General features: G+C 50.4%; 41 protein-coding genes and 5 pseudogenes. 16 read left to right on the forward strand and 30 right to left on the reverse strand.

Features of this window, described 5'->3' with window-relative positions; all coding sequences use genetic code 11:
• Positions 1-209: 209 nt before the first annotated feature.
• A complete protein-coding gene (locus tag O71_RS13080) occupies positions 210-2,633 on the reverse strand; it encodes an ABC transporter permease (RefSeq protein ID WP_007657530.1) in 2,424 nt (807 codons plus the stop codon).
• A 243-nt stretch (positions 2,634-2,876) separates the two neighbouring features.
• Between O71_RS13080 and O71_RS13085 the strand changes: the two genes are divergently transcribed.
• Together O71_RS13085 and O71_RS13090 are read left to right on the forward strand one after the other, a co-directional pair.
• Positions 2,877-4,265, forward strand: a complete 1,389-nt coding sequence (locus O71_RS13085; protein ID WP_007657532.1) for a sigma-54 dependent transcriptional regulator — start codon at positions 2,877-2,879, stop codon at positions 4,263-4,265.
• Entirely contained in the window at positions 4,255-5,616 is a 1,362-nt protein-coding gene (locus O71_RS13090; RefSeq protein ID WP_007657534.1) for a PAS domain-containing sensor histidine kinase, read from the forward strand. Before O71_RS13085 ends, O71_RS13090 begins: the two co-directional genes overlap by 11 nt.
• Before the next feature lie 5 nt (positions 5,617-5,621).
• Here O71_RS13090 and O71_RS13095 read toward each other — a convergent pair whose 3' ends face one another.
• The gene (locus O71_RS13095; protein ID WP_007657536.1) at positions 5,622-6,485 is read right to left on the reverse strand and encodes an SDR family oxidoreductase; all 864 of its coding nucleotides are present in this window, start codon (positions 6,483-6,485) and stop codon (positions 5,622-5,624) included.
• 184 nt (positions 6,486-6,669) lie between these two features.
• On the opposite strand from O71_RS13095, the gene O71_RS13100 reads away from it, so the two are divergent.
• Complete coding sequence (locus O71_RS13100) at positions 6,670-7,992, forward strand: DUF5103 domain-containing protein (RefSeq protein ID WP_007657538.1); 1,323 nt, start codon at positions 6,670-6,672, stop codon at positions 7,990-7,992.
• Positions 7,993-8,142: 150 nt separating this feature from the next.
• On the opposite strand, the gene ychF is transcribed toward O71_RS13100, so the two are convergent.
• Positions 8,143-9,240: a redox-regulated ATPase YchF gene (gene ychF / locus O71_RS13105; protein WP_007657540.1), complete on the reverse strand. Its 1,098-nt coding sequence runs from the start codon at positions 9,238-9,240 to the stop codon at positions 8,143-8,145.
• Positions 9,241-9,372: 132 nt separating this feature from the next.
• Positions 9,373-9,729, reverse strand: a complete 357-nt coding sequence (locus tag O71_RS13110; protein ID WP_007657542.1) for a DUF3276 family protein — start codon at positions 9,727-9,729, stop codon at positions 9,373-9,375.
• Between the two features lie 246 nt (positions 9,730-9,975).
• On the opposite strand from O71_RS13110, the gene O71_RS13115 reads away from it, so the two are divergent.
• On the forward strand, positions 9,976-10,287 hold the full coding sequence (locus tag O71_RS13115; protein WP_007657543.1) for a septal ring lytic transglycosylase RlpA family protein: 312 nt from the start codon (positions 9,976-9,978) through the stop codon (positions 10,285-10,287).
• 12 nt (positions 10,288-10,299) lie between these two features.
• Positions 10,300-11,210: pseudogene (locus tag O71_RS13120) on the forward strand (DUF58 domain-containing protein).
• 1 nt (position 11,211) lies between these two features.
• On the opposite strand, the gene O71_RS27320 reads toward O71_RS13120, so the two are convergent.
• The 5 genes and pseudogenes from O71_RS27320 to pyrE all read right to left on the reverse strand — a co-directional run bounded on the left by O71_RS27320 (position 11,212) and on the right by pyrE (position 14,453).
• Complete coding sequence (locus O71_RS27320; protein ID WP_369750925.1) at positions 11,212-11,418, reverse strand: hypothetical protein; 207 nt, start codon at positions 11,416-11,418, stop codon at positions 11,212-11,214.
• 47 nt (positions 11,419-11,465) lie between these two features.
• Positions 11,466-11,843, reverse strand: coding sequence for a hypothetical protein (locus O71_RS27325; protein WP_369750926.1), 378 nt, complete (start codon positions 11,841-11,843; stop codon positions 11,466-11,468).
• Positions 11,844-11,891: 48 nt separating this feature from the next.
• Positions 11,892-12,931, reverse strand: a pseudogene (locus tag O71_RS13130) (low specificity L-threonine aldolase).
• 369 nt (positions 12,932-13,300) lie between these two features.
• The gene (locus O71_RS13140; RefSeq protein ID WP_007657546.1) at positions 13,301-13,798 is read right to left on the reverse strand and encodes a metallophosphoesterase; all 498 of its coding nucleotides are present in this window, start codon (positions 13,796-13,798) and stop codon (positions 13,301-13,303) included.
• A 16-nt stretch (positions 13,799-13,814) separates the two neighbouring features.
• A complete protein-coding gene (pyrE, locus tag O71_RS13145; RefSeq protein ID WP_007657548.1) occupies positions 13,815-14,453 on the reverse strand; it encodes an orotate phosphoribosyltransferase in 639 nt (212 codons plus the stop codon).
• Positions 14,454-14,562: 109 nt separating this feature from the next.
• Between pyrE and O71_RS13150 the strand changes: the two genes are divergently transcribed.
• A complete protein-coding gene (locus O71_RS13150) occupies positions 14,563-15,243 on the forward strand; it encodes an NUDIX hydrolase (RefSeq protein WP_007657550.1) in 681 nt (226 codons plus the stop codon).
• Here the strand turns inward: O71_RS13150 and coaD are convergent.
• The 3 genes from coaD to O71_RS13165 form a co-directional block, all read right to left on the reverse strand.
• Positions 15,197-15,676: a pantetheine-phosphate adenylyltransferase gene (gene coaD, locus O71_RS13155; RefSeq protein ID WP_007657551.1), complete on the reverse strand. Its 480-nt coding sequence runs from the start codon at positions 15,674-15,676 to the stop codon at positions 15,197-15,199. The genes O71_RS13150 and coaD overlap by 47 nt on opposite strands.
• A gap of 187 nt (positions 15,677-15,863) precedes the next feature.
• Complete coding sequence (locus tag O71_RS13160; protein ID WP_007657553.1) at positions 15,864-16,751, reverse strand: DUF3822 family protein; 888 nt, start codon at positions 16,749-16,751, stop codon at positions 15,864-15,866.
• A gap of 65 nt (positions 16,752-16,816) precedes the next feature.
• Positions 16,817-17,305, reverse strand: coding sequence for an NUDIX hydrolase (locus tag O71_RS13165; protein ID WP_007657554.1), 489 nt, complete (start codon positions 17,303-17,305; stop codon positions 16,817-16,819).
• A 37-nt stretch (positions 17,306-17,342) separates the two neighbouring features.
• Here O71_RS13165 and O71_RS13170 point away from each other — a divergent pair, with 37 nt between their 5' ends.
• The 3 genes and pseudogenes from O71_RS13170 to O71_RS13180 all read left to right on the forward strand — a co-directional run bounded on the left by O71_RS13170 (position 17,343) and on the right by O71_RS13180 (position 19,727).
• The gene (locus O71_RS13170; protein ID WP_007657555.1) at positions 17,343-17,792 is read left to right on the forward strand and encodes a PaaI family thioesterase; all 450 of its coding nucleotides are present in this window, start codon (positions 17,343-17,345) and stop codon (positions 17,790-17,792) included.
• A gap of 3 nt (positions 17,793-17,795) precedes the next feature.
• A pseudogene (locus tag O71_RS13175) lies at positions 17,796-19,201 on the forward strand (ATP-dependent RecD-like DNA helicase).
• Between the two features lie 79 nt (positions 19,202-19,280).
• Positions 19,281-19,727, forward strand: a complete 447-nt coding sequence (locus O71_RS13180) for a DUF1573 domain-containing protein (protein ID WP_007657556.1) — start codon at positions 19,281-19,283, stop codon at positions 19,725-19,727.
• Between the two features lie 77 nt (positions 19,728-19,804).
• Here O71_RS13180 and O71_RS13185 read toward each other — a convergent pair whose 3' ends face one another.
• The 10 genes and pseudogenes from O71_RS13185 to O71_RS13220 form a co-directional block, all read right to left on the reverse strand.
• The gene (locus tag O71_RS13185; RefSeq protein ID WP_007657557.1) at positions 19,805-20,128 is read right to left on the reverse strand and encodes a DUF423 domain-containing protein; all 324 of its coding nucleotides are present in this window, start codon (positions 20,126-20,128) and stop codon (positions 19,805-19,807) included.
• 109 nt (positions 20,129-20,237) lie between these two features.
• The gene (locus tag O71_RS13190) at positions 20,238-21,155 is read right to left on the reverse strand and encodes a glycerophosphodiester phosphodiesterase (protein WP_007657558.1); all 918 of its coding nucleotides are present in this window, start codon (positions 21,153-21,155) and stop codon (positions 20,238-20,240) included.
• Between the two features lie 109 nt (positions 21,156-21,264).
• Positions 21,265-21,720 (reverse strand): DUF2750 domain-containing protein, encoded by a 456-nt coding sequence (locus tag O71_RS13195; RefSeq protein WP_007657560.1) that lies wholly within the window; start codon positions 21,718-21,720, stop codon positions 21,265-21,267.
• Between the two features lie 42 nt (positions 21,721-21,762).
• Positions 21,763-22,014 carry a hypothetical protein gene (locus O71_RS27330; RefSeq protein ID WP_369750927.1) on the reverse strand — a complete coding sequence of 84 codons (252 nt, stop codon included), beginning with the start codon at positions 22,012-22,014 and terminating at the stop codon, positions 21,763-21,765.
• Positions 21,987-22,448 (reverse strand): YggS family pyridoxal phosphate-dependent enzyme, encoded by a 462-nt coding sequence (locus O71_RS13200; RefSeq protein WP_007657567.1) that lies wholly within the window; start codon positions 22,446-22,448, stop codon positions 21,987-21,989. Before O71_RS13200 ends, O71_RS27330 begins: the two co-directional genes overlap by 28 nt.
• Positions 22,449-22,613: 165 nt before the next feature.
• A complete protein-coding gene (locus O71_RS13205; protein WP_369750928.1) occupies positions 22,614-23,588 on the reverse strand; it encodes a VWA domain-containing protein in 975 nt (324 codons plus the stop codon).
• Complete coding sequence (locus O71_RS27335) at positions 23,534-23,665, reverse strand: hypothetical protein (protein ID WP_007657571.1); 132 nt, start codon at positions 23,663-23,665, stop codon at positions 23,534-23,536. The genes O71_RS13205 and O71_RS27335 overlap by 55 nt, the downstream gene beginning before the upstream one ends.
• Positions 23,652-24,173, reverse strand: a complete 522-nt coding sequence (locus O71_RS23925) for a hypothetical protein (protein ID WP_155800884.1) — start codon at positions 24,171-24,173, stop codon at positions 23,652-23,654. The genes O71_RS27335 and O71_RS23925 overlap by 14 nt, the downstream gene beginning before the upstream one ends.
• Complete coding sequence (locus O71_RS13215; protein ID WP_192811682.1) at positions 24,116-24,496, reverse strand: hypothetical protein; 381 nt, start codon at positions 24,494-24,496, stop codon at positions 24,116-24,118. The genes O71_RS23925 and O71_RS13215 overlap by 58 nt, the downstream gene beginning before the upstream one ends.
• A 52-nt stretch (positions 24,497-24,548) precedes the next feature.
• Positions 24,549-25,427 (reverse strand): annotated as a pseudogene (locus O71_RS13220) (DUF58 domain-containing protein).
• Positions 25,428-25,487: 60 nt separating this feature from the next.
• Here O71_RS13220 and O71_RS13225 point away from each other — a divergent pair.
• Positions 25,488-25,892 (forward strand): DUF4296 domain-containing protein, encoded by a 405-nt coding sequence (locus tag O71_RS13225; RefSeq protein WP_234986342.1) that lies wholly within the window; start codon positions 25,488-25,490, stop codon positions 25,890-25,892.
• A 1-nt stretch (position 25,893) separates the two neighbouring features.
• On the opposite strand, the gene O71_RS13230 is transcribed toward O71_RS13225, so the two are convergent.
• Positions 25,894-26,250: a tRNA-binding protein gene (locus O71_RS13230; RefSeq protein WP_007657575.1), complete on the reverse strand. Its 357-nt coding sequence runs from the start codon at positions 26,248-26,250 to the stop codon at positions 25,894-25,896.
• A gap of 232 nt (positions 26,251-26,482) precedes the next feature.
• Between O71_RS13230 and O71_RS13235 the strand changes: the two genes are divergently transcribed.
• Complete coding sequence (locus O71_RS13235) at positions 26,483-27,973, forward strand: FAD-dependent oxidoreductase (RefSeq protein ID WP_051017765.1); 1,491 nt, start codon at positions 26,483-26,485, stop codon at positions 27,971-27,973.
• Between the two features lie 69 nt (positions 27,974-28,042).
• Here the strand turns inward: O71_RS13235 and O71_RS13240 are convergent, their stop codons facing one another.
• The 4 genes from O71_RS13240 to egtB form a co-directional block, all read right to left on the reverse strand.
• Positions 28,043-28,630: a DUF922 domain-containing protein gene (locus O71_RS13240; RefSeq protein ID WP_007657579.1), complete on the reverse strand. Its 588-nt coding sequence runs from the start codon at positions 28,628-28,630 to the stop codon at positions 28,043-28,045.
• Between the two features lie 72 nt (positions 28,631-28,702).
• Positions 28,703-30,043: an MATE family efflux transporter gene (locus O71_RS13245; protein WP_007657581.1), complete on the reverse strand. Its 1,341-nt coding sequence runs from the start codon at positions 30,041-30,043 to the stop codon at positions 28,703-28,705.
• 217 nt (positions 30,044-30,260) lie between these two features.
• Entirely contained in the window at positions 30,261-31,268 is a 1,008-nt protein-coding gene (gene egtD / locus O71_RS13250; RefSeq protein WP_007657583.1) for an L-histidine N(alpha)-methyltransferase, read from the reverse strand.
• Between the two features lie 4 nt (positions 31,269-31,272).
• A complete protein-coding gene (egtB, locus tag O71_RS13255) occupies positions 31,273-32,538 on the reverse strand; it encodes an ergothioneine biosynthesis protein EgtB (RefSeq protein ID WP_007657585.1) in 1,266 nt (421 codons plus the stop codon).
• A 146-nt stretch (positions 32,539-32,684) separates the two neighbouring features.
• Here egtB and O71_RS13260 point away from each other — a divergent pair, with 146 nt between their 5' ends.
• The gene (locus tag O71_RS13260) at positions 32,685-33,758 is read left to right on the forward strand and encodes an o-succinylbenzoate synthase (protein ID WP_007657587.1); all 1,074 of its coding nucleotides are present in this window, start codon (positions 32,685-32,687) and stop codon (positions 33,756-33,758) included.
• A gap of 81 nt (positions 33,759-33,839) precedes the next feature.
• On the opposite strand, the gene O71_RS13265 is transcribed toward O71_RS13260, so the two are convergent.
• From O71_RS13265 to topA, 3 genes and pseudogenes are all read right to left on the reverse strand, one after another.
• Positions 33,840-36,626: a TonB-dependent receptor gene (locus O71_RS13265; RefSeq protein WP_155800886.1), complete on the reverse strand. Its 2,787-nt coding sequence runs from the start codon at positions 36,624-36,626 to the stop codon at positions 33,840-33,842.
• 512 nt (positions 36,627-37,138) lie between these two features.
• A pseudogene (locus tag O71_RS13270) lies at positions 37,139-37,614 on the reverse strand (Sir2 family NAD-dependent protein deacetylase); the annotation flags it as partial.
• A gap of 146 nt (positions 37,615-37,760) precedes the next feature.
• Positions 37,761-40,193, reverse strand: a complete 2,433-nt coding sequence (topA, locus tag O71_RS13275; protein WP_007657593.1) for a type I DNA topoisomerase — start codon at positions 40,191-40,193, stop codon at positions 37,761-37,763.
• A 166-nt stretch (positions 40,194-40,359) separates the two neighbouring features.
• Between topA and O71_RS13280 the strand changes: the two genes are divergently transcribed.
• The 4 genes from O71_RS13280 to O71_RS13290 all read left to right on the forward strand — a co-directional run.
• Positions 40,360-40,878: a histidine phosphatase family protein gene (locus tag O71_RS13280; protein ID WP_007657595.1), complete on the forward strand. Its 519-nt coding sequence runs from the start codon at positions 40,360-40,362 to the stop codon at positions 40,876-40,878.
• Positions 40,879-40,932: 54 nt separating this feature from the next.
• Positions 40,933-41,424, forward strand: coding sequence for a ParA family protein (locus O71_RS13285; protein WP_007657597.1), 492 nt, complete (start codon positions 40,933-40,935; stop codon positions 41,422-41,424).
• Positions 41,403-41,678, forward strand: a complete 276-nt coding sequence (locus O71_RS26530) for a ParA family protein (protein ID WP_007657599.1) — start codon at positions 41,403-41,405, stop codon at positions 41,676-41,678. Before O71_RS13285 ends, O71_RS26530 begins: the two co-directional genes overlap by 22 nt.
• A 133-nt stretch (positions 41,679-41,811) precedes the next feature.
• The coding region (locus O71_RS13290) for a HAMP domain-containing protein (RefSeq protein ID WP_007657602.1) at positions 41,812-44,208 on the forward strand (2,397 nt) is incomplete at its 3' end.

The raw sequence follows: 44,208 nt of genomic DNA on the forward strand, positions 1-44,208 counted from the left end.
CGTAGGGGAATCGAACCCCTGTTGCCAGAATGAAAATCTGGAGTCCTAACCCCTAGACGAACGGACCATTCTGTCGTATTGTGATGCAAATATAGCGGGCCGCTTTTATTTTGCAAAGCCTCAGCCCGGCTTTTTTGTCAAAAAAATAAGCCATGACACGTAATTGCCTCACTTTTAGAGAGAAAATTTTTGACTTACAATCAAGAGGATCATTCTGCCTTTAAGGAAAGCACCGGATTGGCTATAGCTGCCCTTACTGCCTGTGTGCTCATGGTGATCAGTGCAATGACAAGGGTGGCGGCTCCAGCCATCAGGAACGGAATATAGCCGATGCTGATGCGGTAGGTAAAGTCCTGCAGCCATTGACTCATCAGGTACCAGGCAATAGGGGCTGCCAGTACAAAGGCGATCAGTACAAGTTTCACAAATTCCTTGGAGAAGAGCACAGTGATCTGGAACACCGAAGCACCCATGACCTTGCGTATACCTATCTCTTTGGTGCGCTGGGTTGCCATAAAGGCGATGAGTCCGTAAAGGCCCAGACAGCCAATGAAAATGGCGATGAAGGAGAAAATTTTGAAAAGGGTGCTTTGTCGTAACTCGTCTCTGTAAAAGCGGTTTAGCGTCTCGTCCATAAATTCATAATGAAACACGGTTTCCGGGTAGGCCTTCTGCCATACCTGCTCCAGGTGCGCCAGGGCCGCTTCTGACTGGCGCAGGTCTACCTTGGCCATCATAAAGAAGTAATCGCTGTCACCGGAGTAAAAGATGGCCGGGTCGATCGGGTCGCGCAGTGAGTTCTGATGAAAGTCTTCGACTACGCCCACAATAATAGCCTTCTGCTCTCCGCCGTTAAGGTATAGATTTTTGCCTATGGCTTCCTCAGGTTGCTTCAAATCTAGTTTGCGGCGCATGGTTTCGTTGATGAGCACCTGCAGGATAGAGTCTTCTGCAAATCCATCTGCCCGGAACATACGTCCCGCGACGAGCTTGATGTCGAATAGCTCCAGGTAGTGCTCGTCCGTGGATTTCATGTTGGCCTGAAAAGGAATGATATTCTCTACATGGCCATATCGGAACCTGCTGAGGCGTGTTATTTCAGAGGAGGGTGGGGCAGAACCGAAGGTAACACCGAGAAGCGCCGGGTCTCTGAGAATCTCATCCCGAAGAGCCTCCATTTTAGCACTTTTATCCCGGGGCAGCGGAACTGTTACCACAGCATCCTTGTCAAAGCCCAGATCTTTGTTACGGAGGTATTGCATCTGCTCGTTTACAATTAGTGTGCAGATGATGAGAACCTGGCAAATGGTAAACTGCAGCACAACCAGGCTGCGTCGCAGGGACAGCCCCCCAACTTCCTGAACCGACATACGGCTGCGCAAGGCGGCAATTGGCTGGAAGCGTGCTAACAAAAAGGCAGGGTATAAGCCTGCAAATAATGTAACCAGCAGCAACTGCAGTACCACAAAGAGCAGTAGCTGAGGATTTTCCAAAAAGCTGAAGGTTATCTTTAGGCCCAGCAGTTGATTAAGATACGGTAAGGCCAGTTCAACAAGAATGACAGATATAAGTGTGGCTACCAGGGTGATCAGCAGTGTTTCACCCAGGAACTGGAGCATCAGTTGCAACTGATTACTGCCCATTACTTTGCGTATACCTATCTCCCGGGCTCGTCGCACGGCCAGTGCTGTAGCCAGGTTAATAAAGTTGATGCAGGCTGTCACCAGCAGCAGCAGACCGATCAGGGCCATCGACCAGATCACTTCTTTGGATATGGTGCGCTGCGAATAATTGCCGTATGCCGCATTGAAATGAATGTCATGCAGCGGCTGCAGCTTGATGCGTTCAGTAGCGGATCTCTGGTCTGGCATCAGTCGCTTTATAATAGTGTTTGCCTGCTGCTCTAGTGCATCTATATCTGCGTTTGGGGGCAACACGGCAAAAGCGGTGTGGTTACTCATGAGGGTGGTCCAACTGCTGAGATCAAAAGGCAGAAAGCCCTGTAGGGTAGGGTATGAAGCGAGCATGACAAATGGAAAATCGGTCGTAACCGGAAAGTCAGGTATGACAGCTACTATTTTCAGCGTTAGTTTATTATTGTAACTGATGATCTTGCCTATTACTTCATCTTCATCCGGAAAGAAAAGCTTTGCCATGCTATTGGTGAGCACCACATTGTTAGGTTCCAGCATATAGCTGCGCAGGTCCTGTCCACCTGTGTCGAAGTCAAATACATCAAAGAAGGCCGGCTCCACAAAGGCAATATTACCCTGATTGATAAAATGGCGTGGTGCCATATTGCCATCGCCCGGAACAGTTACCTGTCCGTCATTTTCTGAATACATCTGGGTGATGTTCTCAAACCCCGGATTGTTGTTTCGCAATGCATTGGTAGCCGGAAAGTGAATGGAGGTGGTTTGAAAGACACCGTCAGCATAATGCGCATCAACGCTAAGCCGGTAGATACGATCTCCTTTGCTGTGGAAGGTGTCATAGCTGAGCTCGTACTGAATGACCAGGAAGAGCAGGATGCTGCAGGTTATGCCCAGTGCCAGACCCAGCACGTTGAGCAGACTGTAGCCTCTGCTGCGTAGCAGTGAGCGGAAGGCCGTTAGAAAGTAGAGCTTTAACATGTCGTGTACAGCTTTAGGAGTAGAACGATTAGCCTGGCTAAATCCATTGTTGTGCCAGTCCTGCAAAAAGGGCTTTGCTGCCTTTATGAGGTATAGGCGAACTGTTCAACTGACCAGTTGTGGACACTTATTGTCCGTGGCTGGACAGGTATAAGCTATATTTTTCCTAAATTTATCTTAAATTAAGCATTAAACCCGACTGGCATAATTTTCTATCCTCTTATTCTAAAACCTATACCTGTCATGGAACAAAACCTGGGAAGAATACTGGTGATCGACGACAACGAAGATGTGTTGTTTTCGGCCAAAATGCTGCTGCGCAAATATGCCAAAGAAGTGGTAATGGAAAAGAATCCGAAGAAGATTCCCTTCCTGGTTTCCAATGAAGAGTTCGATATTATTCTCCTGGACATGAACTTCAGTCAGGACATTACGAGCGGGCAGGAGGGTTTTCACTGGCTAAAGGAGATTCTGAAATATGACCCATCGGCCGTGGTTGTCATGATCACTGCTTTCGGGGATGTGGAGATGGCCGTGCGCGCGCTGAAAGAGGGTGCTACTGACTTCGTGCTAAAGCCTTGGCAGAACGAGAAGTTGCTGGCAACACTGACTGCGGCTTCCAAGCTGCGCCATTCTTACAAAGAGGTAAACCAGCTCCGGCAGGTAAACCGCACCCTCACCGCTGAGCTGCAGCATCAGCAGCCGGTCATCACGGGGGAGAGCCAGGCCATGCGCAGTCTGTTCTCCATCATCGATAAAGTAGCCCGGACTGATGCCGATATCTTGCTGCTTGGCGAGAACGGTACCGGAAAAGAAGTCATCGCCCGCACCATTCACCAACGCTCCTCGAGGGCTGATAAGGTATTCGTGACGGTAGATATGGGAGCCATCACAGAAACCCTGTTTGAGAGTGAACTCTTCGGACATAAGAAAGGCGCCTTTACGGATGCGAAAGAGGACAGGGTGGGGCGGTTTGAAGCTGCCAACGGCGGTACGCTTTTTCTGGATGAGATCGGGAATTTGTCGCCTGCCCTCCAAAGCAAGCTGCTGACAGTGCTGCAGCGCAGAGAGATCATCCGGGTAGGGACCAACAAACCTATACCTATTGATGTGCGCCTGATCTGCGCTACCAATATGCCACTGAAAGAAATGGTACAACGGCACGAATTCAGACAGGACCTGCTTTACCGCATCAACACGGTGGAGCTGAATCTGCCACCGCTCCGTGAGCGCCTGGAGGACATTCCCTTATTTGCGGATCATTATCTGCAAACATACGCCACCAAGTATAAGCAGCCGCTCAAGCGACTCTCTGACGCCGCGCTGGCCAAGCTGCGTCGCTATACCTGGCCAGGCAATGTGCGGGAGCTCCAGCATGTGCTCGAGCGTGCCTCCATCATGAGCGATAACCGCGAATTGCAGCCGGACGATTTTTTCTTTATACCTGATGAACCGGCCGTTTCTGCAACCGCTCCGGCGGTATTTTCTAACTCTCAGAATCTGGAGGACCTGGAGCGAGAGGCGGTGCAACGGGCCATGCAGTTACACGAAGGCAATGTATCAAAAGCAGCCAAAGAACTGGGTCTGTCCCGCGGTGCTTTGTACCGAAGACTAGAGAAATATGCGCTTTAACAACTACCGGTTACAGTTGGTGCTGCGGCTCATCATTCTGGCACTTACTGTTTTTGCGCTGGCAAAGGTAGGGCTGGATCCGGCCTACCGGGGCACATTCATCGGACTTTTGCTCTTCCTGCTGCTACAGGTTTTTCTGCTGGTGCGCTTCCATGAGCGCACAAACCGGCAGTTTCTGAGCTTCCTGAACTCCATCCGGCACGACGATTTTACAGAGCTTATACCTGCATCGACAGGTGGCAGATTGCACTGGGAACTGGCAGCGGGTTTGAATGAAGTGATGAAAAAATTCAGGGCAGTGCGGGCCGAAAAAGAGGCGCACCTGCACTATTTTGAAGCTATCGTGCAGCACGTCGGAACAGGCATCATCACTTATAAAAACGATGGCAGCATCCTGCTGCTCAACCACGCTGCCCGCAAGCTACTGCAGGTCGGGGCGCTGCATCAGATACAGGAGCTGGCTGCTCTATACCCTGACTTAGCTGTTCGCCTTTCTGGACTGGACCATGGCGAGAAAGCAGTTGTTCCACTGCGACAGGGAGGCTCAGTAACGAACCTATCGGTGCAGGTGATCGAGCTGGTGATGCTGGGAGATAAGGTAAAGCTGGCATCGGTACAGAACATACAGCGGGAACTGGAGGACAAGGAGATGGAAGCATGGCAGAACCTGATCAAGGTGCTGACCCATGAAATCATGAACTCTGTGACGCCCATTGCCTCACTCTCAGCCAGTGCTGGCGAAGAAATAAGCGGGTATGTTGATGATACGAATGCCGAGGAGATCACAGTGCTGCGGGACGAACTGCTGGACATCCGCCAGTGCCTGCACACGATCAGCCGCAGAAGCGATGGCCTGATTCATTTTGTGAATGATTTCCGCAACCTGACCCGCATCACGGTACCGGAGTTGACGCTGATCGATGTAGGGGAGCTGCTCTCAGAAATAAAGACCTTGTTGCGAGAGCAGCTGATACAGCAGGACATTCACTTTAAGATTGAGTTGCGGTCAGGCAGCAGTCTGTTGCTATCGGCCGACAGAGGTATGGTGGAGCAGGTGATCATCAACCTGGTTAAAAATGCGATGGAAGCAGTTCAGGAAAGAGCCCACAAACAGATAACTGTACGTGCCTACCTGGACGAACGAAGCCGCGTGTGCCTGGAGGTGGAGGATAACGGACAGGGTATGACTGCAGAGGCCACGACCAAGATTTTTATTCCTTTCTTCACTACAAAGAAGAGCGGATCAGGTATAGGGCTCAGCCTGTCCCGTCAGATCATGCGTCTTCATAAAGGCTCTATTTCTGTGCAGTCGGAGCTGGATAAAGGAACTACTCTTATACTGAGGTTTTGATCGGCTCAGGAACTTAGTTGAGGTTCCAGCTCAAAATAATCTTCTAAAGTATACTGCCCTACTGCAGGTGCTACACAGTCTACTTTGCTCACAGCCGTCATAAAAGCCAGTTTGTCGTAGAGGCTACGGCTGAGCAGCCGCACAAAAGGCAGAAGCGTATCCACATAATCGAAGGGGATTTCGGCTACACGTCCGTTATAACCCGCTGCATCACACACCAGCTGCGCCAGTTCCTGCCGGGTATAGGTAGTGGGGCCGCCAAGCTCCAGGGACTGGCTGGGTTTTCCGATGCAGTCGATTGCTATGCGGGCCACATCCCCATCATAAATAGGGTTCGTGAGTTTGTCTCCCTGGCCAAGCTGCCCAATGTGCCCTTTTCTTGCCATGGCTGCCATCTCTTCAAATACTGAAAACAAGGCAACCGGTTTTAGAATGATATAAGAGAGTGAACTGTATCGTAAGGCCTTCTCGAAAGCGGCATGTGCCTTAAAGTATGCCAGCTGCGGATAACGTCCTGCCCCGAATGCCGACACATAGATAAACTGCCGAACACCAGCCTGCTCCGCTTCTTTTAATAAATTGAGGTTTGCCTTGTAATTGATATCGTGAAATGAGCCACCGCCCTGGTGACGGAGACTTAGATTTTTGCCCAGAGCTGAGATCACCACATCCACTCCTGTACAGCAGCCTTCTAACGAGAAAGGCTTTGATGCGTCGGCAAGCACGAGCTCTTCCGGATCCGGGAAAAGGGACTGTGCTTTTTTCAGATTACGCGCCAATACACGCACTTCATATCCATGCTGCTTTAGCTCCCGGAAAATATGCCTCCCCAGGTGCCCGGTAGCGCCGGCCAGTAGAACTTTTTTCATAGTGAAGGGCTGTTTGTTTCGCGTTAATTCCTATACGTGATAAACGATTGATATGCAGTGTATTAAAGGAAAAATACAATGCTCCACTACGCAGTTACTTCAGCTTTGTTCAAAAATTCCTATCTTCGGATATAATTGTGTGGGTAGTGGTTTTTGTAAGCCCACTAGTAGCTGATAGAATTATATGATGTTCTGGAATAAGTTTAGCAACGCCTTTGCGGTAGCTTCTATTTGTCTGGGCCTGGCAGCCTGCGTACCGCTTGAACAGCAGGGATATGCCACTTCGGGCAGTACGACGCAGCAGTCCGTACGCTATGAAGACTATGTGTACGATAACAGTATACGCTCTGTGCAGTGTTACCGCGGCACTGGCGGCCCGGAAGCAGTACTGGAACCTGCCGTTATTTCCATAGGCCAGGAGCAGCCCATCCTGCTGGAGTTCGATCGCCTCAATGCCGGTCCGCAGCGGCTCGTGGCCAAACTGGTGCACTGCAACGCCGACTGGACCCCTTCCGGACTGAATGACGCGCAGTACCTCAACGACTTCAACGAGTTCTTCATCACAGATGTGCAGAACTCCATCAACACCCGCGTGCCCTATGTACATTACCGCTTTCGGGTGCCACGTGTGAAGCTGAGCGGAAATTATGTGCTGCAGGTAAGTGAGGAGGGAGGTAATCTGCTGTTGACCAGGCGCATACTGGTATACCAGAACCTGGTCGCCGTAACTGCCAAACTTGGCATGCCAACCGGCCCAGAGGGGAGAGCAGCCCGCCAACCCTTAGAGTTCAACGTGTTTTATAAAGACTACGCCCTGGTGAATCCGGCACAGGAGGTAAAAGCTGTCATGCGTCAGAATCACCGCTGGGACAATGCCAAGGTATACCCAAGGCCGGCTTTTGTTCGCGATGATCAGCGACGACTGGAGTATGTGTTTTTCGAGGCGAAGGATCACTTCCTGGGTTTGAGCGAGTTCCGTTCCTTCGATTCGCGCAGTATCCGCTTCAAAGGTTTAGGTATAGAGCAGATCAATTTGGAAGCTTCGCCTGTGCATATATTGCTACAACCTGATCGCAGCCGGGCTGGTGCAGCGTATAGCCAGGACCCCGACGCTGACGGTAAAATGTTGTTTGGCAACAGAGAGTATGGTAACTCGATTGTGAATGCTGACTATACCTGGGTAGATTTTGAGTTGAAGACAGGAGAGGAGCAAGGCGAAGTGTATATACAGGGCGGCTTGACCGACTGGCTGTTAAATGACGAAAGCCGTATGCGCTACGACCAGGAACAGCAGGCTTATAAAGGGAGGCTATTGCTGAAGCAGGGTTATTATAACTACTACTATGCACTAAAGCGCGCCAATGGACAGGCAGCGGATGCCAGCTACTTTGAGGGGAGCCACTTTGCCACAGGAAACACTTATGACATCCTGATCTATTATCGCCCGCCAGGTTCCCGTGCCGACCTGTTGATCGGATATGAGGAGATTTTGTTCAATAACAGGTAACTGGGCTGCATAAATACCCAGTTGCTCTAAACCTGTCTTCCCTATTACCAACACCGGTGACTATCAGCTTTAAGTTTAGCAGTAAAGTCCATTGTTTACAAAAAAAGGCGGGAGAAATCCCGCCTTTTTTATTATTTGAAATTGTGTGGTTTATACATTGAAACGGAAGTGCATGATATCACCGTCCTGCACCACATAGTCTTTGCCTTCCACAGCCATCTTACCTGCTTCCTTGATCTTGGCCTCAGTCTTGTACTCCTGGTAGTCCTTCAGTTTGATCACCTCTGCACGGATGAAGCCTTTCTCGAAGTCAGAGTGTATAACACCTGCAGCCTGAGGAGCTTTCCAGCCTTTCTCAATTGTCCAGGCGCGTACCTCTTTCACACCGGCGGTAAAGTAGGTGATCAGGTTGAGCAATTCGTAAGAAGCCCGGATGAGCTTGTTTAAGCCAGACTCTTTCAGGCCATACTCAGCCAGGAACATTTCTTTTTCTTCCGGATCAGTCAGCTCTGCGATTTGCGCTTCGATGGAGGCGGATATGAGAACAACCTGCGCATTTTCGTTTTTCACGTGCTCTTCCAGGGCCTTAGAGTACTCGTTACCGTCGTTCATGGAATTTTCGTCCACGTTGGCAGCGTAAATCACAGGCTTGTCTGTCAGCAGGTTCAGCTCGCTGATCGTTTCTTTATCATCTTCGGTAGCGTCGAGGCTGCGGGCGTTCAGGCCCTGTTCCAAATGATTCTTGTACTTCTCGAGCGAAGCCAGTTCTTTTTTTGCTTTTGCATCACCTGCCTTGGCAGAACGCTGTACCTTGATCATCATTTTCTCGATGGACTCCAGGTCTTTCAGCTGCAGCTCTGTGTCAATGATCTCTTTATCAGAAATAGGGTCTACTTTGCCAGCTACGTGTACGATGTTCGGATCCTCGAAGCAACGCACCACATGGATGATGGCATCTACCTCACGGATGTTGGCCAGAAACTTGTTACCCAGACCTTCACCTTTGCTGGCACCTTTCACCAGGCCGGCAATGTCCACAAACTCGATCACGGTAGGCAGTACACGTTGCGGTGTAACCAGTTCTTCCAGGATCTGGAGGCGCTCATCAGGCACGGTGATCACGCCCACGTTCGGTTCGATGGTACAGAAAGGGTAATTGGCAGATTCTGCCTTAGCATTCGAAATAGCGTTGAACAAAGTGGACTTGCCCACATTTGGCAGTCCCACGATTCCGCATCTTAGTCCCATTTATCTTTATCTTGTTTTATACCAGGGCGCAAAGATACGAAATTTCAGTCAGTATAGGGCAGGGGCTGGGGGTATAAAAAAAGCCCGTGCTGGAAACACGGGCTCTCGGTCGCTAAACTAAAAACGGGGAGTCTATTCCCACTTCAGTTCTTCATCAAAAGACACCTCGGCATTGGCCACCGGTACCGGAGTTGCCTCGGTTTCGGCTGGTCTTTCGAGGGCGGCGAGGGCCTCTTCTGTCAAAAGTTCGGATTTAACGTGATCGATTGTGCCCTGCAAGGCTTCCATGAACTTCACGAAGTCCTCTTTGTAAAGGAAGATCTTGTGTTTCTCGTACGAGAACTCGTCATCCTTGAACTTGCGCTTGCTCTCTGTGATGGTCACATAGAAGTCGTTTGAGCGAGTTGATTTCACATCAAAGAAATACGTTCTCTTCCCTGCTCTTACTCTTTGGGAATAAATTTCTGCTTTGTCGTTGTTCTCTTCCACCGTGTTATAGACGTTAAATTCAACTTTCTGAACCTAAAGCTAACATATTGTTCTGATATATAAAAATTTTTGAATTTAAAATTTAGCCATTTTGCAGCGCTGCAGAGATTTAATTCTATATTTGTCACCGGACCAAATATAGTATAGTATGAATTTGCTTTCACTTATACTAGTATTTCTCTTTTCTTTCAATTCCGGTACGGCCCTTTATTCTGCTGACGGCAAGCTTCTTACTACGCCGACCGCATGCACGGACACCGGACCGCCAACGGCGAGCGCTATGACAAAACACAGCTCACGGCCGCTCACGCCACGTTACCGTTCAACACCTATGTGCAGGTAACCAATGTGCGCAATGGCAAATCGGTGATCGTGCGCATCAACGACCGCATGGCACACAGCCGGCATCGCATCATTGACCTGTCCAAGGCGGCTGCTCAGCAGATCGAGTTGATCCGGGAGGGGATCGCCTCTGTACAATTGCACGAAGTTCCCGACGATGGGCAACCCGAAATGACAACCGTCGTTTCTGAGATAAAGCCGACCGGAAAGAAATAAGCCTATACCTGTATGAAAAAGCCGCTCACCCTAGCCGATATTCAGAAATTTGAGAACATGGAATTTCTGGCCAAGCAGCTGGTAGAGGGCTTTATTACGGGGCTGCACCAGTCTCCCTATCATGGCTTTTCGGTAGAGTTCTCGGAGCACCGGCTCTACAACAGCGGCGAAAGTACCCGCCACATCGACTGGAAAGTCTTTGCCCGAACTGATAAACTGTTTGTAAAACGGTTCGAGGAAGAGACGAACTTGCGCTGCCACATCCTGTTGGATGTTTCCCCCTCTATGTATTATCCGGTAGAAAGCCGTGGTAAATTGACTTTCAGTGTACTGTGTGCCGCTGCCCTGGCCACACTGCTTCGCAAGCAGCGAGATGCCGTAGCTTGGTGACTTTTGCCGATACCGTAAGGCAGCAAACACCTGTTCGTTCCACCGCCTCGCACCTGCATACCTTGTTATTGCTCCTGCAAAAGCAGTTGGAAGAAGCACCATCCCGCACCAAAACGGATGTCGCTTCTGTGATCCACCAGATTGCCCAGCAAATACCGAAGCGATCGCTTGTCGTTATCTTTAGTGATATGCTGGGGCAGCACGAAAACAGCGATGCCATTTTTGCCGCCCTGCAACACCTGAAGCACCAGAAGCATGAAGTGCTGATCTTCCATGTGATGGACCGTCGCACAGAGGAGGAATTTGACTTTGCTGAGCGGCCTTATGTGTTTGTGGATGTGGAGACAGGGCAGGAACTTAAGCTACAGCCCTCCCAGGTGAAAGCCCATTACCAACATGCTGTAAGCAATTACAAGCGTGAACTGGAGTTAAAATGCGGACAGTACAAGATCGATTTTGTGCCGGTTGATATCAGCGAACCATTTGACAAGGTGCTGTACAGCTACCTGGTGAAGCGGGCGAAGGTGAGATGATTTAACCTGGTGCGTTATCTAATGACTGCCACAAGTACTTACAAGCTACCGATCGATAAGGCCTCCAGTTCTCTGCTATCTCCAGCATACGAGCTTTTAGTATTTTCCCGGATTCTTCCAACCCATAGTGTCTTTTCATCGCATTCTGTATACCCAGATCATCTACAGGCATCACGTCCGGTCGCTCCAGTGCAAACATCAGCAGCATCTCTACCGTCCAGCGGCCTATACCTTTTATCTGGGTCAGGTGCTGTATCAGGCTTCGTCCTCCATGGCGTCTATAAGTGCATGCTCTAAGTTTCCACCTTGCGCAAAAGCTGCTACATTGCGCACATAGCCAATTTTTTGAAAAGAAAGTCCGGCTCCTCGGAGGGTTTCATCCGGCGTTTCAAGCACCAGGTGAGCGTGCGGGTAGTTGTCAGGAAAAAGTTCTTTGAAGCGCCCAAAGATAGTAGCGGCTGCTTTGGTACTGAGCTGCTGCGATACAATAGCACTGAGCAGCCTGAAGTATATATCCTCTGATTTGGCTGATTCAATCGACAGGCCTTGCTCCACGATCTGAGCCATGACCGGATCTTTTCTGAGTACCGTCAGTACATCAGAAGCTATGTGGTGCGTGTTTTCTGAGGCCATGGCTGCAGTGATGTAATAAGTTAGAACGGAGGTATAACAGGTGACGGACTAAACCGCCACCTGCTTTTTATTGAGGCTGTGCAGTACCTGCAGCACATGCTGCAGCATTTCTTCGCTCACATCCAAATGCGTCACAAAACGAATCATCTGTGGACCAAAACTGCTGGCACGTATCTGCTGCTCTGCCAGTGCGGCCACAAAATTTACATCTTTATACCTGTCGTTAAGCTTGAATATGACAATGTTGGTTTGCACGGGAAGCACATACTCCACGTAATCCGCTTCGTTTAAAGCTGCCTCCAACTGCTTCGCCTTCTGATGATCTTCTGCCAGGCGCTCCACATGGTGGTCGAGTGCATAGATACCGGCTGCAGCCAGGTAACCGCCCTGGCGTATACCGCCGCCCAGCACTTTACGAATACGACGTGATTTTTTGATAAACTCTTTCGTACCCAGCAGGAGAGAGCCTACCGGCGCACCTAGTCCTTTTGAGAGACAGATTGAAATACTATCAAAGTAAGTACGTATTCCTGCGGGTTCTCACCAGAAGCTACCAGGGCGTTGAACACACGGGCACCATCCAGGTGCAGGGCAATGCCATGACGCTTGCATACCCCGGAAATAGCGGCTATCTCTGGCAAGGTATAGTAAGAGCCGCCACCTTTGTTGCAGGTATTCTCCAGGGCGACCAGGCGGGTGGGAGGGTAGTGGATGTTATCCGGACGGATATGCGCCTCAACCTGCTCCGGTGTCATTTTGCCGCGCTCACCATGTACGAGTGCAACTGATGCGCCGGAGTTAAACATGATGCCACCACCTTCATACTGGTAAATGTGCGCCGTAATATCACAGATCACCTCCGTCATAGGTTCTGTGTGAGCTTTGATAGCGATCTGGTTGGTCATGGTACCGGAAGGGCAGAAAAGGCCTGCTTCCATCCCAAAAAGGGCTGCAGCTTTCCGTTCGAGGGCGTTTATGGTTGGGTCTTCTTCGTACACGTCGTCGCCTACCTGGGCGGCAAACATAGCTTGCAGCATGGCGGGAGTGGGCTTTGTGACGGTGTCGGAGCGGAGATCTGTTATGTTCATATCGAATTTGATGCTAGAAATACTTTACTTTGTAAAAATAATAACTTACTTTTGCCCTTCAAATTTAAATTTTGCAACGATGGGAGTTACTAGACTTAAAAGAAAAGACCGTAAGAATAAGGCAAGAGCAAACAACAAGGTTGCCAGAATTAAGCAATTGCTTTTGACGCCAGTTATTAAGAACGTGGACATGGACGAGCTGCGTGCTCAGTTCGGTGAAGCGCCTAAGAACAAGAAGGAAGAAGAAGCTTCTGCTGAGTAGTCTTTTACGGCAAAGTAAAACCATCTGCCTGCCAACGCTGTGAAAGCTTCGGTTGGCGGGTTTTCGAAAGACTTCAAAGTGTGCTTGCACCAGCAGGCACGCTTTTTTTATGCCCGCTTGCCAAGTTCGATCACCTGCAGATCGCGAATCTGACCTTCTTCAATAGCAAAGCGCATCATGGTGCGCACCTGGTGAAAACCGTGTCGGCCTGCCGCTCCGGGATTCAGGTGCAGCAACTTACCTAAGGTTTTGTCAGGCATTACTTTGAGGATGTGGGAATGCCCGGTGATAAACAGCCCCGGAGGGTTCGTCTTGATTTCCTGTCTGATATCCGGATGGTACTTGCCGGGATAGCCGCCGATGTGGGTCATTAATACATCCAGACCATTGACATCGAAACGCAGCACCTTCGGGTACAGTGAGCGGATGTCCTGTCCGTCAATGTTGCCATACACGCCCCGAAGGGGAGCCACCTCGCTGAGACGCTCTGCTACCATGGCAGTGCCAAAGTCACCGGCATGCCAGATCTCGTCCCGGTCAGCCAGGTGCCGCAGGATCTGATCATCCATATAGTCGTGCGTGTCAGAGAGGAGGCCTATTTTCATGCTATACCTTGTTTGCTTATACCTTCCAGGTTTCAGGGGATTGGCGCCACTCCGCCAGCGTAGGCATGGCTGACTCCGGGATGTAGCCATTTTGCATGGCGGCTTCGGTCAGCGCCTGGTAATCGCTGAGACAGTGCAGTGGAATACCTGCTTCCCTGAAGTTCTCCTCTGCCAAAGCAAACCCATAGGTGAAGATCGCTGCCATACCTACTACATTGCCGCCTGCAGATCGTACGGCTTCTGCTGCCTTCAGTGAGCTGCCACCTGTTGATATCAGGTCTTCCACCATGACAACTTTCTGGCCAGAGATCAGCTTACCTTCGATCTGGTTGGCCATACCGTGACTCTTTGGCTGCGGGCGTACATACAAGAAAGGCATTTCCAGCAGATCGGCGACCAGTGCCCCCTGGGCTATACCTGCCGTGGCAACCCCTGCGATGGCCTCAGCCTCCGGAAAGTTCTGTTTGATCATTTCAGCTAATTGCTGCTTGATATAACTCCGGATGTGCGGGAAGGATAAGGTCACGCGGTTATCGCAGTAGATGGGCGAATTCCAACCGGAGCTCCATTTAAAGGGCTGTTCTGGTCTCAATTTCACGGCCTCGGTTTCCAGCAGGAAAGAGGCTACCTGATGTGCTGTCGTCTGATTATCCATGGCCGAATTTAAGAAATATTTCCCCTTTTTAGCGACCTGTATTTTCTTTACAGCGAAATATTGATTGATTTGTGTAAATTTCAAGCCTGATATACGAGCACTTGACCCTATGAACGTTTTTATTAACGATATTCCGCTTATCCTCAAAAAGTCGAACGAGAAGGTACACCGCCATCACTACGATCTGGTGCTCGATGCTGACAACCACTTCACCTCTAAAGATCTGGTAGGGGATGTGCTGATAAAGGGGGCTGACCCGCAGTTGATAGATCGTATTGTACGGCTAATGGAGGTAAAGAAGCTGAAAAAGCTAAATTCGCTTACACTGGTTGCCAACAAGAAAAAACAATTGATCGAGCACCTCAAAGATCAGTTCAAGATCGTGAAAGCCGGAGGCGGGCTGGTGTTGAAAGATGGAAAAATCCTGATGATCTACCGCCTTGGGGTTTGGGACCTGCCTAAAGGCAAGCTGAACAAGGGTGAGAAGACGCAGGATGGTGCTGTGCGCGAAGTAGAAGAAGAGTGCAATATCTCGGTAGAAGTGTTAAATAAACTTCCGAAGACCTGGCATTCTTATGCTTTCAAAGGCAAGAAGATCCTCAAGAAGACAAGCTGGTACTTGATGGAGTGTACAGATGACAGCCTGATGAAGCCGCAGGCGGAGGAGTTTATAGAAGAAGTGCGCTGGATGACACCGGAAGAGGCCATGGAAGTGCTGCCTAAAGCCTATACCTCGATTGCCTTTATTGTGCGGGAATATCTCCAATCGCTGAAATCTGGAAAGGTATAAATTCGTCTACATTGCCACCAAAGCGATGAATTTCGCGGATGATCGTAGAGCTGATGGCCGCCAAAGCTGGTGAGGTGATCAGGAACACGGTCTCCAGCTCTTTGTTGATATGACGGTTAGCCTGGGCTATCGTGTTTTCATATTCGAAGTCGGTGGTGTTGCGCAGTCCGCGCAGCAAAAAAGTAGCTTTTACTTCACGGGCAAATTCTGCTGTAAGTCCTTTATAAGAGCGTGCTGTAATATTGGGCTTATCTTTGAAAACCTCTCCGATAATATCCACCATCTTCTCTACTGGAATGTAGCGTTGTTTGCTGCTGTTGTTGCCAATGGCGATCACAATCTCATCAAACATTTTAGAACCACGCAACACCACGTCCAAATGGCCATTGGTAAAGGGGTCAAAGGATCCGGGGAAAATGGCAACTCTTTTCATGTTGATTTTGATTAAGCGATTGAGTAATTCTTAATTTTTGAATGAGTTAATTTCAGGATGAGTGATTGAATGAAGTTAAAGGCAAAATGTTCTCGTGAATATGTAAAATATTGGTTTATAGCTAAGTATAAACTTTGATTCTTCTCAATCACTTAAACACTCATTCGCTCAATCACTAAATAATAACCTACTCACAAAAGTGTAAGCTGAAGAGTTCGAAGTAGCGGTGGTCGAATAGGTCGTCGAACTTGTAGCTGTAGCCCACATCAGCAGGTCGCTTGCCAAATTTTACTTGTCTGATGTATTTTTTGAGCATGTTGAAGAGGCTCGAGTCGGGGGTAATATCGCCCCAGGCGGTGATCGTTTCCTGTTCAGGGTTCATCTTCTGCTCCTGCATCACAAAGATGACGAAGTAAATGAAGTCCTCAGGACTCAGGTAATGAAACACGTTGCAGAACTGCAGGCCATTTTCATCCACTACCAACACAGTCACATAATTCCGCTCCACAAAGAGGTGCATTACGCGGCCTGCATTACGGTCAGTCTGGTGCAGCACACTCTTGATCAGGGAGCTGGTCTGGTGGGTAAACTGGACCGTGCGCTCCGGGAAAACGCTTTGCGCCATTCGGTAAATCACCCCATCGATCGCAAAGATGTTGACAGCATCCAGCCCGAAGGTGCGGTTGTACAGAATGACATGCTGCTGTGGGTCGAGATTGCTGTGCAGGCGCAGGTAGTCTTCCTGATGAGTCGGGTCAAACAGTGTTTCCGGTACAAGGGTAAAGAACTGATTGCTCACGCTGATGCGGACATCCAGCCAGCGCTGCTCCTGTAAGATAGGACTTTGGTCGGCGATCAGGCGCAGCTGCTCCGCTATCTGAAGCGGCGTGAATACCGTAATAAGCTCGTAATCTTCCAGCGCGACAAACTTGTTGCGCTCCACGTCAGCAACGGCCAGTCGCATGGCTCTGGAGCTGATGGCAACGTACAGGTTGCAATTGCCTGCCTGTGAAAGCTTAAAAGCCTCATCCTGTATCTGGTAAGACAGCCGAAAGTGCGTGTTGATTGTGTTCAAGGTATACGAGCTCCAGGTAATACTATATTGTGCTATGCAAGTATACTAAAAATATAGTAAAATGATCATGCCTGTACGAAGCGATGTGGCATCCCGAACAGATCATCCAGTGAAAAGAGATAATGCAGCACCCGGTGTTTGTCTGCCAACGGAATCTGCCGGATCTCGTCCAGGCTTAGAAAAGCCACCTCTTCGATAAGCTGCTGTTCGGGGCTAGCTTCCGGATCTGTACCTCTTACCAGTTCACCGCCTGTCGGCTCCAGCTCAAAGAACAGCTCAACAGCCTGAAGCGGCTCCTGTAAGAATTCATTCACGAAAAGAAAACGCTTTACTCTCGTCTGCAATCCTGTTTCTTCCAGTACTTCACGCATCAGGCAGGCCTCTACAGTTTCGCCATATTGCAGCCCACCGCCAGGCGGAGCCCAGAATGCTTCATTGTTGAGTGTTGGTTGATGGCGCACGAGTAGAAGTTTATCGTCTTGCAGGCAAATGCCGCACACGCGGAGCCTTACTTTGCCGGCATAAGCAGCGGCATTGGGGTTTAGTGTGTTCATGTTTGCGATAGCGGGGTATAGGTGGTAAATTTACAAAATGATTCAGACCTATAACCCCGATTTTCGGGCAGATATAAAAGAAAAGCTGGAGCGCCAGGAGTTTATGAAGCTCATGGGCTTTGAAGTAACCAGAATAGAAGTGGGCATGGTAGAGGGGGAACTCGTGCTGGAGCAGAAGCACAAGCAGCATAAAGGCTTCGCGCATGGTGGCGTAATTGCTACTCTGGCCGACATTGTAGCAGGTTTTGCTGCCGTAAGTCTGGTGCCCAGGGGCCATCACGTAGTCACAGCCGAGATCAAGGTATCCTATTTCCATCCGGGTGTGGGTGACAAACTGATTGCCAAAGGCTTTGTGCTGAAGCAGGGGCGTAAGCTTAATTTCTGTGAGGCTGAGGTATATGTGGTGAAAGGAGCGGAGGAGCCATTGCTCATCGCCAAAGCAAGCGCTTCCATGGCGAACATTGCACCAGAAGAGTTGAGGAGTTAAATGATGCGTCCAGTAGAGGCACTTAGAACAAGTTTTCCGTTTGAGCCTACCCAGGACCAGGCGCGGCTATTCGCCAAGCTTGATGAATTTATAATGGACACCGAAGCCGAGAAATCGGTGTTTTTACTCAAAGGCTATGCCGGTACGGGTAAGACCACGGTCGTAACATCGCTGGTGAAGATACTCCGCACCTTTGGCTACAAGTATGTGCTGCTGGCCCCAACTGGTCGTGCTGCCAAGGTTATGGCTTCTTACAGTGGCCGCAAGGCCTTTACCATCCACAAAAAGATCTACCGGCAGACAGCAAATCCTTATTCCGAGGGATTATCATTTACCCGTATGCCAAACAAATCAGACAAGACCTTCTATATCGTGGACGAGTCTTCGATGATCTCGGATGACAGCGGCTTTGGGCAGAACGGTTTGCTGCAGGACCTGTTGGGCTATGTGTTTGAAAACAAAAGCAACAAACTGCTGCTGATAGGCGATACGGCCCAGTTGCCGCCAGTGAACCAGACGCTGAGTCCGGCCCTCAATGCAGATTACCTGAAGCATAACTTCCGTTGCCAGGTACACGAGTTGGAACTGCGCCAGGTTATGCGACAGGCCGAAGCCTCAGGTATACTTATGAATGCCACGCAGCTGCGCAACCAGCTGCAGGGTGACAAGCCTGACATCAAACTGCACACCAAAGGCTGGCGCGATATTTACCGCATGACAGGCGAAAAATTGGAAGACGGCTTAAGGTATGCTTATGATAAATTCGGTATCGAGAACTCCATCGTGATCTGTCGCTCCAACAAGTCTGCCAACCTGTACAACCAGCACATACGGCGTCAGATTTTCTTCTCAGAAGATGAGATTGGCGTAGGGGATTTTCTGATGATCGTGCGCAACAACTATTTCTGGTTGCCAAAGGAGTCTAACATCGGTTTTATGGCGAACGGTGACTTTGTGGAGATCACGAAGATCATCCGCTACGAGGACATGTACGACCTCCGGTTTGCGGATGTGCGGGTACGCTTTGTCGATTATCCGGAGGAGGAAGAGCTGGAGGTGAAGATCATGCTTGATACGCTGTACACCGATGCGCCGGCTCTGCCCGCTGACCAGAACAAAAAGCTCTACGATGCGGTGCTGCAGGACTACCTGGACATCAAAAACAAACGGGAGCGCTCTAAGGAGATGAAGCAAAACCCTTACCTGAATGCGCTGCAGGTCAAATTTGCTATGCCCTGACCTGCCACAAGGCACAGGGCGGCCAGTGGAAAGCAGTGTTCGTAGACCAGGGCTTTTTAAAGGACGAGATGGTGAATGAGGAGTTTGCCCGCTGGCTTTACACGGCACTGACACGTTCATCAGAAGAGTTGTACCTGCTGAACTTTAGCAAGCAGCTATTGGTTGACTGATATATTTGGAAGGTTCACCAAAACGTTAGAACTTAACAACGGACGAATCGTAACAGCATTAGCTAAACCCTTTATACGTATGAAAAAATTAATCCTTTCTTTTGCAATGGCCGCACTGGTAGCCAGTGGTACCGTAGCGCAGCAAGGCCCTGCCAAACAAACGGCCGCTCCGCAAGCGCAAGCTAAATCAGGTCCTGCCATCACGTTTGAGGCAACGGAGCACAACTTCGGTGATATCGCGCAAGGCGATGTGGTGGAGCATACCTTTACCTTCACTAACACAGGTACACAGCCAGTAGTTATCGACCGAGTAGACGTAACCTGCGGTTGTACATCACCTGCCTGGACCAAAGAGGCTGTGATGCCGGGTAAAACTGGTTTCGTGAAAGCGAAGTATAACAGCGCCGGTCGCATGGGGCAGCAGAAGAAAGCCATTACGATCCATTCCAACACAGGGGAGCCTACCTATGTGTACATCGTAGCCAACATCAAGGAGAAGCCTGCCTCTGCCGCCAAAGCGCAGTAAGCAGCTATACTTTACCAAAACAGAAAGTCTCCCGGCAGATAACCTGGAGCCTTTCTGTTTTGATAAGTTCCTGTACCTTATAGTGCTTTGAGGATAGCATAAAACAAAGCAGCCCAGCCTACTATCAGAGCGGTCCCGCCGATTGGCGTGATGGCACCCAGCCAGGTAATACCTGTCATTGTCAGGGTATAGAGAGAGCCTGAGAAGATGATGATACCAATTAAAAAAGCCCAAGCGGCTATCTGTAAGGCAGGGTGCTCTACTTTGAAAAGCAGCAGGCCTACCGCCAGCAGGGCCAGGGTATGGTACATCTGGTATTTCACGGCCGTTTCAAATGTCTCGACACGATTGGTGGCACGCAGCATGGGAGCCAGGGCATGCGCTCCGAAGGCACCTATCATTACACTAAGTGCGCCAAAGGCTGTTGCTATTAAGAGTATGGCTTTTTGAGTCACTGTAAAAGATAGTTTGGTTTAATCGGGTGCTAATTTCCGACATAAATCAACCAATTCATAATTCCCGGTACAGGTTCGGGTAATCGGATATTAATCCGTCTACTCCCATTTCTTTCAACCGCTGCATTTCATTCTTCTCGTTAATGGTCCAGGGAATTACCTTCATACCTTTAGCGTGGCAATTCCTAATTAGCCCTGGGGTTATCAGCTTGTAGTAGGGGCTGTAGATATCAGGTATAAAACCCAGGGTTTCCAGGTTCTTGTTCAACCCTTTCAGGTTTTCAACCAACAGTGAAGTTTTGATGTGCGGATAGCGCCGTTGCAGCACCTGCAGCGTACGCACATCAAACGACTGAATGATCACCCACTCGCTCATACCTTTTGCCTCGATCACACCCATCAGCAGTTCCACAAACTCCTCGGGAGCGGGGTGCAGCTTACCGTCGCCGCCAGGCTTCGATTTGGTTTCGATGTTGTAATATACCTGGGGCAGTTCTTGTTGCTGCAGGTAGGTCTGCACCGAGTCGATCAGGTCGGAGAGGAGCGGTTTATAAGTCGGGAGCTTCTCCTGCTGTGGAAACTTGTCATAGAATTTAGTGCCCGCATCGAATGTTTTGATGGCAGCATAGTCCATCTGGTAGAGCACATACCTCCGCTTGTTGGCTGCAGGTATTTCGCTGCCGTCGGACAGGAGGTCGTGTTCCGGATTGATGTAAGGATCGTGGGAGAGCACCACCTGCTTGTCTTTGGTGATGTGCACGTCCATCTCCAGGGTCGTGACCCCCAGGTCCAGCGCCCTGATCATGGCCGGAATGGTGTTTTCAGGCATCAGGCCACGTGCACCCCGATGACCTTCCAGGTCGAAGGCAGGGAGGTGCCGGGTTGTGGTGTCAGGTATAGCGCCGTGTTGTGCAGACATGGTGCATGAGCTTATCAGGTATAGGAAGGAGGCAAAAAGCAGATTTCTGTGCATGCGAAGTTCTTTTCAGCAAAAAAAGCGCATGGGCAGGTATGGCTATACCTCTTAGCAGTTAACAAATCGTTAATTCTTTTAGCTGCCTCCTGCCTGGTTCGGCTTTAGCTTATTCGTCTTCTCCTTCCAGCGCTTCGATCACCTGTTCTTCAAATTCGTCCTGGCTGTCATACTGGGTGAACTCTATGGTTTTGCCTTTGTGCTTCAATTCCTGTACCACGTCCAGCGCCACCACGAGCGGTTCCATTTCACGGCCTACCAGACTGGCATCCCAGTCCGGGCCCAGCAGCAATTGGTCGCCATACATACCCACGCACCAGTTTTCCAGAAACTCTACCAGTGTAATAGACTCTGGCTTGTAATCTGACCAGTCGTCTTCGGCACAGGCTTTGGCGCCATCCGCATTGGACCAGAACAGGATCACCTCTGCATCTTCGTACTCAGCAGAACTGGAAGTAGCCCAGGTATCGTCGTGTGTCAGGCCCCAAACGCTCTCTGTCTCAACGATGCGCTGGATGAATTTTCTGTAATTGGCTTCCATGTTTTCGTTGGTATTCTCTTGCATGGTGATGGTTGGTTTAGCGTGAAAAGATCGTCTAAGGTATGATTATTTGTTGTAATTGCGTGCTCCGAATATACCGCTGCCGACACGTATGAAGGTACTGCCCTCAGCTAAAGCAAGTTCCCAGTCTGAGGTCATGCCCATCGAGATTTCTTTGAAGTCATCGTTGGCGATAAAAAACGTTTCTTTCAGTTTCTCAAAGTAGCCACGCAGCGTTCGGAATTCACCTCGGAGTTTATCCTGGTCATCTGTATTGGTGGCGATGCCCATTACTCCGGTGATACGGATAAAGTGCATGTTGCGGTACTCTTCGCTTTGCAACAGTGCACTGCCTCCTCGTAGCTCATGCCATACTTGGTCTCTTCATCGGCGATGTCGAACTGCAGCATACAGTTGACAGGCAAGGTACGGTTAAACTGCTCTGCTCTTTTATTGATTTCTATCAGCAGTTTGAGGCTGTCTACAGACTGGATAGTGTCGATGAACTGAGCGATCTGCTTTACTTTATTTGTCTGCAGGTGCCCGATGAGGTGCCAGGCGATGTCGTGCGGCAACAGGTCCCTTTTCTCCAGCAACTCCTGTACTTTGTTTTCGCCAAAAATGCGGTGGCCAGCGTTGTAAGCTTCCATGATCATTTCAGGCGGATGCGTTTTAGATACAGCTACCAGGCGGCAGGGCGTGTCGCGCAGTTTCTCATCAAAAAATCGGATATTATCAGCAATTGCAGACATAGTTTTATGTAGTGTGTTCAATCTAATTTTCGCACTTGTATTGATCAGGTATAGGCTGGTTTAAAACGCTTTATTGCTGGTTAAAGCTTGTTAGAAGGTATGGCAAGAACTAAGATCAAAGTTCTATACTTCCCAAACTCTCAAACTCCTAAACCCCTAAACTCCCTAGTCCTCCAACACATTGGTCATAAAGGTATTCTTTAGCGCCATCCAGCCAACAAGTAGCAGCAATGCCCATTTCAGGTATACCTGGTAATAATCGTAAGTGTCCCGGAAGCGTTTCTCCCGTACCTCTGTCTTCTCAAACTGGTTGATGTTTTGAAATACCTCCTGCAGACCGTCACGGGTGTCAGCTCTGAAAAAACGACCTTCTCCGGTCTCTGATATCTCACGCAGGCTTTTTTCGTCTAACTGCGTTTCTACTAACAAGGTTTTGCCATTGGCGTCTACGTCGTAGGGTACGAGGCCGTCTTTCCCTATACCTATGGTGTATACCTTGATCTGATGGGCGTAAGCCAGACGGGCAGCCATGGTGGGGTCGAGGCTACCTGCTGTGTTCTCTCCGTCGCTTATCAGGATGGCTACTTTGGATTTAGCATTTGAGTCGCGCATGCGGTTGATGGCCACTGCCAGGGCACTACCGATGGCCGTGCCATCATTCGGGATCATGCCGTTTTCGATGGAGCGGATGCTTTCGCGTAATAGTTCGTAGTCGGTGGTGAGAGGAGCCAGGGAGTAAGCGTCGCCGGCAAACACCACCACTCCGATACGGTCAGCTACGCGACCGTCTATAAAGTTAATGGCAACGTCTTTGGCAGCTTCCAGTCGGCTCGGTTTGATGTCCTGTAGTTCCATGGACCCTGACACGTCCAGCACCAGCACGATGTCTATACCTTCGGCGGTTTGCTCGACTTGCTCATTTATACGCTGCGGTCGGGCCAGGGCCAGTAGTACCAGCATCACAAACAGCATGTAAACCACATCAGGGACAAAGCGCAGCAGACTGGACCATTGCCACTTTACAGTTCCCTCAAACATGGCCATGTCGAGCTTGCTGCGTGACTTTAAGCGAAGCAGCCCCTTGATCAGGAAGAGGAGGGCACTACCGGCAGGGCATACAGCACCAGTGGGTATACCCAATCAAAAGAGCGCAGTGTGCTCAGGCTAAACCATTCGAGGCTGAGCCAGTCCAGCATGTTATCGTTAAGTCCTAGCATTACCGGTTATTTCGCGATGGGTTTTATATCTGCTTCTGGCAAAGCGGCGCAGCATGCCCAGCGCCTGGTTTGTTTCCTGATCGGGTTCGGCCGTTACGTTTCCGTATATGGCTTTGTCGCACAGGCGAAGCGCCACGTTCACTTGCTCGTCGTCATTGTAATACTCCACAATTTCTTTTGTAGTGAATGAGTTGATGGCGCTTCGCTCCAGTTTAGTGAGGTAGTTTTTCCAAAGGGCCACCGCTTTCTCCATACTCGATGGAACACCCGTTTTTACGAAACGATCGACATGGGAATTATACCTGGAGTTGAAGTACAAGTGGTCTTTTCGTAGTCGGTAGAGCTGGTATTTTGTTTTGATCGTTTGTCCAAACACCAGCCATACCAATGTAATGAATGCAGCGATGGTGACGATCCAGAGCATCAGCACAGGCCAGTCGAAACGCTCCTCTACCGGCGACAGGGTGGTTTGGGTACGTAGTTGCAGCGGTGTGGAAACCTCCTGCACCAGCTGCCGCAATACCACCGACTGCCTCTGCGATACCACCTGCAGGGTGTCTGTGCCCCGTAGTACAATGGCGGCAACTCCAGCGACTGAACAGGCGAGGTATCAAAGGTGCGTAAGGTATATACGGTGCTGTCCGTGCTGATGCCTGCGCGTGTAGCGGTCGGGTAAAACTCCTGTCGCACCAACTCGAAGGGGGCGAAATTGTAAGTGGAGTCTGGCAGGATGACTTCCTGCACGGCCGGGTGCCGGTGCACCAGGGTATAGCGCACAAGCTCCCCGATATGCACGGAGTCCTTGCTGAAGCTGCCAGCCGGTGGCAGCAACTGCTGTGCCTTTGCACTCAGAGTAAGGAAACAAAAAAGTATAAGCAGGGAGTTACGCACTTTTCTTGGATGTTCGGTTACGAAGGCGGAACAGGTTTACCAGCTGCATCACATAGTCTTCATTGGCCTGTATGGCCAGGTAGTTGGCCTGGTATTTCTGGCAGATCCGGATCACCCTGTCCTGGTTCTGTTTGTACTGGGCAAAATAATGCTCTTTGAATTCTGCGCCGGAGGTATTGAGCCAGATTGTCTTACCCGTCTCCTTATCGACCACTGGCACAATGCCCAGGCTTGGCATATTGCGCTCACGCAGGTCGAGCAACTGTATCACGATCAGGTCATGGCGCTTTGCGAGCATGGCCAGTTCCTTTTCATAATTTACATCAATGAAATCGGAGATAAGTAGGATAATGCTGCGGCGCTTGACAATATCGAGTGTGAGCTTGATGCCGGCTGCCAGATTGGTTTTAACTGATTTAGGAGTCAGCTCGTGCAGCGCTTTAATCAAGGTATAAGCCTGTTCTATACCTTTGGCGGGCTTTATGTACTTCTCTTTCTGATCACTGAAGCAAATAATGCCGATCTGGCTTTGCTGGCGGGCGGCTGCAAGGGAAAGCACTCCGCAGATCTCTTTGCCAACATCCAGCTTGTGCTGGCGCCTGTGCCACGGTCTGGGAGGCGCTTACGTCCAGCATCAGAAACACGGACTGCTCTTTTTCCTCCCGGTAGGTTTTCACGAGGTGCCATGCCCCTTGGCCGATACGTGCCAGTCGATCGAGCGCACGTCGTCGCCGTACTGGTAAGCGCGCACGTCATCAAACTCCAGCCCTGTTCCTTTAAAAACAGAATGGAAGTCACCCTGCATCTGGGTGTTGATGGCTTTGCGTATGCGTATCTCGTACTTGCGCAGCTTTTGAACAAGTTCCTTCATAAGGGTAGGGGCTTTGCCTCAGATTTTAAAATTAGGACATATTCCCGTAATATTACATTCGTGAAACGAATTTTATACCTACTTTCCTTTGTCGTGCTGACTGGCTGTGGCCAGAGCAGCGAAAAGCGGCCCGCTGACCTGCTGCCTGAGCAGAAGATGGTGCAGATCCTGGCTGATGTGCATATTGCCGAAGCCCGCATCGAAAACCATGTTCTGTACCCGGACACCGCCCTGATGGTCTTCAACAAAGAACAAAAGCAGATTCTGGTGCAGCATGGTGTAGAAGAAGAAGACTTCAGGAAAACCTATCGCTACTATCTGAACAACCTTGGGCAGATGGACCGCCTCTACGAAATCATTCTGGACACCCTGAGCGTGCGCGAAGCCAAACTGCGTTCCATTGATACAACTGGAGCTGAGCCTGGTCGCAGACCCAGATTGGAGGGCATGCAGGAGGCTTATTAATTTAAATCAGTTTGCTTCCGTTTGGTACTGGGCCGGCCGGTTGCGCCAGCACTATATCCCCGTGCTCGTCCGCAAAGCCTGTCACTAATACCTCTGACATGTATTTCCCGATCTGTTTGTTTCCCAGGTTAGCGACACACAGTACCTGCTTCCCAGGCAGGTCATTTAACGTATAGTGCTTCGTGATCTGGGCACTCGATCTTTTCATACCCAGCGGCCCCAGGTCGATCAGGAGCTTATAAGCAGGTTTACGGGCTTCCGGAAAATCTGTGGCCTCTACTATGGTGCCTACCCGGATATCTGTTTGTTCAAAATGCTGCCATGTAATGGTCGGCATGGCCTCTGCGGGTGTGTGCATGGTATTGTCAGTTTTACTCAGCCAAGTTACAGATTTTGCTTTAAAAATTAGCCAGTTGCGGTTGGTGCTGTGCCCCGCGGTAACATTAGGCCTATACCCGCGTATCCTATGCAACTGGCTTTCTTACTGTTAAAAGAGCTAAAAGTATAAGTCAGACAAAGCTATTGCAAAACCTTAAAACTATGAAAAGAGAATCCGGAGCTAGTTTCCTGTGTGGGTAGAGAACATATCGATGCCTGTTACCAACCCCTTAGTAGACAATATAAAATGTGATGTCTGTGTTGTCGGCGCAGGTATAGCAGGCCTGACAACGGCCTATCTGCTGGCCAAAGAAGGCCGTGACGTGGTATTGCTCGAGGCCAAGGAGATAGGCGGTGGAGAAACCAGCCGCACGACGGCTCACCTGTCCAATGCTCTGGACGAGCGATTCGACGAACTTATCCGTCTTTTTGGAGAAGATGGTGCCCGCTTGGCCGCCCAAAGCCACGGAAAAGCGATTGATAAGATTGAAGAAATCATCAAAGATGAAAAAATAGACTGTGATTTTGCAAGGGTAGACGGCTACCTCTTTGCCACCGACAACCAGCAACAGGAAGACCTGATGCGGGAACTGGAGGCAGTCCAGAAAATAGGCTGGCTGGATGTTGTGCTGCGAAAGCACAGTCCGCTGAGCACCCTCACCGAATTCCCTTGTCTGCAATACCCGAATCAGGCGCACTTTCATGTGCTGAAATACCTGTCTGCCCTGGCAAATGCCTTTATCAATGCTGGAGGCCGCATCTTTACCAAAACTAAGGTGGAGCGATTCGATACTGGTCCGGTTGTATCCGTAGTTTCCCATGACGGACATGCTGTTGCAGCAAACCACCTCGTCGTGGCTACTAACACACCGATCAATGACATGGTGACGATGCACACAAAACAGGCACCCTACCGCACTTACGCCATTGGCCTGGCAGTGCGCCAGGGGGAGGTGCCCGACGCATTGTACTGGGACATGGAAAATCCGTATCACTACGTCCGTCTGCTCAGAGGCAAGGCTGGCGGAGAGGATGGAGAGGGACTGGATCTGCTGATCGTGGGAGGCGAAGATCACAAAACCGGGCAGGCCGATCACCTGAGTCAGCGATTTGATTCACTGGAGCGCTGGACCCGTAAACATTTCCCGATGGCTAAAGACGTTATGTACCGCTGGTCTGGTCAGGTGTTTGAGCCAGTGGATGGCCTTGCCTTCATTGGCCGCAATCCTGGTGACAGCGATAATGTGTACATTGCCACTGGCGACTCGGGCCATGGCATGACTCACGGTACGATAGCTGGTATGCTGATCGCAGACCTGATACAGGGTAGGCCGAACCCATGGGAGAAGCTGTACGACCCGGGCCGCAAGAGCACCAAGTCTGTAGGGGAGTTTTTGAAGGAAAATATTAACGTGGCCGCGCAGTTCAAAGACTATGTGACGCCAGGAGAGGTAGAGGACCCCATGGAAGTACTGCCAGGAACCGGCAGAATTATGCGTAAAGGGATGGCTAAAGTAGCGGTCTACTGCGATCAGGACGGGGTGCGGCACCAATGCTCTGCAGTATGCACCCATTTGGGCTGCGTCGTACACTGGAACGAGGTTGAAAGCTCGTGGGACTGCCCATGCCACGGCTCCCGTTTCGATCCGTTTGGGAGAGTTATTACCGGACCAGCTAGCAAGGACCTGGGCCCGGCATCATAAGGAACGGTAACCGGAAACAGAAAGCCCTGCTTTACGATAGCGTAAAGCAGGGCTTTATTGAATCATGTTTTATTTCCAGGCGTCTAACTCCTGGAGGCGATGTGAAATCCGCTCCGACCAATCCTGCTGTACCTGTGCATCCAGACCATGGCGTGACAGCTTGTCGAACTGATCCTGCTCTGCTTTCCAGGCTTTGAATGCGTTGCCAACGGTTGCGTTCAGGTTTGTTTTCAGGTTACCGCAGGAAATACCCAGTTCCTTCAGTTCTTTGCGCAGCATGCGGGCATGTACTTCCGTCAGATCGAAATGCAGTTGCTCATGTGCCAGCAGCTTCTCAGACTGCTTGTTCTTGGACCAGGACTCTCCGGGTAGGAACACGCACTTCACCTCGTAGTAAAACTTATTGTCTTTGCAACGGGCGTCTACGGCCAGGTTGGCAGCCGTCAGGGCATGGTGTGGGTTATTCGACTCAGGCGTCCCCCTGAAATCTTCCCAGTTTAGCTTCCGGGTTGCAGACCAGGCCAGCTGTTCATTGTTTGAAACACTGAGGCTGGCTGGGTTCGGAACATAAATAACAGAGGCCGGCGAACCGGCTGGGGTTGGATAGGGCATAAGCAGGCCTACCAACAGGCTAAGGAGTAGAGTGATAATAAACATCGGCTAAAAGTTTAAAAAGTCTCTATCGGGGCAACACTGGCTCCTGTAAATAGGTGCCACTATTGCATTATTTTATTTACTAAGCCTACTGCTTAGCATTTTAAAGCGCCAGAATAGTAATATAGCAGCAACTGATAAGCCAACTAACAGACCAGTCCAGACACCGTTCACACCGAAATCAAGTTTAAAGCAAAGCACATAACCAACCGGCAGACCAATTACCCAATAAGCAATAAGTGAGATGAGACTAGGTATCCGCACATCTTCCAGACCACGCAGAGCACCAAGTCCCACTACCTGCACACCGTCCGAGATCTGGAAAAGTGCAGCAATAATCAGCAGGGTAGCGGCTATCTCGATCACCACCGGATCGTCTATGTACAGGGAAGGTATGAAATTTTTGCCAGCAATCATAAGAAGACCGCTGCCCATCATGAACAGGGTGCCCATGACAAAGCTACTGATACCAGCCACCTGCATGGACCTGTAGTTTCGGAGTCCTTTCTGATTGCCTACCCGTATGGTCGCCGCCGCCGCGATGCCGCTGGCCATCATGTAAGTAACAGAAGCCACATTGATGGCAATCTGATGTGCGGCCAGTTCACGCGCTCCCAGCCAGCCGATCATAATGGCCGAGAAACTGAAAGCACCCATTTCAAACACCATCTGGCCTGAGATGGGGAGTCCCAGTCGGAAAATGTGGTACATGTGCACAAGAGACAGGTGCCGGAAGGTGAGGAACCGATGGAATGCGGCAAATCGTTTGGCATAGAGCACATAGCCTCCCATCATCATGGCCATGATAATGCGCGAGATCAGGGTTGCCCAGCCTGCGCCTACCAGTCCCATCGGCTCAAAACCCAGTTTACCAAATATCAGAATGTAGTTGAGCACCACGTTGAGAGCATTGGCAATGATGGAGATGTACATAGCCTGCTTTGTGAGCGAGAGCCCTTCCGCAAACTGGCGGAAAGCCTGAAACACCATCAGCGGTACCATGGACAGGAACAGGATATTGATGTAAGGTATAGCCTGCCGGACTACTTCATCCGGTTGCTGGAGCAAGGTGATGTAAGGCGAAAGAAAGTAACCAGCTATAAAAAGAACCACCCCCAGCAACAGGTTGGAAAATAAGCCATTAAGCAGAAGCAGGGAAATGCGGGTATAATTACGCCGGCCGTCTGCCGCAGCAATCAGTGGTGTGATGCTGTAGGAAACGCCCAGGCCGAATACCAGCGTGATCGTAAAAATACTGTTGCCCAGTGAGGCAGCCGCTAGGGGAATCGTACCGATCTGCCCCACCATCAGGCTATCGAACACACTCACCATAATGTGCCCCAGCTGACTTAGCACGACAGGATATGCCAGCAGGAAATTTTTACGGAAGTGCTCTTTGTATTCTTCGGATCTCATAGGGCTTCTGGAAAAGGACTGCAAAATTAGCTTTTTTTCCCTTGCCCTGCACCTTATGATTTTATAGTGCTTGATGATGATATGGTCAGCTGGCTTTTCTGAGGTTGCGCAGTTTCGTCAGGATTGCCTTTGCCGGTATTGGCAGTAGCACAAGCGCAGCTGTCAGGACGATCTTTTTTGTATTCATGAAAGTGTTAAATTGGGTAATGCAGAGAGATTAAACAGCTTTAAAAAGCATATCCGCAAAGCCGCCTTCTTCATCCAGGTAGGAGGTGACGAATTCGAACCCGGCCAGGCGACCCGTTTCAGTGGTCTGCGGCAGTGTATACTTATGTGAGCTCTCCGTATGGATCGCCTCCCAGGCAGTAAACGAATAACGCTCCTGTGTAGCTTCCAGGTATACCTCCTGGTCACGTTGGCTTACCAGAAAGCTTTTCATTACCCCCAGCTGTGGATCGTACAGGGCATAGTGTTTGAAGCCATTCAGGTCAAAATTACCTCCTAATTCTCTGTTGATGCGCTCCAGCAGGTTCATATTAAAGGCAGCTGTTATACCGCTGGCATCGTTGTAGGCTGCCAGGATAGTCCCTGGATCTTTGCGTAAATCCACGCCGAGCATGAAAAGATCCCCTGGCTGCAGATGCTGCCTGATCTGGCAGATAAAGTCCTGCCCCTCTTCACGCTCAAAGTTGCCAATGTTGGAGCCCAGGAAGAGGACGACCTTTCGTTCGTTCAAGTGTTGCTCGAGCCACTTCAGGCCTGTGATATACTCTGCCACTACTGCGCGCACATGCATTTCTGGGTGCTCCTGCCGCAGGTCCTTGCCCAGTTCCTGCATCGCAGACCCCGATATATCCATGGGTACATAATCAAAGGGCTTCTCCTGCTTTACCAGTTCCTGCAACAGCAGATTGGTTTTCATGGCATCTCCTGCACCCAGGTCTACCAGGTGAAAGAAGCCATCAGCGGCAAATGCACTGACCATAGCCGACCGGTGCTGCTGCATCAGACTATACTCGGCCCGCGTCAGGTAATACTCGGGCAGGGCCATGATCTGCTGGAATAGCCTGCTTCCCTTGGCATCATAAAAGTAGCGGGAAGATAATTGCTTGGGGCTCTGGCCTAGGCCTTCAGCTACATCTTTGGCAAACTCAGCTCTGTCCTGGCTGCCGTCTGTCTTTCTGGAGAGGTCAATCAGCGTATTAGGGGTTGTTTGTAAAAGCATAGTTTTATTGTGCCAGTCTTATTCCGGAGAATTGCCAGCGTTTGTCGGGGTGAAAAAAATTACGGTAAGTGGTTCTGATATGGCGCTCAGGCGTTGCGCAGGAACCACCCCGCAACACCATCTGGTTGACCATAAACTTCCCATTGTACTCACCCAGTGCGCCGGCGCCGGTCGAGAATCCAGGGTAGGGGTGATAGGCACTGTAGGTCCACTCCCAGGAATCCCCATAAAGCTGCTGCATACCTGTGCCTGAGGTAGCAGCCTTGGGTTCATACATACCTGTTTCCTGAAAGTTGCCTTCAACAGGTGGGTATACCTGCGAAGCCGCCTCCCATTCAAACTCCGTCAAGAGGCGCTTTCCTGCCCAGGTGGCATAGGCCTGTGCCTCATAGAAACTGATGTGGCTGACTGGTTTGTGCAAGTCCAGCTTTTCTAGTCCATGCATAGTAAACTGATACCAGTCCCCGTCCTGCTCCAGCCAGTATAAGGGGGCTTTGAGATTATCTCTCCGTACCATGGCCAGTCCCTCGTCCAGCCAGAAACGGAAATCGCTATACCCGTCCTCCTGCATAAACTCCAGGTATTCCCTGTTGGTTACCAGCCGGTTCATGATCTGAAAGTCGGCAAGCAGCACCTCGTGCACACCCAGCTCGTTGTCGAAGCTGAAACCCTCTCCCTGAAAACCGATGCGGTAGATGCCGCCGGGCACTTCCAGAAATGCTGCCTCTCCCGGATTGGATGCCTGTGGAACTGACACTGCTTCGTGGTAAGCAGGTAAAAGCGCGTTGGTGCTAAGAATATACTTGATATCGGTGATAAGGAGTTCCTGGTGCTGCTGTTCATGTTGCAGACCCAGTTCCAGTACAGGCAGCAACTCTTCCAGCTTTTCGTCGCTCAGCGTGTTCAGTAGCTCACCCATATGTTCATTCACATGGCGCCGGTAAGCATAAACATCCCGAAGGGGAGGTCGGGTAAGTGTGCTTCGCTCTGCCCGCTGCACCCGGTTGCCTACCGTATTATAGTAGGAGTTGAACAAAAAGGCATAGCTTGGATGAAACACCCTGTAGTTTTTGAGGTATGGCCCTAATACAAACTGCTCGAAAAACCAGGTAGAATGGGCCATGTGCCATTTTGGTGGACTCACATCCACCATCGGTTGCACCACAGTATCTTCTGGTTCGAGGGGAGCGCAAATTTTTTCAGTCTGAGTCCGGATCTGGTTAAACCGCTCGAGCGTGGTCTTGTTGATAGAAGCAGTCAGTATGTTCATAGGCATCTGGGGTATGCTGGAGATACAGAAGCAGGTTAATGCAGCGGAGGGAATGCATTAAAGTGCTTCTAACTGTCGTATTAACTCATTTTCTACGTACTTTGTTTTCGATAAGCCGATATTGGTAAGACTAATCTGATGCTATTATGCCTTTATTTCTGACAGTTACGCCTCATCAACTTCAGTTTAAATTTGATGCCCGCACCTCACGTGGCGCTATGCGAACGCATCAGGTATACTACCTGCACCTGCACGATTCGGACAGGCCTGGGATAATAGGAGTGGGTGAGTGTGCGCCACTTCCTGGCTTGAGCATCGATGCACGTCCTGACCTTGCGTCAAAACTTAACCAGCTATCGGAGGACGTTCGGCAGCGGCAATTCACAGCAGATGAGCTGCAGATGCTTTTAAAGTCTGATGAACTAGTCGAGTGGCCATCCATACGGTTTGCGCTCGAATCAGCATGGCTGGATCTGCATCAGGGGGGCAGGAAGATACTATTTGAGAATGACTTTAGTCAGGGGACCACAGGTATACCGATCAATGGTTTGGTCTGGATGGGGGAGAAGGATTTTATGCAGCAGCAGATCAGTATGAAGCTGGATGAAGGCTATACCTGCCTGAAGCTGAAAATAGGCAGTCTGGATTTTGCCACCGAACTTGACATACTGCATCAGATCCGTGAGGTGGCCGGGCCGGAAAACCTGACGATTAGAGTAGACGCAAACGGTGCTTTTGCCCCGGATGAAGCCTTTCGGAAACTGGAGCGCCTGGCCAGGTATAGCCTGCATTCCATCGAACAACCCATCCGGCAGGGGCAGCCTGAACAGATGCAGCAACTCTGTGCCTATACGCCTGTACCTATCGCCCTTGACGAAGAACTGATCGGGGTGCAGGATGCCACGAAACAGGTTGCATTATTAGACTTTATAAAGCCGCAATACATCATCCTGAAGCCAACCTTAGTAGGAGGACTGCAAGCGAGTGCTGACTGGATCGATATGGCAGTACAGCGCGACATTGGCTGGTGGATGACTTCAGCACTGGAATCGAACATCGGGCTCAATGCGATCAGTCAGTTCACGGCCAATTACGCGATCGATATGCCGCAGGGACTGGGGACTGGCCAGCTTTACCACAACAATGTGGCTTCTCCACTTCAGATAGACAAAGGCTGGCTCCGGTATGGGGATGGCTCCTGGGGCGAACTGCCGCAATAGGTTGTCTATACCTTAGTGAGAGCTATAAACAAAGGCGGCTGCAAATCTTGCAGGCCGCCTCTGTTTAAGCTGGTATGTCTATTAGTTTGATCCCGGACGACCGCGGTACATTCCCGGACCACGCTGCATGTTCTCTTCAGTAGCCGGTGCTCCTTTGAAGCTGCGGATGTTATAAGAGAAAGTCAGCATGAAGAAGCGCTGCAGCACAGTGGACTGCACATCCTCTACATAAGACTCCGTGATATTGCGACGAATGCTCACGTTTTGGTTCATCAGGTCATTCACGCTCAGGCTGATCTCACCCTGTTTGTCTTTGAAGATCTTCTTGCCAAGGCTCATGTTCCAAAGCAGGAAGCTGTTGTCCACGCCCGCTGAGAGACCAGAGTTGTACTGGTGGTTCAGCTCGGTGCGGTATACCAGATCTTTCCAAAGAATCCAGTTATAGCGAACGCTGGTGTTCTGGTTGAAGTAATTGTTGTTCTGAGTCGTACGCAGTGTGTTTGACACAATGTTGTAGCTCGAGAAAGTGGACACTGTGAAGTCTATTTTTTCGCTGATGTTGCTGCTGATATTAATGCCGGCACCCAGGTTAGTGTTGTTGGCATAGTTGATCTGTTCGTCAATCATACCTGGTATTCTGGAATAACCCACCGTACCATTCACATTAAAGTTAGAGCTGATAAAGTTAAGCGGCTGCCCGTAGTTAAAGAATGAACGCACATTGTAGTGCCCATCCAGGTTTACAGGGCGGCTCAGGCGGGCACCCGGGCGCAATTCATATCCTTCAGCTATACCTTCCGGTACGTTTGTCGTGTACACGCTGTTGGCCACGTAGTTGTTGGTCATCGTACCGAACATGCCGATAAAGAACACGCGGTTTGTCTCCGCATTGAAGTTGCGGTAGCGGATGTTCAGACGGCTCTGGTAATCTTGATCCAGGTCTGCGTTACCGATGCGTGCCTGCAACGGGTTAGAGATGTCCAGCACTTCCTGCAGCTGCTCTACAGATGGCACGTTGGTGCTGGTTCTGAAGTTCAGGGTCAGGTTCTGAGAGTTAGAGAACTTGTACTCGTACTCAGCCGACGGGAGGAAGTTGTTGAACTTACGCTCCAGTGGAGCCAAATCAACCGGGAACTGGCTGTCCGTGTTCAGTGTCGCGTACTGGTAACGGGCATTCAGCTGAAGTCTGGCTTTGTCGTCGCGGTACTGGTAGCTTGGGCCTATGTTCTGAGAGAGGTAATCGCTCTTGAAGGTGCTGCTCAGCGGTGTATTGAAGTTTGTATATCCACCGGCTGTTTCCATGTAGTCGTAGGTTCTGCGGTCTGAGTCACGCATCTGGTTGCCAATGCTATACTCTAACTGCCAGCGGGATTTTTCACCCAGGCGCTGCGAGTAGTTGGTGCTGCCTGACCAGCTGAAGTTTTTGCGGTCCAGGCGAATGTACTGGTCGCGGAGCACGTTTCTATCAGGGTTTTCAAAGTTCTCGGTCTGCTCAAACTGATAGCCATCTCCTTCTACATTGTTGATGCTCGTGTTGAAGTTAGTCGTCAGAATGCGGCCAGAGTCACCGAAACGCTTTGAATAGAGGATGTTGTTGTTGAAGTTGAAGGAGGTGTTGTCAGAGCTTGCGCGGTTAAGCGACTCCGAAAGCGTGCCTTCCAGATCAAAGGTGCGGGCGTTTCTGCCAGTAAAGCTGTTATCATTCTGCACACGCAGGCTAGGAGTTACCAAAAGGCGGTTGTTCTCATTGATGTTGTACTGCAAACGCATGTTCAGGCGATGACCGTCTTCACGGTCTCGGTTGTCGGCATACTCAGTATACTGCAGACCAGCATCATCGGAAACAAAGTCACGGAAACGGTACTGGTCGTTGATGATATCGCGGTTGGTGTAGTTGTAGTTGGCGCTCACATCCATTTTCTTACCCCACTTGTCCTGGTAGTTGATGCCGAAGTTGTTGGTGTTGATAATACCAATCGGGGAGCCACCGCCCCAGCCGCCTCTTCGACCACGCATGCCACCACCTGGTGTTTCACCGATCGAGAAGTCAAACATGTTGATGTTGTTGGTCAGGCCTGTTACCGTGATGCGACGGTCGTTGTTGAAGTAGTTGACAGCGGCACCGGCCATGTACCGGTCATCAGTACCGTAGCCCGCGGAGATCTTACCCGTATAACCCTGACGGCGGTCTTTGCGGGTTATGAAGTTGATCGTCTTGAGGCGGTTGCCATCATCAAAGCCACTGAAGGCAGCCTGATCGCTCTGGGCGTCAAATATCTGCACATTCTCGATCATGTCAGAAGAGATGTTACGCATGGCCGAGGTTACATCCTCACCGGTATAGCGCTTTCCGTCGATCATCACCTGGCGTACTTCTTCGCCCTGTGCCTGAATACGACCATCCTGTACCTGCACTCCCGGCATTTTAGTCACTAAGTCCTCGGCACTGGCATCAGGCGCTGTCTTGAAGGCCTTGGCATTGAATTGGGAAGTATCACCTTTTTGCTCACCAAGCGGTGCACGGCCGATAATCTGCACTTCACCCAGTCTGGTGTTTTGCTCCTGCATGCTCAGCACACCCAAATTGACAGGTGCCTGTGCCACCTGCACCGGCTTTGACAGCATGTCATAACCCAGGAAACGAACCTCCAGGGTATAATTACCAGAAGGAACCCGCTCAAAGCGGAAAGCGCCCTGGCCATCAGTCATCGTGGTCAGGATTGCCTCGCTGGCTGCACGCTTCATTACGACGCTGGCGCCCGGCAAGCCGCTTTTGTCCGTGGCACTCTGCACCGTGCCGGTTACGGTTTGTGCGTATACCTGTGAAAAGCTGATCAACATGATCAGCAGAGAGAATAATTTTCTCATCAGATTGTAGAATTGAGTAGTAGTGATGGTCTATTAAGTAATCGGATAATTAAGCGTAAGATCATCAGCAAGCGGTATGGAGCCCTGCTGTTGCTATCTTTAGAATACAGAAGGGAGGCTAAGGTTTAAACATTAGCTAGAAATATTTTCAGAACAGGATGAACGGGCAGATAATGCCGATAAACTGCGTTGGCAGGCAGACAAACCTGTCTCAGCGAGACCGTCGTCAAATCTCGCGGATAGGAGTACATGCTCTTTTGGGCTTCAAACAGAAGGGGTGTAAAATCCGGCTAGCGGTACTTTTCCCGTAACAGTTCAGCTACTTTTACCATACCTGTGCTGGCTTTCTCTTCGAACAGATGCAGGTTTGGCCGGGGCCGCATATAGGGGAGATTGGGGTCTACCACAAAGATCGGCGCTTCATCCGGAACCAGGTCCACAAGACCGGCAGCGGGATATACCACCAGGGAGGTGCCCACAACCAGAAAGATATCTGCACACAAAGTTTCTGCCATGGCCTGCTCCATCATCGGAACAGGCTCGCCAAACCACACGATATTGGGGCGGAGCTGGGAGCCGCGTGCACATTTATCGCCGAGGTTCAGCTGCCAGCCTTCTATCGGATAAACCAGCTTAGGATCAAGTGTACTGCGGCTCTCGAAAAGTTTACCATGGAGGTGAATCACATCAGTAGAGCCGGCCCGCTCGTGCAGGTCATCCACGTTCTGCGTAATGATCTTGACCTCAAAGTCCTGCTCTAGTTCAGCCAGTATTTTGTGGCCGGCATTGGGTTGAACGTTGTGTGCATTTTTCCGTCGCTGGTTGTAGAAGTCCAGCACAAGTTCCGGATTCTTACGCCAGCCTGTGGGGAGGCCACTTCCATCACATCATGCCCTTCCCAAAGTCCGTTTGCATCGCGGAAGGTAGCGATGCCGCTTTCCGCACTTATACCTGCTCCTGTAAGCGCTACAATTCTTTTCTTAGACATGCATCTGCTGATTTGATCTCCTGTAATTTACTCTGTGTACGCCATTCGGGTTTATTTATCCGCAGGGTGATCCTATAGAAAACCTTATACCTATACCTGCAGAAGGGACGTAAAAAAGCCGCTCATTTTAGAGCGGCTTTTCCTGGTTATTTCTTCTTCGCCGTGCCCGTTTTCTTGGCGGCCGGTTTTTTAGCGGCGGCCTTCTTGGCAGCTGTTTTCTTGGTGGCCGGTTTCTTTTCAGCTGTGGCTGTTTCGGCTTTCTTCTTGAATCCGCCACGACCCTTCTTCTCGGGTGTCTGCTCCGCCAGGTCCAGACATTCCTGCAGGGTAAGATCAGCCGGTTCTTTCCCTTTCGGGATCTTCACGTTTTTCTTGCCCACTACGATGTAAGGGCCATACCTGCCATTGAGCACCTGCACATCCGGATTTTCCGGGAAAGTCTTGATGAGTTTTTCGGCATCGGCCTTCCGCTTCGCTTCAATGAGAGCAATGGCTTCATCTGCCGTTACCGTCATCGGGTCCAGTGTCTTGGGCAGAGAGTAGAACTTGCTGGCGTGGCTGATGTAAGGACCGAAGCGACCGATGGCAGCCTTCATCTCCTTGTCCTCATACACCCCGACGATGCGTGGCAGTTTGAACAAGTCCAGGGCGTCTTCCAATGTCAGGCTTTCTATGAACTGGCCTTTGCGCAGGCTGGCGTAGACTGGTTTATCACCTGTATCCGGATTTTCTTCTCCCAGCTGCACGTAGGGACCGAAGCGTCCTAGTTTGGCTATGATCTTCTGCCCTGACACAGGATCTATACCTATCTCACGTGCACCAGAAACGTCGGCACGGTTAATGTTTTCGCTGTTTTCAATGCGCTTATGGAATTTCTCGTAGAAATTCTCCAGCATTTGTTCCCATTCCTGCTGCCCGTGAGCGATCTCGTCAAACTCAGCCTCTACACGGGCTGTGAATGAGTAATCGATCACATTCGGGAAATGTTCTACCAGGAAATCGTTCACCACCATGGCCATATCCGTGGGGAAGAGCTTGCTCTTCTCCGCACCTGTGATCTCGGTTTTGGTCTGCGCGCTGATCTGGTCATTTTTAAGCGTCAGGACGTTGAACTTGCGCTCTTTACCTTCTCTGCTGTCCTTCTCAACATAACCACGTTTCTGGATAGTTGAGATGGTAGGAGCGTAGGTAGATGGTCGGCCTATACCCATTTCTTCCAGTTTTTTTACTAGGCTGGCTTCTGTATACCTTGGCGCAGGACGGGAGTAGCGCTGTGTTGCCTGCATCTGACGTAAGCCAAGCTGCTGGCCTATACTTAATGGTGGCAACATGCCCTTTACATCCTCGTCACTGCCTTCTTCATCGTCTTTCGACTCGATGTATACCTTCAGGAATCCCTCGAACTTGATCACCTCTCCGGTAGCCACCAGTTTGTCGGGCTGCGTGGAGATATCGATCGTGGCAGTTGTTTTCTCAATCTCGGCATCAGCCATTTGAGAGGCAATGGCACGCTTCCAGATCAGTTCGTACAGTCGCTGCTCGTTGCGGTCGCTGCTCGCTACCATTTGCGAGAAGTCGGTTGGGCGGATGGCCTCGTGTGCCTCCTGCGCTCCGGAAGACTTCGTTTTGAAACGACGGGTCTTCACGAACTTCTCCCCAAAGGAGTTGCGTATCGCGCTGGATGCGCCTTGGATCGCCTCGTCCGATAAGTTGAGGGAGTCAGTACGCATGTAGGAGATTTTACCAGCCTCGTACAGGCGCTGTGCTACCGTCATGGTCTGGGCAACTGAGAAGTACAGCTTGCGGCTGGCCTCCTGCTGCAGGGTAGAGGTCGTAAAAGGAGGGGCGGGGCTGCGCTTGAGCGGTTTCGTCTCCAGGTTGCCAATTGTATAGTCAGCTCCGACACATCGTTGCAGGAAAGCCTGTGCCTCTTCCTCGGTTTTGAATTTAGCAGGCAACTCCGCCTCCAGGGTTTTGCCCTGCACATCAAACTGAGCAGTGATCCGGAAGCTCGACTCAGCGTTGAACTTCTCGATCTCACGCTCACGCTCCACCACCAGGCGCACAGCCACAGACTGCACACGACCAGCTGAGAGGCCTGTTTTGATCTTTTTCCAGAGTACCGGTGAGAGCTCAAAACCTACCAGGCGGTCCAGCACGCGGCGGGCCTGCTGCGCATTCACGAGGTCCATGTCGATACCACGCGGTGTGCTGATAGCGTTAAGGATAGCGTTTTTGGTGATTTCCCGGAAAACAATGCGGCGTGTTTTGGCTTCGTTCAAGTTCAGGGCTTCGGTCAGGTGCCACGAAATGGCTTCTCCTTCGCGGTCGTCGTCCGATGCGAGCCATACCGTTTCGGCTTCCTTGGCAAGTTTCTTTAGCTGTGAAACGACGTCTTTTTTGTCGCTCGATATCACATAAGTGGGTTTAAACTTATTTTTGATATCGATGGCGTTGTTGTCTTTAGGCAGGTCCCGCACATGGCCGAAACTCGATTTCACCACAAAATCTTTTCCCAGGTATCCTTCAATCGTTTTGGCCTTGGCCGGTGACTCGACTATGACTAGATTTTTTATCATCCTTTATATTTAGGGGCGATTCATTTGAATTTTGCCCAAAGTTCAAATTTTTTTTCAAACATATACAACCTGAAATTGATAACATAGGTTTAACATGCCATCATTGTTTTGGTGAACAGGCTGTTTTATTAGCTTAACTATCTATACGGACCACTTTTATAATTATATGCAACGATTGTTAGTCATTTGCCGCCACGCAGAGTCAAATGATCCCTTCCCGCTCCAACCAGACTTTGAACGGGAACTCACAAAAAACGGACAGCATCAGGCGAGAATAACCGGGCAGTGGCTCCGTGACACGTTCCAGAAGGTTGATATGATCCTGAGCAGCCCGGCCCCACGTGCCGGTCTGACCGCCAGGCTATTGGCTGACAAGCTATACTTTGATGAGGAGCGGATTGATTACGTCCCTGACTTCTACAATGCACGAGAAAATGTGCTGGCTAAGGTACTGGGCAAGCTTCCGGACCATGTGACGCGTGTGCTGCTGGTCGGGCACAACCCAGGTATAACAAGCCTTGTTCGTACCCTGACTGAGCAGCATGTCGCTTACCTCGAGCCGGCTGGGCATACGCCATCAAGTTCGATCTGGACACCTGGCAGGACCTGCATGTTAAAAGCGGAAAGCTGGAATCAAGCTTTATACAAGCTTAAAGTGCAGGCATTATTTGTCAGTTTTTTTTGATAGCTTTAGAAACTCATTACTATTTGCACCTATACCTGATCATCAAGAAGCTGGATGAAAACTAAAATAGTAGCTGTGATTAACCAAAAAGGTGGCACAGGTAAAACAACTACCACCATCAACCTAGGCAGTGCACTAAGCAAATTAGGATATAAGGTCCTGCTGGTTGATCTCGACCCTCAGAGCAATTTATCCTATAGTCTTGCTGTCTCTTCGCCTGATCAGACACTGGCCGAGGCTTTTCTGGGGTCACAATCCTTCAAAGACATTATAGTTGAAAAAGATGGCCTTTGGGTAGCTCCGGGGTCGAACGAACTGGTGGATGTAGAGATATCGCTGGTTTCGCAGCCGGACAGGGAGCAGTTCCTCAAAACCATGCTCTCGCAGGTCAAAGGGTTTGATTATGTGCTGATTGACTGTCCACCATCGCTTTCAGTCCTAACACTGAATGCACTGACAGCCTCGCAAGAAGTACTCATACCTTTGCAAATGGAGGTACTGACCCTGCAGGCCTGGACCAGATCATGCAGACGATTGCCAAAGTAAAAAAAGCATTTAATCCGAAACTTAAAATCAAAGGGATCGTAGTGGTCATGTTTGATGTGCGTCGCAAGCTGAGTCAGGAAGTGCTTGCATACCTGCGCGAGAACGTGAAAGAAAAAATATTTGGCAGTCAGATCAGACTCAATGTAAAGCTGGCAGAAGCACCTTCTTTTGGCAAAAGTGTGTTAGACTATGATAACGCTTCCAATGGGGCGAAAGACTACACCGCACTTGCCGCTGAGTTTTGTCAGGTATAACGTTAGCTTGCAAACAATCGCTATTTTTGAGTAAATTGCCGTAACATTCCCCTTGTACTGTTCAGCCTGTCAGTCTAAAACTGATGCTGACGAAGGGTCGGACAGATGACAAACCCCATACAACCCTAAACATATGGCCTTAGGTAAAAATTTGAAGCTGAGCAAGGAAAAGCTCATCAGTGACGTAGAAACCAGCCAGTCAGAAAAGTCGACTCCGTCGCGTGCGAAAGCCAAGCAGCAGACGCCCGTTGCCACAACTACCGTGGAAGAGAAGCCGGAGACGTCCAAGCCAAAACAGGAAAGCGCAACTACCGCTGCCTCGTCAGCAAAGCCAGAAACATCTGATGCTGCTGGCAGAAAAGATGCTGGAACCAGCTCGCTTGCAGTGAAAAGTGCCCCTAATGGCAAGCAAAGCCGCAAGCAGGTGTTGCCTTCAAGCCCTGAGTACATCAGCGAACAGTTGAACAAAGTGCTTTATGCACTTGATGCCTTTAAGAAAGGGGATATCTCAGTTCGCCTGACAAAGCAGAACGACGACATCTTTGCTGAGATCGCCGAAGCCTACAATTCGATGGTGGAAATGATCGGTGGTGTAGGCGGGGAGGTGTCGCGCATTTCTAAAGTAGCCGGTGTGGAGGGTAACCTGAAAGCCCGCGCCTCGGCCGAGAATGCTTCCGGTTTCTGGAAGGACATGATCAATAACATCAACGGCCTGGTGGATTCCATTGCGGTTCCTGTACTTGAAGTGGGTAAAGTACTGAAGAACATCTCGCGTGGTAACCTGGACGAGACTTTCCAGATTCCTGTATCGGGTGACTTTAAGGTGATGGCCGAAACCATTAACCGCACGATTGACAACCTGAACCTGTTTGCAGGTGAGGTAACGCGTGTGGCCTTGGAAGTGGGTACGGAGGGTAAGCTAGGTGGCCAGGCATCGGTGCCAAACGTGGCCGGTGTTTGGAAAGACCTGACTGACAATGTAAATACCATGGCCAGTAACCTGACATCCCAGGTACGCGACATTTCTAGTGTGGCGACTGCGGTAGCGAAAGGTAACCTGGCTCAAAAAATATCAGTGGATGTACGCGGTGAGTTTGCCCAGCTGAAGGACAACATGAACCAGATGGTGGACTCACTGAACATCTTTGCTGACGAAGTAACCCGTGTGGCGCGTGAAGTGGGTACCGAAGGACGCCTCGGCGGTCAGGCCAAAGTACCAAACGTGGGCGGGGTTTGGAAGGACCTCACCGACAACGTGAACACCATGGCAAGCAACCTGACCTCTCAGATGCGTGACATTGCGAACGTGTCTACTGCTGTTGCGAAAGGCGACCTGACGCAGAAGATCACAGTGAATGTACGTGGTGAGATGGCTGAGCTGAAAGACATCATCAACCAGATGGTGGACTCGCTCAATATTTTCGCAGGTGAGGTAACCCGTGTGGCGCGTGAAGTGGGAACAGAAGGTAAACTAGGTGGTCAGGCTGCTGTACCAAATGTAGAAGGTACCTGGAAAGAACTCACTGACAACGTGAACCTGATGGCAGGTAACCTGACCCTGCAGGTACGTGACATTGCTGAGGTAGCAACAGCGGTAGCAAAAGGTGACTTGACCCAGAAAGTGTCTGTGGACGTGAAAGGGGAGCTGGGTGACCTGAAAGACATCCTGAATGAAATGGTGGACCGACTGAATGTGTTTGGCGCGGAAGTAACCCGTGTGGCACGTGAGGTAGGAACAGAAGGTATACTGGGTGGCCAGGCCAACGTACCAAACGTGGCGGGCATCTGGAAAGAGCTAACCGACAATGTGAACTACATGGCGTCTAACCTGACGCTGCAAGTGCGTGACATCGCCAATGTAGCAACAGCAGTTGCGAAAGGTGACCTGAGTCAGAAGATCACGGTGAACGTGAAAGGCGAACTAGCCGACCTGAAGGAGAACCTGAACCAGATGGTGGACTCACTCAACATCTTTGCTGACGAGGTAACCCGTGTGGCAAGAGAGGTGGGTACAGAAGGTCGTCTCGGCGGCCAGGCCAAAGTACCAAACGTGGGCGGGGTTTGGAAAGACCTCACCGACAACGTGAATACCATGGCCTCCAACCTGACCCTGCAGGTACGCGACATTGCCAATGTAGCCACCGCGGTAGCGAAAGGCGATTTGGCGCAGAAAGTGTCTGTGGACGTGAAGGGTGAGCTCGGTGAGTTGAAGGAAAACATCAACCGCATGGTGGACTCGCTCAACATCTTCGCCGGTGAGGTAACCCGCGTGGCCCTTGAAGTGGGTACCGAGGGTAAACTGGGCGGACAGGCCAACGTGCCGAACGTCGCCGGTGTTTGGAAAGACTTAACAGACAATGTAAATACCATGGCCTCCAACCTGACAACGCAGGTGCGAGGTATAGCAAAAGTGGCCACCGCGGTAGCGAAAGGCGACTTGAGCCAGAAAATTACGGTAGAGGCTCGCGGTGAAATTCTCGACCTGAAGGAGAACCTGAACCAGATGGTGGATTCACTTAACATCTTCGGT

The sequence above is a fragment of the Pontibacter sp. BAB1700 genome, assembly GCF_000277005.1.
Taxonomy (GTDB): domain Bacteria; phylum Bacteroidota; class Bacteroidia; order Cytophagales; family Hymenobacteraceae; genus Pontibacter; species Pontibacter lucknowensis.

What these genes read in the sequence shown, in the direction of transcription:
- O71_RS13285 (WP_007657597.1), top strand. Translation starts at nt 40,933, where the DNA reads ATGAAAACTAAAATAGTAGCTGTGATTAACCAAAAAGGTGGCACAGGT.
- O71_RS13150 (WP_007657550.1), top strand. Translation starts at nt 14,563, where the DNA reads ATGAACGTTTTTATTAACGATATTCCGCTTATCCTCAAAAAGTCGAAC.
- pyrE (WP_007657548.1), bottom strand. Translation starts at nt 14,453, where the DNA reads ATGGATAATCAGACGACAGCACATCAGGTAGCCTCTTTCCTGCTGGAA.
- O71_RS27335 (WP_007657571.1), bottom strand. Translation starts at nt 23,665, where the DNA reads ATGCTAGGACTTAACGATAACATGCTGGACTGGCTCAGCCTCGAATGG.
- O71_RS13080 (WP_007657530.1), bottom strand. Translation starts at nt 2,633, where the DNA reads ATGTTAAAGCTCTACTTTCTAACGGCCTTCCGCTCACTGCTACGCAGC.
- O71_RS13090 (WP_007657534.1), top strand. Translation starts at nt 4,255, where the DNA reads ATGCGCTTTAACAACTACCGGTTACAGTTGGTGCTGCGGCTCATCATT.
- O71_RS13260 (WP_007657587.1), top strand. Translation starts at nt 32,685, where the DNA reads ATGCCTTTATTTCTGACAGTTACGCCTCATCAACTTCAGTTTAAATTT.
- O71_RS13170 (WP_007657555.1), top strand. Translation starts at nt 17,343, where the DNA reads ATGATTCAGACCTATAACCCCGATTTTCGGGCAGATATAAAAGAAAAG.
- O71_RS13265 (WP_155800886.1), bottom strand. Translation starts at nt 36,626, where the DNA reads ATGAGAAAATTATTCTCTCTGCTGATCATGTTGATCAGCTTTTCACAG.
- egtB (WP_007657585.1), bottom strand. Translation starts at nt 32,538, where the DNA reads ATGAACATACTGACTGCTTCTATCAACAAGACCACGCTCGAGCGGTTT.
- O71_RS27320 (WP_369750925.1), bottom strand. Translation starts at nt 11,418, where the DNA reads ATGCTGCTGATGTTTGCACTGGAGCGACCGGACGTGATGCCTGTAGAT.
- O71_RS13115 (WP_007657543.1), top strand. Translation starts at nt 9,976, where the DNA reads ATGCACGGACACCGGACCGCCAACGGCGAGCGCTATGACAAAACACAG.
- O71_RS13240 (WP_007657579.1), bottom strand. Translation starts at nt 28,630, where the DNA reads ATGTTTATTATCACTCTACTCCTTAGCCTGTTGGTAGGCCTGCTTATG.
- O71_RS13200 (WP_007657567.1), bottom strand. Translation starts at nt 22,448, where the DNA reads ATGTCTGCAATTGCTGATAATATCCGATTTTTTGATGAGAAACTGCGC.
- O71_RS13185 (WP_007657557.1), bottom strand. Translation starts at nt 20,128, where the DNA reads ATGATAGGTGCCTTCGGAGCGCATGCCCTGGCTCCCATGCTGCGTGCC.
- O71_RS13195 (WP_007657560.1), bottom strand. Translation starts at nt 21,720, where the DNA reads ATGCAAGAGAATACCAACGAAAACATGGAAGCCAATTACAGAAAATTC.
- O71_RS13095 (WP_007657536.1), bottom strand. Translation starts at nt 6,485, where the DNA reads ATGAAAAAAGTTCTACTGGCCGGCGCTACCGGGCACCTGGGGAGGCAT.
- O71_RS13180 (WP_007657556.1), top strand. Translation starts at nt 19,281, where the DNA reads ATGAAAAAATTAATCCTTTCTTTTGCAATGGCCGCACTGGTAGCCAGT.
- O71_RS13280 (WP_007657595.1), top strand. Translation starts at nt 40,360, where the DNA reads ATGCAACGATTGTTAGTCATTTGCCGCCACGCAGAGTCAAATGATCCC.
- O71_RS26530 (WP_007657599.1), top strand. Translation starts at nt 41,403, where the DNA reads ATGCAGACGATTGCCAAAGTAAAAAAAGCATTTAATCCGAAACTTAAA.
- O71_RS13245 (WP_007657581.1), bottom strand. Translation starts at nt 30,043, where the DNA reads ATGAGATCCGAAGAATACAAAGAGCACTTCCGTAAAAATTTCCTGCTG.
- O71_RS13140 (WP_007657546.1), bottom strand. Translation starts at nt 13,798, where the DNA reads ATGAAAATAGGCCTCCTCTCTGACACGCACGACTATATGGATGATCAG.
- O71_RS13190 (WP_007657558.1), bottom strand. Translation starts at nt 21,155, where the DNA reads ATGCACAGAAATCTGCTTTTTGCCTCCTTCCTATACCTGATAAGCTCA.
- O71_RS13235 (WP_051017765.1), top strand. Translation starts at nt 26,483, where the DNA reads ATGCCTGTTACCAACCCCTTAGTAGACAATATAAAATGTGATGTCTGT.
- O71_RS13100 (WP_007657538.1), top strand. Translation starts at nt 6,670, where the DNA reads ATGATGTTCTGGAATAAGTTTAGCAACGCCTTTGCGGTAGCTTCTATT.
- topA (WP_007657593.1), bottom strand. Translation starts at nt 40,193, where the DNA reads ATGATAAAAAATCTAGTCATAGTCGAGTCACCGGCCAAGGCCAAAACG.
- coaD (WP_007657551.1), bottom strand. Translation starts at nt 15,676, where the DNA reads ATGAAAAGAGTTGCCATTTTCCCCGGATCCTTTGACCCCTTTACCAAT.
- O71_RS13230 (WP_007657575.1), bottom strand. Translation starts at nt 26,250, where the DNA reads ATGCACACACCCGCAGAGGCCATGCCGACCATTACATGGCAGCATTTT.
- O71_RS27325 (WP_369750926.1), bottom strand. Translation starts at nt 11,843, where the DNA reads ATGGCCTCAGAAAACACGCACCACATAGCTTCTGATGTACTGACGGTA.
- ychF (WP_007657540.1), bottom strand. Translation starts at nt 9,240, where the DNA reads ATGGGACTAAGATGCGGAATCGTGGGACTGCCAAATGTGGGCAAGTCC.
- egtD (WP_007657583.1), bottom strand. Translation starts at nt 31,268, where the DNA reads ATGCTTTTACAAACAACCCCTAATACGCTGATTGACCTCTCCAGAAAG.
- O71_RS13085 (WP_007657532.1), top strand. Translation starts at nt 2,877, where the DNA reads ATGGAACAAAACCTGGGAAGAATACTGGTGATCGACGACAACGAAGAT.
- O71_RS27330 (WP_369750927.1), bottom strand. Translation starts at nt 22,014, where the DNA reads ATGCACTTTATCCGTATCACCGGAGTAATGGGCATCGCCACCAATACA.
- O71_RS13165 (WP_007657554.1), bottom strand. Translation starts at nt 17,305, where the DNA reads ATGAACACACTAAACCCCAATGCCGCTGCTTATGCCGGCAAAGTAAGG.